The sequence below is a fragment of the Frankia sp. CgKIO3 genome (assembly GCF_977946435.1).
The window spans coordinates 1-41,519 of the sequence record NZ_CDWTMO010000015.1 but is presented as its reverse complement, the minus strand read 5'-3'; the positions used below and the strand labels follow the sequence as shown (position 1 = coordinate 41,519).

Here is a 41,519-nt window from a genome sequence, read left to right as displayed (position 1 = left end):
GGGTGGAACGCGGGGTGGGGCGGGCCAGTTCCGCCGCGGCCCGGAGGGCCAGGGCCGGCCGGACCGCTCCAGGGGTTCGGACTCCAACACCCGGTACGGCAACACCCGGTACGGCAACGCCGGGTACGGCGGATCGCCGCGTGCGGGCGATGCGGGATCCGGTAGTTCCTCCAGCTCCTCTTCCTCCTCGGCTTCCTCGTTCGACCGCCGCCCGGGTGGGGCTCGGCGTCCGGAGGGGACTGGCGCTGGGCGTGCCCCGGTGGCTGGCGGTGAGCGCTTCTCCCGAGCCGACGGCCCGCGCGGTGACCGGGGCGCGAACGGAGCCTCCGCCCGCAACCGGGGTGCCGCCGAGGCAGCTTGGCGCGAGCGTCGAGGTCGGCCGGGCGCGGAGGAGACCGGTCGGTCCGGAAGGCCGACTAGCCGTCCCGACCACGGCAGACCGGGGCGCGACTCCTCGGTATTCCATCGGCCCGGGCAGGCCCGGGCCAGCAGCGACGGCCCGCAGCCCCGGCACGACGGCCCTGAACGGCCGACTCACGGCAGAGTCTGGCGTTCCGATGGCGACCGTCCCGCGGGTACGCGCTCGGCCGGCCTGCGGCCCGGCGGCGATCGAGGCCGGGAGTCCCGGGAGACGCGGGAGTCCCGGGACACCAGCGGTGGAGGGGCCCGCCGCGACGGCGCCGCTCGCGCCGAGCACCGCGGCCGGCCGTTCACCGAGGCTTCCAGGCCCGGGGGCGGCGGCCCCCGCGGCGGCCGTCCGACCGGGCCGGGCCGGCCCGACAGAACCGACCAGGCTGGCCGGACAGATCAGACTGAGCAGGGCAGCCGGCGGGCCCGGGTGCCGGCTCCGCCACTTCCCGACGAGGCCCGCGCGGACCTGCTGGACCACGACGTGCGCTGCTCCCTTCGGGGGCTGCCGTCGTCGCTCGCCGACACAATCGCCCGCCATCTCGTCGCAACCGCCCTGCTGCTCGACGACGATCCCGCCCGCGCGCTTGCCCACGCCCGCGCCGCCGCCGATCGAGTGCCACGCCTGCCCGCGGTGCGCGAGGCAGTCGGTATCGCGGCTTACCACGCGGGGGAGTACGCGACGGCCCTGGTGGAACTTCGGGCCGCTCGTCGGATGGACGGTTCCGCGCACAACCTGCCGCTGATGGCGGACAGCGAACGGGGGCTGGGCCGGCCGGAGCGTACCGTCGCCTACCTGCGGGATCCGCAGATCGACCAGCTTGATCCGGCCGCTCGGGCGGAGATGCTCATCGTCGTCTCCGGGGCCCGCCGGGACCTCGGTCAGCCGGAGGCCGCCGTCGTGTTGCTGCGGGATCTGGCCACGGCCAAGACGCCGCCCGCGCCGTGGACCGCCCGTCTCTGGTACGCCTATGCCGAGGCGCTGCTTGCCGCCGGTCGTCCCGAGGAGGCCGCACGCTGGTTCACCTCCACGGCGGCGATCGACGAAGGAGAGACTGACGCTGACGCCCGCGCGTATCTGATCATGACTGGTCGGCTTCTCCCCGAGGAGAACGAGGAGGCTGCGTGGGACGGCGTGGATCTCCTGCTCTCCGATCGGGCCGATCCCGGCGCGGACGCCGGGACCGAGGCGAATACCGAAGCGAATGTCGATCAGGACGTTACCGACCATGATCTTACTGATCATGGTGACGCCCCTGGCCCCGGCCTCGAGACCGAGGGGACGAAGACCGAGGGGTAGGACCGTCCGGCCGAGGGCCACTCCGTCCGCGGTATCCGTGGGTCTGCGGGGAGGTGGGTCCGCGGTGGAGACGGACCGTACCTACGCCGGTCATGCGTACGCCGGTCAGTCGTCGAGTGGACGCAGCACGAGTCCGGTGCGCGGCTTCGGGGTGAACAACGTCGACTTGCGCGGCATCCGCTCGCCGGCCTCGGCGACGGCCGCCACATCGGCGATCGGGGTGGGGTTGAGCAGCAGCGCGGTACCTCCCGCCGCAGCCGCCGCGGCGATCGCGGCCGGCGCGTCGTGGTGGTAGTCGACCACGCCCACCGTGTCCGTCAACCCCCAGACGTCCACGATCAACGCAAGATGAGTGACGGTGACGTCGAGTCCACGGAAGGCCGCCGACCGCTCGGGGGGCAGACTACGCGCGAGCAGGTCGGGGTCGGGCTCGGTGAGCAGGTAGGCCGCGGTGCCGTTGGTGACCACGAATGCGTGCCCGCCCTGCCCGGCCTTGGCCAGCTCCTCCACCAGCGCGTCCGGGTCCGCGCCTGCCGGCCCCACGCCACCGGCATCCCCGGCAGCGGTACCGCCCTCGCCGGGCCCGGCGAGCTGACGCACGGTGAACACCTCGGCGGCCCGCCGCACTGCCTCGGCGAGCCCGAGACCACGCACCACCCGGTGGATGGCGTGCACCTGGGGCCCCGAGACGGTCGCGTCGACGAGGAAGGCCAGGCCGAAGTCCCAGGGACCCGAACCATCCCCGGCGGCGTGCCGTTCCGCCTGGTACTGGCGGTAGGTGGCGTACCGATGGTGGCCGTCTGCGATCACCGCGCGCCGGGGCAGCAGGTCCGCGGCGATGGCGGTGAGGACCGCCGGATCGTCGATGGCCCAGAGCCGGTGCGTCACCCCGTCGCCCGTGGACGTCTCCACCAGTGGCGTCGTGGCGACCACCATCGAGACCACCCGGCTGGTCTCGCCGCCGCCGGCGTAGAACAGGAAGATCGGTTCCAGGTTCGCGCGGGTCGCGCGGGTCAGCGCCAACCGGCCTGAGACCGGGCCCGCCATGGTGTTCTCATGCGGGAGGATGATTCCCGCATCCGGATCGGTCAGCGCGACCGCCCCGATCAGCCCGCGCTGGGCATGGCCGGCCTGCTCCTCCTCGTAGACGTAGACGGAGGCCTTCTCGTCGCGACGCAGCACCCCGCTGTCCAGCCATGCCCGCAGCGTGCGGGCGGCCCCGTCGTAGTCCTCCCCGGGGAGGATGAGCCGTACCACGTTGTGCTCGTCGCGCGCCTGGAGTTCCGCCCGCTCGGCGTCGTCGATGACGTCGTAGGGCGGGGAGGTCAGCGGGGCGAGGTCCGGCCCGGAGGACGGAAATCGTGCGGCCCGGAACGGGGCGAGCACGAGACCCGCCGGGGCGGGAACGGGACGATCGGCGTCAACCATGAGCCGCATCGTAGGGCCCCGAGAGTGCGGACCCGGTGTGACCCGGGAGTGCCCTCGCCACTGACCGCCCGTGTTCCGGCCGGCCCAACCGGGCGAGAGGAACATTTCATCACCTTTACGTAGTGCGAGCGTGCCATCGGAGCGGCGGGACGGTGGACAGCGCACACCTGATCGTTATGGGGATCTCGAGGTACGTCGGGTGGCTTTGCGGCGACACTGGAGCTGCGGACCTCGAGGATGTGCCTGGTGCCTGCGGTGGCGGACGGAGTGATTCCGGATCCGGAGGTGTTCCTCGGGTGAGAGGCGGTGATGCGCACCGAGGGCGCCACGGTGCGGCGGAGCCCGGCGCGAGGCCCGTGCCCGGTGCTCAGGATTGGCGAGGCGACAGATGATCATCCGTGTAGTGGAGGTGAAGATGTCCGAGGAGACCGGCCCTCCGGGGGATGTACCGGACGAGATGCCCGGTGGGCTGCCCGTCCGCGGACGACGTGATAGATCCAGCTCGGTGCCGTCCGAGGTGACGTCCTGGGGGGATGACGGTGCGGACCGGTCCCGGCCGGGACCGGCGGGTGAGGTCTACGACTGGTACACCCGGGGGATGGCGCTGCTCGGCCACGGGGACGCCAATGCCGCGGTGCAGCTGCTGGCCTACGCCGTCGCGGCCGAACCCGCCTCGCCGAGCGTGCGGGAGGCGCTGGCCCGGGCGCAGTTCACCGCCGGTCAGTACGGCGCGGCCCGGGAGACCTTCGCCTGGATCGTGGATCGGCATCCCACCGACGACTACGCCCAGTTCGGCCTCGGGTTGTCCGCCCGCAAGATCGGTGATCTTCGGGTGGCTGTGGAGCATCTGGCGCTGGCCGTGGCGATGCGTCCCGACATCCGACACTACGATGTCGCGCTGCGTGGCGCCCGCGCGGCGTTGGCCCGAGCGTGACCCGGCCGGCCGCCGTGCCCGCGGACGAGACCACGTCAGCCAGCTCTTCGTCAGCCAGCTCTTCCGCGGTCTCCTCCGCTTCGTCGTCTTCCGTGTTTTCTGGTTTCTCCGTGTCTTCCGGTGGCTTCCCCGGGCCGTTGCGTGGGACGGACCGGCCGCTGGCCGATCTGTTCGACGTCGCCCTGATGGATCTTGACGGTGTCGTCAACCGTGGGGGCGCCGCCGTGCCGCACGCGGCGGACACCATCGCTGCCGCGGGCCGCCGGGGGATGCGCACGGTGTACGTCACGAACAACGCACTGCGCCCGTCGGCCGAGGTCGCCGCCCGCCTGCGCGGCTTCGGCGTACCGGCGCAAACCGAGGACGTCGTCACCTCGGCGCAGGCAGCGGCGCACGTCCTGGCTGAACGGCTGGGCACCGGATCCCGGGTGCTCATTACCGGAGGGCGGGGACTTCGACAGGCGGTGACGGAGGAGGGCCTGGTCCCGGTGGACTCGGCCGAGGACGATCCGGCGGCGGTGGTCCAGGGGTTCGACCCGGATCTCACCTATGCCCGCCTCGCCGAGGCGGCCTATGCCATCCGGGCCGGAGCACTGTGGATCGCCAGCAACGCCGATCGCACCGTGCCGACCGAGCGGGGCGTCGCGCCCGGCAACGGATCCGTCATCGCCTTCCTGCGGGACGCCACGGACCGCGAGCCGGTGGTGACCGGCAAGCCCGAGTCGGCGATGCACCGCGAGTCGATGCGGCGCAGCGGAGCCCGGACACCCCTCATCGTCGGTGACCGGCTCGACACCGACACCGACATCGAGGCCGGTCACCGGACGTCGACGCCGACCCTGCTCGTCTTCACCGGGGTGACGACCCCCGGGGACCTGCTCGCCGCTCCCGCTCCGCACCGTCCCGACTTCGTCGCCGCGGACCTGCGCGGGCTGCTCCGGGTGGCGCCACCGGTGAAGGCCGTCCCGGAGCTGGGGAACCACGCCTATCGTTGCGGCGCCTGGAGCAGCCGGGTCGAGGACCTGATGGCTCCGGCGCCCCGGGCGCTGGAGCCCGTGGCGCCCGCCTGAGTCCCGGCGCCTTGGAGCATCGTCGGCGAACAGGCGCATCGTCACAGCGGCGAGCGGACCCGCAGCAGATCCCGCACGCTCGTGTCCACCTTCAGCCGTCCACTGGCCCAGGCGGTCATCGCAGGAAGCCTTCCCTCGGCGACCGCCACCAGGTCGTCGCTGTCCAGCGTTAGGATGATCTGGGCGTCGTCGCGGGTGCCCTCGCCGATGTGCCGCAGGCAGCCGTCACGCAGCTCCCCGGAGAAGACGGCATCGAGATCGGGGATACGGCAGACGATGACGCGATCCGGGGCACGCGGGGGACGGCCGTCGGCGGAGAGCCCATCCAGGCGGGCGGCGAGAGCATGGAGCGCGGCCTCGCACTGCGACCTGTCGGCCATCCCGGCCGGTCCTCCTCTCGGCCTGTTCGACCTGTGCCCCTCTCGGCCGGGCGTGTCCGGGACACTAGCGTGGGAGTAGGTGTTCCGGGCGGGACGACCCGCGTGGTGGGCGAGTTTACACCGGTTGCGAGCCGATCTCCGGTGGTCCTGACGGACCCGGGGTGAGGTCCCGGGCCGGCCGAGGGCGGATCCGGCCGGACGAGGAGTGGACAGGACATGAGATTCGTCGCATGACGCACGCCGCCAGGGTCCGTCGCGTCAGCGGCCGTGAGTGCGGGAGGCTGACAACGTGAACACCGAGAATCTGCCCGCCGAGGTTCGCGACGCCCTTGGCCGGCTGGACATGCTCGACGTCCTACCGACGGCCGCGCATGTCGAGGTCTTCGAGGAGATAAACCGCCGGTTGGCCGGGGCACTGGCGGACCTGGATGGGAGCGCTGACCAGGTTAAGGGCGCTGACCACGTCAAGGGCGCTGGGGGCGCGGCCGGGCCGGGCGTGCCCGTTCCGGCGCGTTCCGGGGCGCGTCCCACGGGAGGGCCGCGGCCCGGGCCGGGCATGATCCGGCCGGTGTGGTGAGTCGCTCCGGGGTCACGATGTCCCGCCGGACGCGTCTGGACAGCGAACTTGTCCGTCGTGGTCTCGCCCGGTCCCGGGAGCAGGCCGTTGCGGCGATCACCGCGGGTCGGGTGCTGGTCGGCGGCATTCCTGCCACGAAGGCCGCCACGGTGGTCGACGGATCCACCTCCATCGCGGTGACGAAGGGGGACGATCCCGGCTACGCCTCCCGCGGCGCGCACAAACTTCTCGGTGCCTTCGAGGCCTTCGGGGTCCCCGCACCGGAACCGGGTGTCGAAATCCCGCGTTCCACCGGCCCCACGCTGGTCGTGGCCGGTCGACGGTGCCTGGACGTCGGTGCCTCCACCGGCGGCTTCACCGACGTGCTGCTGCGGTACGGGGCGGCCTCCGTCGTGGCCGTGGACGTCGGCTACGGGCAGTTGCTGTGGCGGCTCCGCTGCGATCCCCGGGTCTGCGTGCTCGACCGCACCAACGCCCGGAACCTGACGCCCGCCGAGATCGGTGACCGCGTCGACCTGGTCGTCGGGGACCTGTCGTTCATCTCGCTGGCCCTGGTGCTGCCCGCGCTGCGCGCCTGCGCGGCCCCAGACGCCGATTTCGTGCTGCTGGTGAAGCCCCAGTTCGAGGTCGGCCGGGAGCGGCTCGGGCCAGGCGGGGTGGTGCGCGACACCGCGTTGCACGCCGAGGCGGTCCGCGACGTGGCCACGTCCGCAGCCATGCTAGATCTCGGCGTGCGTGGTGTCACGGCGAGTCCGCTGCCCGGCCCGGCGGGCAATGTCGAGTACCTGCTGTGGCTGGCCGCCGGGGCCCCACCGCTCGACGCGGACGTCCTGGCCGGGGCGATCGCCGCCGGCCCCGCGGGATCGGGGCGTCGGGCATGACGCGGGAGATCCTCGTTGTCACCCATCCCCGCCGCTCGGTGGTCCGGGAGAGCGCCCATTGGGTCATCGAGGGCCTGGCCGCAGCCGGGGTGTCGCCGCGAGTGCTGCGGGACGAGGCGGAGATGCTCGACCTGACCGCCGCCAACATCGTGCCGCACGACGCCGACGCGGCCGTCGGGGTGGAACTGGTGCTGGTCCTCGGCGGCGACGGCAGCCTGCTGCGCGGCGCGGAGCTGGCCCGCACCGCTGACGCCCCGCTGCTGGGCGTGAACCTCGGGCACGTCGGGTTCCTCGCCGAGGCTGAACCCGACGCGCTGGAATCCACCATCGAGCACGTCGTCCGCAAGGACTACACGGTCGAGGAACGCATGACGGTCGACGTCACGGTCCGGCGGCGTGGCGAGGTCACCTATACCGGCTGGGCGCTCAACGAGATGTCCCTGGAGAAGGCCGAGCGCGCTCGGATGCTGGAATGCGTGCTGGAGATTGACGGGCGTCCGCTGTCCCGGTGGGGATGCGACGGGGTGATCTGTTCGACGTCCACCGGATCCACCGCCTACGCCTTCTCGGCCGGTGGTCCGGTGATGTGGCCGGGCGTCGAGGCCCTGCTGGTCGCCCCGATCAGCGCGCACGCGCTGTTCGCCCGGCCGCTCGTGCTGGCACCGGCCTCCGCGGTCGCCGTGGAGATCCTGCCGCCGGTGCCCGCGGTCCTCTACTGTGACGGCCGGCGGTTCGTCGAGGTGCCCCCCGAGTCGCGGGTCGAGGTGGTCCGCGGCCGCCAACCGGTGCGGCTCGCCGTGGTGCATCCGCTGCCGTTCACTGATCGTCTCGTCGCCAAGTTTGGCCTTCCGGTGGAAGGCTGGCGAGGACGCAACCAACGTGCCTCCCCCGCGTAGCGACTTCGCCGCGACGCGGGGACCCCTGGCCTAGGGCGCCGTTCGGGGTTTCCGTTAGCTCGCCTTCGGCGAGCTTCCTGGGATGATCGTCGGGGGGCTTCGCCGCGACGCGGCGGCAGCGGTGGCGGATCTTCCGCCTCTGCGATATCGGCCTCCGTTCTGGTGACGCTAGAGTTCGGGGCGTGCTCGAGGAGATTCGCATCCGCGGCCTCGGGGTCATCGACGACGCCGCCCTCGACCTTGCTCCCGGCCTCACCGTGGTGAGCGGCGAGACCGGAGCCGGCAAGACCATGATTGTCCAGGGGCTGGGGCTGCTCACCGGCGGGCGGGCGGATTACGGTCTGGTCCGGCCGGGGGTCGATCGCGCCTTCGTCGAGGGTCGGCTCGTCATCGGTGCCGAGTCGGCTGTCGCGGCCCGGGTCCGCGAAGTCGGCGGCGACCTCGACGAGGATCCGGGCGGCGCTGTCCTCGTCGTCGGTCGGACCCTGACCGCGGAGGGCCGGTCCCGGGCGCAGGTCGCGGGCCGCTCGGTCCCGGCGAGTGTCCTCGCCGAGATCGCCGAGGAGCTGATCGCCGTGCACGGCCAGTCCGAGGCACAGCGCCTGCTCAAGCCGTCCACCCAGCGTGACGCGTTGGACCGGTTCGCCGGTTCCGCCGTCGCCGGGCCGTTGGCCCGCTACGGCGGTGTGTATCGGGAGCTGACCCGGGTCAGTCGGCGGCTCGCCGAGATCACCGATCGGGTGCGTGAACGCGAGCAGGAGGCGGAGCTGCTGCGCCTCGGCCTGGACGAGGTGGAACGGGTCACCCCCGGCCCTGGTGAGGACGTCATCCTCGACGCCGAGCTGACCAGGCTGGAGCATGCGGAGACCCTGGTGCGGGCGGCGCGGACCGCGCACGCTGCGCTGATGAGCGATCCGGCCACCGGGTCGGACGAGCCCGGTGCGGTCGATCTGGTGGCCGCGGCCCAGCGGATCATCGCCGGCGAGTCCGCCCTCGACGCCGAGCTCGCCGCTCTCGGCGTGCGGCTCACGGAGGTGGGGATGCTACTCACCGACGTCGCCGCGGACCTCGCCTCCTACGCGGAGGGCATCGATGCCGACCCGGTGCGCCTCGCCGACGCCCAGGCGCGTAAGGCCGCCCTCACCAGCCTGACCCGGGCGCACGGTACCGGCATCGACGGCGTGCTGGCCTGGGCGGACCAGGCTGGGCGCCGGCTGCTGGAACTCGACGGCGCCGGGGACAGCGTCGAGGCGCTCACCGTCCGGCGGGACAGCCTGACCGCCGAGCTGGCCCGGCTCGCCGAGGAGGTCAGCGACGCCCGGACCAAGGCGGCGGCCCGGTTCGGTGCGGCGGTCGCCGCCGAGCTCGCCGGGCTCGCGATGCCCCGGGCCCGGGTGGAGGCCGCCGTGTCGCAGCGCGACGATCCGGCCGGTCTGCCGGTCGGCCTGCGGGTCGTCGCGTTTGGACCGTTCGGCGTCGACGACGTGGAGCTGCGGCTGATCCCGCATCCCGGGGCGCCGCCGCGGCCGGTCCAGAAAGGCGCGTCGGGCGGTGAGCTGTCCCGGGTTATGCTCGCGATCGAGGTCGTCCTCGCCGCCGCCGACACCGGTTCGACCATGGTCTTCGACGAGGTGGACGCCGGGGTCGGCGGTCGGGCCGCGGTGGAGATCGGCCGGCGCCTCGCCCGTCTCGCCCGCACTCATCAAGTGATCTGTATCACCCATCTGCCGCAGGTCGCCGCCTTTGCGGACCGTCATCTGGTGGTCCACAAGGCCGACGACGGATCGGTCACCCGCAGTGGGGTCGTCACGCTCGACGACGCCGGCCGGGTGCGGGAACTCTCCCGGATGCTTGCCGGCCAGGAGGAGAGCCCGCTGGCCCGTGGGCACGCCGAGGAGCTGCTCGCCGCCGCGGCGGCAGACAAGGCGCTGCCGTAGTGCCACCGCGGTCGGGGAGACCGGGCATCCTGCGGTGGTCCAGGGAGTCACCGAAAGTGATAGCCGAGGGCCCTGACTCACCCTTATGGCAGAGTCCCCGCATTGCGCTGGAGGCGTCGTGCGGGGGAGCTGTTACCGTGAAGTCCCGTGGAGGCGCCGGGGCCGGACCGGCGGCGTAACCACGGGAGCTTCGGGTGGGTCAGGCGCATATCACCAAACACATCTTCGTCACCGGCGGGGTCGCGTCCAGCCTCGGCAAGGGACTGACCGCGTCGAGCCTCGGTCGACTCCTCAAGGCTCGTGGACTCCGCGTCACGATGCAGAAGCTCGACCCCTACCTCAACGTGGACCCGGGGACGATGAACCCGTTCCAGCACGGTGAGGTGTTCGTGACCGACGATGGGGCCGAGACCGACCTCGACATCGGCCACTACGAGCGGTTCCTCGACGTCGACCTCGACGGCAGCGCCAACGTGACGACGGGCCAGGTCTACTCGGCCGTTATCGCCAGGGAACGCCGCGGCGGCTATCTGGGCCAGACCGTCCAGGTCGTCCCGCACATCACCGACGAGATCAAGAACCGGATCCGGCGGCTGGCCGGTGACTCCGTCGACGTGGTGATCACCGAGGTCGGCGGGACCGTCGGGGACATCGAATCGCTGCCCTACCTGGAGGCGATCCGTCAGGTACGCCACGAGGTCGGTCGGGACAACGCCCTGACGGTGCACGTGAGCCTGGTCCCTTACCTCGCCCCCTCCGGAGAGCTGAAGACCAAGCCGACCCAGCATTCGGTCGCGGCGTTGCGCAGCATCGGCCTGCAGCCCGACGCCGTGGTCTGCCGGTCCGACCGGCCGCTGCCCGATTCACTCAAGAAGAAGATCGCGATGATGTGCGACGTCGACGACGAGGCCGTCGTCGGGGCGCCGGACGCGAGCTCCATCTACGACATTCCCCGGGTGCTGCACCGCGAGGGTCTCGACGCCTACGTGGTGCGTCGGCTCGGGCTGTCCTTCCGCGACGTCGACTGGACGGAATGGGACACGTTGCTGCGACGGGTGCACCACCCGGCCAACACGGCGACGATCGCGATCGTCGGCAAGTACGTGGACCTCCCCGACGCCTACCTCTCGGTGACCGAGGCCCTGCGCGCCGGCGCCTTCGCCACCGACACTCGGGTGGACCTGCGGTGGGTCACCTCGGACGAGTGCTCTTCCCCGGACGTGACGGCCACCCTGCTTGACGGGGTCGACGGGATCATCGTTCCCGGTGGTTTCGGGGTGCGGGGCATCGAGGGCAAGCTCACCGCGCTGCGGCACGCCCGCGAGAACGGTATTCCGACCCTCGGTATCTGCCTCGGCCTGCAGTGCATGGTCATCGAGGCGGCCCGCAGTCTCGCCGGCCTGGAGGCGGCGAACTCCACCGAGTTCGTCCCCGAGACCCCCCACCCGGTGATCTCCACGATGGCTGACCAGCACGAGGTGGTGGCCGGCACCCGGGACATGGGCGGCACAATGCGACTGGGCCTGTACTCGTGCGTGCTGGCGCCCGGCACGCTCGCCCGGCGTGAGTACGGCGCCGCCGAGGTCGCCGAGCGCCACCGGCACCGGTACGAGGTGAACAACGACTATCGGCACCGGCTGGCCGCCGCCGGGCTGGTCTTCTCCGGGGCGTCGCCGGACGGCCGCCTGGTCGAGGTGGTCGAGCTGCCCGCCGACGTGCACCCGTACTACGTCGGCACCCAGGCACATCCGGAGTTCCGGTCCCGGCCGACCCGGGCCCATCCGCTGTTCCGGGGTCTCGTCGCCGCGGCGGTCGCGCATGCGGACCGCCGCCGCGGGGTGCTGCCGGTGGACCTGCCGGGCGAGGACGCTCCCACTCCGGAGAACGGCGCCCCGGAGAACGGCGCCGCGCAGACCCGCGGCGTCACGGCCGGTCGATCCGGCGGGAGTATCCGCCGGGGCGCGAGCGCATCCCGTCCGAGCGTCAGCTCCAACGGCACCGCCGCGCTGGTGTCCCCGTGACGGCGACCCCGCACCGGTACGAGGTCACCGAGAGCACCCTGGCCTACCAGGGGAGGGTCATCTCTGTCCGCCGCGATCAGGTGCGGATGCCGGATGGCGACATCTCGCAGCGTGATGTGGTGGTGCATCCCGGCGCCGTGGGGGTGGTCGCCCTCGACGAGGCCGATCGGGTGGTGATGGTCCATCAGTACCGTCATCCCGTCGGTGGTCCGCTGTGGGAGCTGCCCGCCGGCATTCTCGACGTGCCGGGCGAGCCGGCGTCCTCGGCCGCCGCGCGGGAGCTGGCCGAGGAGGCTGGGCTGCGCGCCGACCGCTACGATCTGCTGGTTGACGTGTGGGCCTCGCCGGGGATGACCGACGAGGCCTACCGCCTTTTCCTGGCCCGCGGGCTGCACGAGATCCCGGCTGCCGAGCGGTACGTGCCGGTGCACGAGGAGGCCGAGATGGGTCTCGCGCGTATCGACTTCACCGACGCTGTCGAACGGGTCCTGCGCGGTGAGATCACCAACGCGATGGCGGTCATCGGGCTGCTGGCCACGGCCCGGGCGCGCGGCGAGAACTACGCCGGTCTGCGCCCACCCGACGCACCCTGGCCCGCTCGTCCCGCCCACCGCGGCTGAGCCGCCGCGCCGCGGCCCCGTTTCTCCGCGGTGGTGTCGGTCCGGTCCCGCGGTGGCGTCAATCGTTGTGGACCAGCACGCCGGCGGCCTCGTCGACGACGATGCCCCGCGCGGCGGCGAGGGTCACCGCGTCGATCGGGAATGCCTGCGCGACCCCGGGGACGGTGAACGTGCCGTCCCCGGTCACCGCGAGGGTCACCTGGTACCGGCCCGGCCGGGCGTAGCCGTGCGCCACATAGGCCTCGGGATGATCGCGCGGTGAGATCGCCGGGTCGTAGGGCCGGCCGGGAGCATCCGGGCCGGTCTCGCCGTCACCGAACTCCCAGTGATAGTGGGGAACGGCGCTGATGGTCGCCACGACCGGCTGGTCGACGTTGAACGTGAACGAGTCGGGCACGGGGGTGTAGAGGATCGTGGCCAGGTTCGCGAAGCTGCGGCCGGACGGCGCGATGACGATCGACGGCTTCGGCAGGAGTTTCTCGCGCAGGTAGTTAGCGAGCGCGGCCTGCACCTGGGCGATCGGCACCGCGCCGGCGGGCAGCAGGTAGTTGAAGCAGCCCGCTACCACCTGGTCGTACTGGGCCCGCGCCTGCGCGTCCATCGCCGGATCCGGCCCGACCGCGGTCAGCAGGTCACAGACGGCTGCCGGGTCGTCCGGACAATCCTGGCCGCAGGCCGCGCTCCGCCGGGCCCCCGATCCGGTCGGGATCCCGACGCGCTCCAGCACTCCGTCGTGGTAGCGGTACTGGTAGCCGTTGTCCGTGGCCCGGGTGTCACAGGTACCCCACAGCGCGCCGGCGGCGAGGCTGGTCAGGCTCACCAGCAGCAGCGCGCCGACCGCGATCAGCGCCGGGCGCGGGAACGCGCGGCGCCGGCCGGCGGTGGTCGTGCGGGCGGCGGTGGTCGTGCGCGGGGCGGTCGTCCCCGGGCCGGTGGTCATGCCCGGCCCGGGGCGTAGCGCAGGGTCTGGATACGCCAGCCGTGGTCGGTGAGCGACAGTTCGGCCGTGCCGACCCGGGTCGGCACGGCCGGGGCGTCGGAGACCCGCCGGCCCGCTGGGTCCAGCAGCCCCACCGCCCGGGTTCGCACGGTGAAGTCCACCTCGGTGACGAGCCCGACCCGCGGCCGGGCGAGCACGTCGCTCAGCTGATAGGCCGGCCCGTCCGCGCGCAGCCCCCGCTGCTGGAGTGAGCGGGTCACCCCGACGTCGAGGACGCAGGGCTGGCAGCCACCGAGCGCCCTCGGCGCGATAACCGCGACCCGACCGGCCCGCGCGGCCTCGTTGATCTCGTGAAAGTAGCCCTCGACCGTGCGGGTAGCGGCCGCGGGCGTGTCGTCGACCGAACCGGGGAAGGAAGGGCCGCCGGAGACGGCCGTGCCCGGGTTTTGGGAACCGGGGCGGGTCGGGACCGCGGCCCCGGATGGCTCGTGCTGGTCGCCGCCGCAGCCCGCGCCCGTGAGGATGACGAGCATGGCGATAGCGACCCCCAGCCGTGCGGCGTACCGTGACGACCCGTTGTCCGCTTGCACAAGTCGCCAGGATAGCCGCGGAAACGCGGTATGTGGATAGGCGCCAACGGAGAACGGGGGGCAGGTCCTACTATCAGTTCGATGATGGGAGTCACCGACGGCGACCGGGTATTCCGGCTGCGCCCCCCCGCGGCCTCGGCATCCGGCGTCGGCGGGTCCTCGGATCATCGTCCGTCGGCGCCTCGGCCCGGGCCGGACGACCTGTCCCGGCCTGCGGATCATCGAGCCGGGTCCCAGCTGCGTGGCACGCCCGCCGGCGTCATCGAGCGCTATCTCCACCATCTGGAGGGCGAACGCGGACTCGCGCACAACTCGGTGCTCGCCTACCGTCGCGACCTGCGCCGCTATTATGATCATCTCTCCGCATGCGGTCTGTCCTCGTTGGGCGCGGTCGGTGAGGCGGAGGTTGCCGGATTCGCCGCCGTGCTGCGCACCGGTGACGACACGCACCCGCCGCTTGCCGCGGCGTCGGTCGCGAGGATGCTGGTCGCCGTCCGGTCGCTGCACCGCTTCGCGGCCGACGAGGGTGACGTCCCCGAGGACGTGTCCCGGCCGGTTCGACCGCCGACGCCTCCCCGGCGGCTACCGAAGGCCCTGAGCATCGACCAGGTGGTGGCCGTCCTCGCCGCGGCCGCGGGTGCGCCCCCGTCGGGATCCCCGCCGCCGCCCGGGGGACCGCCGCCGGTGGAACCGGCCGAGGCCGTCCGCCGTCTGCGCGCGACCGCGTTGCTGGAGCTTCTCTACGGCACCGGGGCCCGGATCTCGGAGGCCGTCGGTCTCGACGTCGACGATCTCGATCTGGAGGCCGCCTCCGTCCGCCTGCACGGCAAGGGCGGACGTGACCGGATCGTCCCGCTCGGTCGGTGCGCCATCGCCGCGGTGGCCGACTACCTGCGGGTGGGGCGGCCGATGCTGGCCGCCCCCCGCTCGGGGCCCGCGGTCTTCCTGTCCCGCCGCGGTAACCGCCTGTCCCGGCAGAGCGCGTGGTCGGTGCTGCGTACGGCGGCGCTCGCGGCGGGTGTGGAGGGGGTGTCACCCCACGTGCTGCGCCATTCCTTCGCCACCCACCTGCTCGACGGCGGCGCCGACGTCCGGGTGGTGCAGGAGCTGCTGGGACACGCCTCGGTCAGCACCACTCAGATCTACACCCTGGTGACGGTGGACCGGCTTCGCGAAGTGTACGCGGCCTCACACCCACGCGCCTTGGGCTCGACCCTGGGCTCGATCGGTCACCACTCCCGGACCTGGGGACCCGAGGACGGATCCGTGCATGACGGATCCGTGAGTTTCGCCGGGGCACCGCCCCGGTTCTGAGCGACGGTCGGTGTCCCGGGCGAATGTCCACCCGGGACTGTCCGCGGGAGAACGCGCCAAGCGGCGCGACGCCACCGCTTGGGGACGCGTGGACCGGCGCGGCACGTGGACACGCTCAGGATGGGGTGTACGGCCCCAGGCTGGGCATCCCGTTGGAGGGAGCCGAGGCGGGAACGCCGCCGACACCGCCGACCGGCTGCGTGCTGCGCTCGGCCAGGGTTTCGCCCACCTTACGGGCGATCGCTTCCATCAGGCGCAGTGCCTGCGGCAGCGACAGGTTCAGCACCACTTCGCTGTCGTTCGTCATCGCGAAGCGAACCGACACGTCCGCCATTGCTCGACCTCTCTCGCCTGACTCCGAAGATCTGCTCGATGTGTGTGAAACGGAACGGTACGGCCCATCTGAGACCAATGCGCGCGCGGGGTTCCTGGAAGTACCGGCAGGTTCGCTTTTCGTGTCTACTCTCTCACCAATTGTCGCGGTCCAAGAGCTGTAGCTGTCAGTCACGTGGGTTGCTCCTCTGCCGGTGGCGACGTGTATGGACCCGGTCGATCCGGATCTCCCCACGGGGGGCGAGCTCGGAAAAATCGGGCACGTAGCTGTCCCGTTGTCTCTGCATAGTCCCTCATTGCCAGGAGCTGTCCGCAAGGGGGTGGACTTGTCATGCATCGTCATGTCGGAGGGTGAACGGGTTGGTTCCCACCGTTCTGGGAACGCTTTCACGGGTGTCACGCAGCCGGGCGGCCAAAGCCCGGATCGGGCAGGATAACAGGGTGGCTTCCACTGACCGCGTCCGGCCGGATGTCCCCGCGCTGATCATCGGTATCCTCGGCGGCTCGGGTCCGCAGGGCGGGGGCCTCGGCCTGCGGTTCGCCGCCGCCGGCCATCTCGTGCTGATCGGGTCCCGCTCGACCGAACGCGGCCAGCAGGCCGCGGCCGCGCTCGCGCGTCCCGGCCTGCGTATCGAAGGCGCGGACAACGCCACGGTCGCCGAGCGCGCGGATATCGTCATCATCGCGGTTCCCTGGGAGGGCCATCGCCAGACCCTGGCCGCCTTGCGGGAGCCGTTGGCCGGGAAGATCGTGATCGATTGCGTCAACCCCCTCGGCTTCGACAAGGGGGGTGCCTTCGCACTCGTGGTGCCCGAGGGCAGCGCCGCGCAGCAGGCGGCCGTCGTCCTGCCGGACAGCACCATCGTGGCGGCCTTCCACCACGTCTCTGCGGTGCTGCTGGCCGATGACGCGGTCGCGAAGATCGACACTGATGTCCTGGTCCTCGGCGACGATCGGGCCGCCACCGATCTGGTGGCCGCGCTCGCCGAGCGCATTCCCGGCATGCGGGGCATCTACGCCGGCACGTTGCGCAACGCCGGTCAGGTCGAGGCGTTGACCGCAAACTTGATCTCGGTCAATCGTCGGTACAAGTCACACGCCGGCCTGCGGGTCACCGATGTCTGAGCGGCGTCCGGACGTGGCCTCTCCGGACGTGGCCCGTTCGGACGTGGCCACGGTGGCGAACGGGCGGGAACGAGAGGCGGGGACGGCCTTCCGGGACGATCTGGGCCACCCGGTGGCGATTCCGGCGCGGGTGGAACGGATCGTCTCGCTCGTTCCCAGCCTCACCGAGTCGATCGCCGTTACCGCGCCCGGTCTGCTGGTGGGTGCCACCGACTGGTGCAGCCATCCCGCGGGGCTGGCCGTCGCCCGGGTCCGGGGGACAAAGAACCCCGACCTCGACACCATCGTCTCCCTGGCTCCGGACCTGGTCTGCGCGAACGCCGAGGAGAACCGGGAACCCGACCTCGCCGCGCTGCGCCGGGCCGGGCTCGCCGTGTGGGTCACCGCCCCTACCACGGTCGATCAGGCTCTGGTGAGCCTGGACCGGATGCTGCGCCTGGCCTGCGGGCTGGCTCGTCCCGGCTGGCTCGACGCCGCCCGGCAGGCCTGGGCCGTGCCGGCCGCCGGGCCGCGGCGGCGGGCGTTGGTGCCGATCTGGCGCCGGCCGTGGATGGCGGTCGGCCGGGACACCTTCACCGGCGACGTGCTGCGCCGGCTGGGGGTCGACAACGTGCTGGCGGACTCGCCGGACCGCTACCCTCGGATCGATCCCGCGGCCGTCCCGCCCCATGACCTGGTGGTCCTGCCCGATGAGCCGTACCCCTTCAGCCCGTCGGACGGACCCGAGACCTTCAGCGCGCCCGCGGTCTGCGTGTCCGGCCGCCTGCTGACCTGGTACGGCCCGTCCCTGGTCGAGGCGGGGTCCGTGCTCGCGGCGGCGCTGGCCCGGACCGGCGATGGGCCGGAGTGACAGCGCCGCCGCCGGCACCACCGGCCGGATGGCTGATCAGTAGCTGTGCTCGATTGTCGGGTACCTGCCGTCCCGGACGTCCGCGCGGTAGGCCCGGGCGGCGTCCGCGAGAATCGTGCGCAGATCCGCGTACCGCTTGACGAACCGCGGCGCGCGGCCGTCGCTCAGCCCGGCCATGTCCTGCCAGACCAGCACCTGGGCATCGCATCCCGAGCCGGCTCCGATGCCCACGGTGGGGATGCGCAACTCCTTCGTCACCCGGGTGGCCAGATCGGCGGGAACCACCTCGAGCACGACCGCGAACGCGCCGGCCGCCTCGAGCGCCAGCGCGTCGGCCAGCAGGACCTCGCCGGCCTCGTCGCGGCCTTGGACCCGGTAGCCCCCGATAGTGTGGATGCTCTGCGGGGTCAGCCCCAGATGCCCGATAACGGGGATGCCGGCGCCGACCAGGGCGTCCACCGCCCGGACCACCCGGGAACCGCCCTCGAGCTTCACCGCGTGCGCCCCGCCCTCCTTGAGGAAGCGGGTAGCGTTCGCCAGCGCCTCGGCCGGCCCCCCCTGGTACGACCCGAAGGGCAGATCGGCGACGACCATCGCGTGCGGTGCTCCGCGGACCACCGCCCGGACCAGCGGCAGCAGCTCGTTGACGGTGATCGGCACGGTCGTGTCGTAGCCGTAGACGACGTTGGCGGCTGAGTCCCCGACCAGCAGGACGGGGATCTCCGCCTCGTCGAAGACGGCGGCGGAGGTGGCGTCGTACGCGGTCAGCATCGACCACTTCTCGCCCCGGTTCTTCGCCGCGGCGACGTCACGCACTGTGAAACGGGACCGGCGTGGCCGCGGCGGCGTGGTCGGCGCGCCGTAGGGCGTCGCCGCCGGGCCCGCCGGGTGGGTGGGTGTGCCTGAAGCATCCATGAGTGCTCCTGTACGTCCGTCCGGGCGCTGGGCGTCCCGGCGTCCCTCTCATGCTGCCACCAACGGCCGCCACGCGGAGAGCCCGCGGCGGAGCAGATCCCCCGGCCCCTAGGTGGCTGTTCGGGCTGGGGCGTTCGGGTGGTGGTTTCGCGGTGGACCATGGCCCGATCGGCGTGGAACGCGACGCACGCCACGCCGCTGCCCTGGCAAACGGATGCGTCTTGGCCGGCTGGGACGTATTCTGATCTTGAAGTCCGGCGGGAACGTGCGGCGTGATCAAGGTGGCGGGTGGCCTTTCCATGCGGATGCATCGGCACGGCGGCGACGGAGCGTGCGGGGGATCAGGCCGGTGTCCCGCCTGATGGCCACCCGGGACGTGCGCACTCCGCATCCTCGGCGGCCGTCCGACCGGGTGCCCTCCGGGGTCCGCGTCTCCCGCGCTCCCGGTCGTCCGAGGGACACCCGCTGCGATGAGGCGATCATCGATGCCGCGCTGCACGAGCTCGCGACGGTCGGCTTCGCGAGCCTGTCGATGGAGGCGGTGGCGACCAGCGCCGGGGTCGGCAAGGCGACGGTCTATCGCCGATGGCCAACGAAGGATGCCCTGATCGGGGACGCGTTGGACACCCTGGCCGACAGTCTCGACGCGGTCGAGACCGGCTCCCTGCGCGACGACCTGGTGGCCTGGCTGAATGCGCTGCGCCGGCACAACCTCCAGTCGTTGTCCGGGCGGATCATGCCGAAGCTCGTTGCCGAGCGGAGCACGCACCCGGAGTTGTTCGCCACCTACTCGCAGAAGATGATCGAGCCGTCGCGGGAGAAGGCGGCCGCCATGCTCCGGCGCGGCATCGAATCGGGGGAACTCGCCGCGGACGTCGACGTCGACCTCGTCGTCGACATGCTGGTCGGTCCGGTCGCTTATCGGCAGTACATGAGTGGTGACTACGAGGTGAGCGGAACGCGGATCGCGAAGATCGTCGACACCATCCTCGGTGGTATCCGCTGCCGGGAGGGTGCGCGGCCGACGGCGGAGCCGTCCGCGCCGCACCCGTCACACTGAGTACCTCGCTCGCCGTACCCTGCTCGCCGGGGGCACCATGCGTCCGCGAGTAGCATCGCGAACGGGCCAGGAAGGCCTGCCGTGGGGCCGCCTGCCGGCCGGCGACGCACCGGCGGTGCGATCCCCGCACCCGTGTTCCCAGCGCAACAGGAGAGATTCGGTGTCCGACGTCCGCCTTACCGTTCAGCACGCCCAGCGCAGCGATCCGCGGGTGGTGCCGACCGGGACGACGGCCGCCGAGCTGTTCGCCGACGACCGGAACGTGATCGCGGCTCTGGTTGACGGCCAGCAACATGATCTCGCTCATGTTCTCGCCGACGGGGCCGTCGTCGAGCCGATCATGATTGACTCGCCGGCCGGGCGGGCGATCATCCGGCATTCCGCCGCGCACGTCGTCGCCCAGGCGGTCCAGGAACTCTTCCCGAAGGCGCGCCTGGGCATCGGGCCGCCCATCGACAACGGTTTCTACTACGACTTCGACGTCGAGTCCCCGTTCACCCCGGACGACCTCAGGGCCATCGAGAAGAAGGCGCAGGCGATCATCAAGGCCGGCCAGCGATTCTCCCGGCGGGTCGTCACCGAGCCCGAGGCCCGCGCGGAGCTCGCCGACGAGCCGTACAAGATTGAGTTGATCGGACTGAAGTCGAGTGACGCGGCGGCCGACGACGCCGAGGCGAGTGTCGAGGTCGGGGCGGGCGAGCTGACCATCTACGACAACCTCGACGCGAAGACCGGCAAGCTGTGCTGGAAGGACCTTTGCCGCGGGCCGCATGTGCCCACCACCCGGGCCATCACGGCCTTCGCGATCCTGCGCTCCGCCGCGGCCTACTGGCGGGGGAGCGAGAAGAACCCGCAGCTGCAGCGCATCTACGGCACTGCGTGGGAGTCGCGCGACGCGCTCAAGGCCTACCAGACCAGGCTGGCCGAGGCCGAGAAACGCGATCACCGCAAGCTTGGCGCGGAGCTTGACCTGTTCTCGTTCCCGACCGAGATCGGCCCGGGGCTGGCGGTTTTCCACCCCAGGGGCGGCGCGATCCGCACCGCGATGGAGGACTACTCGCGGCGCCGGCACATCGAGGCCGGGTACTCGTTCGTCAACACCCCGCACATCACCAAGTCGGAGCTCTACCAGATCTCCGGGCACCTGGACTGGTTCGCCGAGGGCATGTACCCGCCCATGCAGCTCGACGGCGGCACCGACTACTACCTCAAGCCGATGAACTGCCCGATGCATATCCTGATCTTCCGGTCGCGGGGCCGGTCGTACCGGGAGCTGCCGCTGCGGCTGTTCGAGTTCGGCACGGTCTACCGTTACGAGAAGTCCGGAGTGGTCCATGGCCTGACCCGGGTGCGCGGGCTTACCCAGGACGACGCGCACCTGTTCTGCGCCCGCGAGCAGCTACCCGCCGAGCTCGACAGCGTGCTGACGTTCGTGCTCGGGTTGCTGCGCGACTTCGGGCTGACCGACTTCTACCTGGAGCTGTCGACCCGGCCGGAGGGCAAGGCCGTCGGCACCGACGAGGAGTGGGCGCAGGCCACCGAACTGCTGCGGGAGGCCGCGCAGAAGCAGGACCTGGAACTGGTGATGGACCCGGGCGGCGGTGCCTTCTACGGGCCGAAGATCTCCGTGCAGGCCCGCGACGCCATCGGCCGGACCTGGCAGCTGTCCACCATCCAGGTGGACTTCCAGCTGCCGCGGCGTTTCGACCTGGAGTACCAGGCTGCGGACGGGACCCGGCAGCGTCCGTTCATGATCCATCGGGCGTTGTTCGGCACCATCGAGCGGTTCTTCGCCATCCTGTTGGAGCACTACGCCGGGGCGCTGCCGCCGTGGCTCGCGCCGGTGCAGGTGGTCGGCATCCCGATCACCGACGAGCACGTGCCGTACCTGGGCGAGGTCGCCCGGCGGCTCGCCGCGCACGGCCTCCGGGTGGAGGTCGACTCCTCCGACGACCGGATGCAGAAGAAGATCCGTACGGCGCAGAAGCAAAAGGTGCCGTTCATGCTGCTGGCCGGAGATTCCGATGTCGCTCAGGGTGCGGTGTCGTTCCGTTTCCGGGACGGGGCGCAGCGCAACGGCGTGCCGGTGGACGAGGCCGTCGCGGAGATCCTCGACGCGGTGGAGCGCCGCCGCCAGGTCTGAGCCGCGCGGCTGGCCCCGGGCCCCGTTCAGAAGACAGAGGACTCGTGCTGTCCCGGTGGACCAACTTCTCGGTAGCGGGCCGGAGCCGATGGTTCCGGCCCGCTACCGTCTGGCTACACTTTTTGGGGATGTCGGGGTTTTGCTGGGGCCGGGAGGAGGCAAGCTGAAACCAGCGTGGCGCGAACAGGTCGAGTACTGGGCCGCGGTGGCTTCCGAGCGTGGCGCCGATGCCGCCGTGTTACACGTACAGTCGCGCCAGCTGGCTGCGCTGTACTTCATGGGTTATGTCGTCGAGGCGTACGCGAAGGCGCTTGCCACGGCTCATGGTAAAATCGTCAGACGAACCCACGACCTCGTACCGCTACTCGACGACTGCGGAATCCGGCGAGGAGATCTTCCGATGGATCTTCGTGCTTACGTCGATGCGCGCTTGGTCGAGATGCGATACGAACTGGTTCTTCGGCCCGGTATCGACTATGTCACGGAGCTTGCGCGGGCCCGGCGGCTCGCCGCCGTACCTCGGGCGCCGGCTCAACCGATTACTCTGATCGTATCTGAGGTACCTGTCTTGGGCCGGCCACTTCGACGTGGCAGCGGGAAGAGCGAGGTCAAGGAGGTGACGGCATGCCGAGTATGCATCAGGAGACAGCGGACCGTGTGCGGGTGGCTGTTCTGGCACGCATCCGCACGCGCGACGAACAGGCAGTGGTGACGGTAAAGCCGGATCCATTCCGGGGCTATCGGATCCGCGTCGTCACGCAGATCTTCAGCGGGCGCTCCCAGCCTGAACGGCGTGAAATCGCACTCGCGGCCGTCCTGCCTGACGCGGACGTAGCGTTCATGAGCCTGCTCACCCCCGACGAGGCAGCAGCATCTGCATCCGAGGAAGATCTTCTATCTACGTCACCGGAACTCCCGCTGTGGCCCGACTCGTTGGCGCGCGGTCAGCGCGAGCCGATCGAGGTCCGGCTTCCCTCACGATCGGACGACTTCCTTTCCGAGCCGGTCATCGCCACCTTCTACTCCCTCAGAAGGGGTGTCGGAAGATCGACATTGCCCGCCTACACTGCTCTGTTGCTAGCCCGTGAACACCGAGTGCTCTGCCTCGATATGGATCTTGAGGCGCCTGGTCTTGCCGCACTCTTCGACGTGGAGCGCGAAGTCATACCAGGAATAGGGTGTTGTTCCGCTTCTACTGGAGGCGGACATAGCCGGCGAAATGCCTGATGTCACCGCCCATCTGCTGCGTGCTCATCCCGAACGGGAACTCTATCTTCTGCCCGCCGGATATCCGGATGCCAATTATGCGCGCCAGCTCGCTCAGCTCGACCCAGCGGCATGGTACCGTGAGGAAAATAATCCACTCCGCGCGCTCATCGGCGCCGTCCGTGACCTCCATATCTCGCCGCAGATTGTTCTCATAGATTCAAGGACCGGGATCAGTCCGCTGTCGGCACCTCTTCTCTTCGATCTGGCCGACATAGCTGTCGTAACATTCTTCCTGCATCCGCAGGCACGGGTGGGAACGCGGGCGCTGACGCGGGCGCTTCTGGCGGCCAGATCCGAGCGGGCCTACACTCCTGAGCCCCGTTTTCTGGTGAGCCCGGTTCCGGGCGCGGGCGCTCCGGAGACTCGTCGGCGATACGAGGACCGGGCGGTGGGCTGGATCTTGGAATGGCTCTCGCCGGCGGTGGTCGAAGGCGGGGATCCAGCGTTCCCGGAGGTTGACGAGCTTGTCCACGTCCTCGGTTACAGCGAGGACATCGCGGGATCTGATTCCGTAGTTCCCGAGACCGGCATCGATGCTTATTCGCCCGTCGGGGAGTGGATCGCAGGGTTCGTTCCGCAGTCGGCGGCAGCCGAGCGGGACGGCGCAGCCGCCATGGCCATCCCGCCGCCCGGTTCAAAAGCCGGCGCCCTGGCTGAGATCCACTTCTCGACGGGCACCGCGGAGGCTCAGTCCGACGACGAGTTCCAGGAGACCTTCCTACGCACAGAAGTTGTCGGCCGGGCCGCCCGGGACGACGTGCCCCTGATACTTGGCCGGAAGGGCACGGGGAAGACCACCCTGTTCCGCAGCCTCGCCGCGGACGGGAACATCGTGGTGACCAGCCCTCCGTGGCTGCCGATGAGAAGACCCTGGATGCCGTCCAGCGGGACATACCGAGCCATCGGCGAGGTCTTGGCGGACCGGGGAGACGACTGGCGCACGGCGTGGATGTTGCTTATCGGGGTCGTGATCCAGCTGACCAGTGGGCGCCCTCGTCGGCCGGTGCCCGCGTTCGGTGGACTCACCTGTGACTCCAAGGACGAGTCGCAGTACAACGAACTTAACCTCGTCCAAGATGTACGCAAAATGCTTTCCATCGAAGACGCTGGACTCGTCGGCTGGCAGTGGATTCGGGACCTCGACGCGGATGTTGCCCGGGGCACATTTCTTCTTTTCGACGGTCTTGACACTGGGTTCGGTCTCACTCCTGCCGACCTCACTCGACGGCGGGAAAGTGTGGGGGGACTGCTGTCCCTGTTGTCCGAGCGCGGTGACGAGCTGGTGAATCTTCGGATGAAGATCATGCTCAGGGAGGACATCTGGCGAACCGTTCAGCTACCGAACAAGTCACATTTCTTCGGTCGCGACGTGACGTTGTCCTGGGCAAACCAGACCGATTATCTCAAGGTGGTCGTCAAGCAGGCGCTCTGGGCGCCGGCCGTCACTGATCTCGTTCGTGAGAGGGTGCCGGAACCCGGGCTGCAGCGCTTTTTGCCGGAGCTGGTCGAGAGGTGGCCGCAGCCGCAGGTGCTCAATGCGTGGCGCGTGCTGGTTGGTGAGCGGATCTCCGGCGGCAAGACCGCTTTCACGTACAACTGGGTATGGCGCCGACTTTCGGACAGCAATGAAAACCACTCGCCACGCTCGCTTGTCCGGCTTTTCCACCTCGCCGCTGACCGAGAGCGGTGACTGTCGCTGGCACCGCCCTACTACGAGCGCAGCCTGATACGTCCCCGGGCGCTCGTGGAGTCGCTGGATGACATCAGTGAACAGGAAATCGACTCCCTGCAGGACGAGTTTGCCGAGCTCGTTCCCTTGTTCGATGCCCTCCGGGGGATCGGACGTACGCCGTTTCCGGCGCGAGAGCTGGAGGTCGACTCGGACGTCGAGAACCTCGGGCTGGAGGTCGGCCTCCTCGGTATCGATCTTGGTATCCGCGATGACACCGAGCGCTACCGCGTCCCGGAGCTGTACCGAAAGGCACTCGGTATGGGGCGTAAGGGCCAGGCATAAAACGAGCGCCGGCTGTAACGGCTCGACTCGAGCCGCGCGGCTGGCCCCGGCCCGCGCGGCTGGTCAGGCCGGCGGGTTCTCGCGCCAGCGGGAGGTGATCGGCAGTCGGCGGTCGCGGCCGAACGCCTTGGAGGTCACCTTCGGCCCGGGCGGGTTCTGTCGGCGCTTGTACTCGGCGAGGTCGACGAGCCGGATCACCTTGTCCACCACGGCCGGATCGTGCCCGGCCGTGATCAGCTCGGCCCGGCCCTGGTCGTGGCTGACGTAGTCGTCCAGGACGGGATCGAGGATGCCGTAGTCGGGCAGCCGGTCGGAGTCGAGCTGGCCCGGGGCAAGCTCGGCGGACGGCGCCTTGACGATGATCTCCTCGGGAATGGGCGGCACCTCGCCACGCTTCTCCGCGGCGGCGTTGCGCCAGCGCGCCAGCTCCCAGACGCGGGTCTTCGAGACGTCCTTGATGGGGGCGTAGCCGCCGGCGCTGTCTCCGTAGAGGGTGGAGAACCCCGTTGCCAGCTCGCTTTTGTTGCCGGTGGTGAGGATCAGGTGCCCATGCTGGTTCGACAACGCCATGAGCAGCGTTCCGCGCACCCGGGCCTGCAGGTTCTCGTCCGCGAGGCCGTGCAGCCCGCCGAGGGGGGCGGCGGCGGCGCGGAACGCGGCGGCGATCGGCTCGATGGGCACCACGGCGTGCCGCGTGCCCTGGCGGCGGGCGAGCTCGGCGGCGTCGGTCACCGAGTGCCCCGACGAGTAGCCCGAGGGCAGGGCGACGGTGTGGACGGCGCCGGCGCCGATCGCGTCGACCGCGATGGTCGCGACGAGCGCGGAGTCGATACCGCCGGACAGCCCGAGCGCCACCGAGGAGAAGCCGTTCTTACGGATGTAGTCGCGGGTGGCGGTGACCAGCGCGGTGTACAGCTCCCCGGCGGGCTCGGGGCGGTCGGCGACGACCGGCGGCAGGGGGGTGAACGGTGCCAGCGGCTCGGCGGCCAGTATCGTGCGCGTCACCGTCATCGTCGTGCCATCCTCGGCGTCGATGGCCCCGGCGTCGATGGCCCCGGACACCGCCCGCGCCGGGCCGGGACCGGCCGCGGGCAGGTTCAGGTCGGTGATCAGCAGCGCCTCGCTGAAGACCGGGGCCCGCGCGACGAGCTCCCCCGCGGCGTCGACGACGAGGGAGTCCCCGTCGAAGACCAGCTCGTCCTGCCCGCCGACGAGGTTGACGTAGGCCAGGGCGGCCGCGGCCTCCCGGGCGCGCTCGGCGCACAGGGCGTCGCGCTGGAAGGACTTCCCCTGCTCGTAGGGGGAGCCGTTGATGCACAGGACGAGGCCGACCCCGGACCGGCGGGCCACGGTGATCGGCCCGCCCTGCTGCCACAGGTCCTCGCAGATCGTCATGCCCACGTCGATCCCGTGCAGCCGCAGCACCGGAAAGGCCGTGCCGGGCACGAAGTAGCGGAACTCGTCGAAGACGCCGTAGTTCGGCAGGTGATGCTTGGCGTAACGCGCGACGACCTCGCCGCCCCAGAGCACCGCGGCGGCGTTCTGCGGTTCACCGGCCGGGCGTCCCACACTCGGCGCGGGTTGCGCGGACGCATCGAGGTAGCCGACGACGACGGCGATCTCGCCACACCCCTCCTCGGCCAGCCGGCGGGCCAGGGCCACCAGCGCCCGCTGGCTCGCGGCGACGAAGGACCGGCGCAGGACGAGGTCCTCCGGCGGATAGCCGGTCAACGTGAGTTCACCGAAGGCGATCAGATGAGCGCCATCGGCGACGGCCCGTTTCGTCCAGGTACTGACCAGGTCGGCGTTACCAGCGAGATCCCCGACGGTCGTGTCCACCTGGGCGAGGGCGATCCGCAGCTGGGCCATGGTTGCAGCGTAGGCGGTCGCGGCGTGGGCCGTTAGGTCCCGTGTCGGGAGGGTAGGTAACACGCCGTTGGCGGACTGGTTGCTACCAGGCAACATCACAGCGACGAACGGATGTAGTCGCTATGGTCGGGATAAGCACATCGGGTGGCCCGTATCGTCGAGTCCACATCCTCAGCGCGGAGGCACTATGGACAAACAGCAGGAGTTCGTTCTCCGGACTCTGGAGGAGCGGGACATCCGCTTCGTTCGGCTCTGGTTCACCGACGTACTTGGGTACCTGAAGTCGGTGGAGATCGCCCCCGCGGAGCTCGAGGGGGCGCTGGCGGAGGGTATCGGTTTCGACGGGTCCGCCATTGAGGGCTTTGCGCGGGTACACGAGGCCGACATGCTGGCCCGGCCCGACCCCTCCACCTTCCAGGTGCTTCCCTGGCGCGGTGAACATCCGCTTACTGCCCGGATGTTCTGCGACCTCGTGATGCCGGACGGCACGCCCGCCGCCGCCGACTCGCGCTGGGTGCTGCGGAGCGCGCTAGCCAGGGCGGCCGACGCGGGGTTCACGTTCTACACCCATCCGGAGATCGAGTTCTTCCTGCTCAGGGAGCCGCCGAAACGCGGTGGCCCGGTGCCCCCGCCGGTGGACGAATCAGGCTACTTCGACCTGACCCCCAATGACATCAGCCATGATTTCCGGCAACAGGCCATCAGCATGCTCGAACGGCTGGGCATCTCGGTGGAGTTCAGCCACCACGAGGTGGCCCCCGGCCAGCAGGAGATCGATCTCCGCTACGCCGACGCCCTCACCATCGCCGACAACATCATGACCTTCCGCCAGGTGGTCAAGGAGGTGGCGTTGCGGCAAGGTATTTACGCCACCTTCATGCCCAAGCCGTTCGGTAACCAGGCCGGGTCAGGGATGCACACCCATCTGAGCCTTTTCGAGGGTGACCGCAACGCCTTTCACGACCCGACCGACGACTATCAGCTGTCCAAGGTGGCGAAGGCCTTCATCGCCGGGCTCCTCGCGCACGCCGCCGAAATCACCGCGGTGACCAACCAGTGGGTGAACTCCTACAAGCGGCTCATCGGCGACCAGCGGGTCGGCGAGGTGCTGGAGGCGCCGGCCTATGTGTGCTGGGGCCACAACAACCGTTCGGCGCTCGTGCGGGTTCCGCTCTACAAGCTCCACAAATCCAACGCCACCCGGGTGGAATTCCGGCTGCCGGATAGCGCGTGCAACCCGTATCTCACCTTCGCCCTGGTGCTGGCAGCCGGCCTGCGGGGTGTCCAGGGCGGTTACGAGCTGCCACCGGCTTCGGCGGACGACGTCTGGACGCTCACCGACACGCAGCGTCGTGAGCGCGGGATCACCGCTCTGCCCGGCTCGCTCGCCGAGGCGGTCAAGGTGATGGAGCGTTCCGCGCTTGTGCGGGAGACCCTCGGCGACGAGTTGTTCGACTTCTTCCTGCGGAACAAGCGGGCCGAGTGGCTGGAATACCGTCGGCAGGTGACCCCGTTCGAGATCGACCGGTACCTGCCGGTGCTATGACCGGGCGGACCGGCACCCGGCCCCCCATAGCCGGGGCGGGGCCGGTCGGGCCGGGACCGGTCGCGGCCCATCCGCGGGGGAGCTCGGTCGCCGCGCAGCTCGCGCGACTCGGCTTCACCGACGTCGACCGGGTCGAGACGACAATGCGCCGCCTCGGCCTGCTCAGCCCGGCCGCCCAGTCGCCCACCGCCGGCAGGGATGTCCTGCCCGGTCCCGCCACCGTGGGAATCGTGCGCGAGGAACGGCTCGAGGCCAACGTCGTGGTCGGCTCGCTGGCGGCTGCGGCCGATCCGGACCGGGCTCTCGCCGCGCTGGACCGGCTCGTGGAGGCCCTCGGCCCGGCCGGGGGCGCGGCCTTCGTCGGTGCGCTGGCCCGCCACGAGGGGCTGCGGGAACGGCTCGCCGCCGTGCTCGGCGCGAGCATCGCGCTCGGCGATCATCTTGCCCGCCATCCGGCGGACTGGCACATCCTGGAAGCCGACGAGGTGGTCACCACCCCGCCGGAGGCGGCGAGCGTGCGGGCAGGTCTGCTGCGCGCGGTCGGCGCGGATCCGGACGATCCGGCGCCCCGGGCGGCGGGCGACGGTCCCCAGATCCTCGACGCCCTGCGGACCGCGTACCGCAGGGCGCTGCTGGTCCTCGCGGCGCGGGACCTGACCGGCGTGGTGCCACTCGACGAGGCCACGGCCGAACTCGCCGATCTGGCGGGATTCGCGCTGGACGCGGCGCTGGCGGTCGCCCGTGCCGGGCTCGACCCGCGGCTGCCCCCGGTCCGGCTCGCCGTGATCGGCATGGGCAAGTGCGGCGGACGGGAACTGAACTACGTCAGCGACGTCGATGTCGTGTTCGTCGCCGAGCCGATGGCACCCCGCGATGCGGCGAACGGTACGGCGAACGGGGGGAAGATCGGGGCGGAACCGGCCGGGCCGGCGGTACTGACGGCGGCGGCACGGCTGGCGGAGGGGCTGGTCCGAGCCGCCGGCACCGTCACCGCCGCCGGTGCGCTGTTCCAGGTCGATGTGGGGCTTCGCCCGGAGGGCCGGGACGGTGCCCTGGTCCGCACGCTCGCCAGCCATCACGCCTACTACCGCCGCTGGGCCCGGACCTGGGAGTTCCAGGCGTTGCTCAAGGCCCGCCCGATCGCGGGCGACCTGGCGTTGGGCGCCGAGTTCTGCGCGATGGTCGCGCCCATGGTGTGGACGGCGGCCTCCCGTCCCGGCTTCGTGGCCGACGTGCGGGCGATGCGGCGCCGGGTGGAGTCGACGCTGTCCCGCGCGGAGGCGGAGCGCAATCTCAAGCTGGGGCCGGGCGGCCTGCGCGACGTCGAGTTCGCCGTCCAGCTGCTGCAACTCGTCCACGGCCGGGTGGATGCCAAGCTGCGGGTCGCATCCACCCTGGGCGCCATCGACGGTCTGGCCCGCGGCGGCTACGTCGGTCGGCGCGACGCGGCCGGGCTCGCCGACGCCTACCGTTTTCTCCGTAACGCTGAGCACCGCCTTCAACTGCAACGGCTGCGCCGGGTGCACACCCTGCCCCGGGACGCCACCGAGCTGCGCTGGCTGGCCCGGTCGATGGGGTTGCGCACGGCGGAGGCGTTCGAGGACGCCCACGCCCGGGTGGTCCGATCCGTCCGATCGCTGCACGAGAAGCTCTTCTACCAGCCGTTGCTGGAGGCGGTCGCCCGCCTGTCGACGGAGGAGATCCGCCTTACTCCCCAGGAGGCGGCCGACCGGCTGGCCGCGCTCGGATTCGCCGCGCCGGACCGGTCGTTGCGCCATATCGAGGCGCTGACCAGCGGGGTGAGCCGGACGGCCGCGATCCAACGCCACCTGTTGCCGACGATGCTGCCCGCCTTCGCCGACGCCCCCGATCCCGATGCCGGGCTGTTGGCCTATCGCCGGGTCAGCGAGGCACTCGGGCGCGCCCCGTGGTATCTGCGGCTGCTGCGGGACTCCGCCGGCGCCGCGGACCGGCTCGCCCGGGTACTCGCGACCAGCCGGTACGTGGCGGACCTGATGGCCCGCGCGCCGGAGTCGGTGCGGCTGCTGCGCACCGAGGACGATCTCGTCCCGGTGCCGCGGGAGGCACTGGTCCGGACCATGGTGGCGATCGCCCACCGCAACCCCGACTGGGAGGAGGCCGTCGGGCGGGCCCGGGCGGTGCGCCGCGTCGAACTGGTCCGGGTCGCCTGCGCGGACCTGCTCGGCCTGCAGGACGTCGCAGCCGTGGGCCGGGCGCTGGCGGACGCCGCGGCCGCCACCATCGCCGCGTCCCTGCTTGTCGCCGAGCGCAGGGTCGCCGGAGGTGACCCGGAGTCGTTGCCGGCGCGGATCTCGGTGATCGCGATGGGCCGGCTCGGCGGCGCGGAGATGTCCTACGGCAGCGACGCCGACGTGCTGTTCGTGCACGAGGCCAGGCCAGGGGCGTCAGCGGACCGGGCGAGCAGGGCTGTCGCCGAGGTGGTCGGTGAGCTGCACCGGCTGCTCGCCGTTCCCGGACCCGATCCGGCGCTGCGCCTGGACACAGCGCTGCGTCCGGAGGGGCGCAGCGGCCCGGCCTCACGCACGCTGGAGGCGTACGCGGCCTACTACCAACGGTGGTCGCAGGAGTGGGAGTCGCAGGCGCTGCTGCGGGCGGAGCCCCTGGCCGGTGATCCCGGGCTCGCCTACCGGTTCTGCCGGCTAGCGGACACGGTGCGTTACCCGACCACGCTTCCCGCGGGCGCCCTGGACGAGATCATCCGCCTGCGCGGGCGGATGGAGCGGGAACGGATCCCACGGGGAGTCGATCGCACGCTGCACCTGAAGTTCGGCCCCGGGGGGCTGACCGACGTGGAGTGGGCGGTGCAGATCCTCCAGCTGCGCCACGGCCGGCAGATTCCCACGCTGCGCACGACGTCGACGCTCGAGGGCCTGGGGGCTGCGGTCGTCTCCGGTCTGCTCGACGCGAGCGAGGCGGAGATCCTGCGCGCGGCCTGGATGTCCGCCTCCCGCATCCGGAACGCGAGCACGCTGGCCGGCTGGCCGCGTCCGGACGTCGTCCCTGACCGCCCGCCCGGTCTGGAGGCGATGGCGAGCGCGGCGGGATATCCCTCCGACCGGGCCGGCGAGCTCGTCGCCGAGCACCGCCGGTCGGCGGCGCTGGCCCGCGCCGTCGTCGAGGAGGTGTTCGCGCGCGAGCGGACCGCGGATTTCGGCTAGCACGCCCGGTGGTGCCGGAACCGCGCCACCGTAAGACCGGGCAGGCGGTCGTGTCGTCGGGAGTACTGCCACGGCCGCCTGTGCTCCGGCCTGGTGACCGTTCGTCAGACGGTTGCCCCGGCCGGGGCCGGGGTGGTCTGGGACGGCACGAACAGCGTCGGCTTATCGCCGGCCAGGGCGCTGCAGCAGGTGTCAATCATGAGCGCGGAGACCAGGTACGGGTCCATGTTCGCGTTCGGGCGGCGGTCCTCCAGCCAGCCCTTCTTGGCCTTCTCGACAGCCCACGGAATCCGGATCGACGCGCCGCGGTCGGAGGCGCCCCAGGAGAACTTGTTCCACGGAGCCGTCTCGTGCTTACCGGTCAGTCGGTCCTGGATGCCGTGACCGTAGTGGGTCACGTGCTCCAGCACCCGGGTGCCGAGCGCCTCGCAGCAGGCGACGATGGCGTCCCAGCCCTCCATCGTCTGCCTGGTGGAGAAGTTGGTGTGCGCGCCGGCACCGTTCCAGTCGCCCGGGATCGGCTTGGCGGCGAACGACACCTCGACGCCGTAGTCCTCGGCGATCCGGTGGAGCAGCCAGCGGCCCAGCCAAATCTGGTCGCCGATCGCCGGGGCGGGGAGCACGCCGATCTGGAACTCCCACTGGCCCATCATGACCTCGGCGTTGGTGCCCTCGATGGCGAGACCGGCGTCGAGGCAGGCCTGCGCGTGCCTTTCGACGATCTGGCGGCCGGGCATCTTCGAGCCGCCGACGCCACAGTAGTACGGTCCCTGCGGCGCGGGGTAGCCGACCTCCGGCCAGCCGTAGGGACGGCCGTCCTTGAAGAAGGTGTACTCCTGCTCGATGCCGAACATCGGCGTCATGTCGGCGTACTTCTCGGCGACGGTCCGGGCGGCGGCCCGGGTGTTCGTCGGGTGCGGCGTGAAGTCGGTCAGCTCGACCTCGCAGAGCACCAGGAGGTTGTCGCCACCCCGCAGCGGGTCGGGCGTGACGAAGACGGGCCGCAGCACGCAGTCCGAGTTCGATCCGGGCGCCTGGTTGGTGCTCGAGCCGTCGAAGCCCCAGATCTCCGGCTCCTTACCGTCCCTGCTGATGCGGGTCTTGCTGCGCATCAGCGGCTCGGGCTCGGTGCCGTCGATCCAGATGTATTCGGCCTGATAACTCACTCATACTCCCCGTGGTTGATCCTGTACGTTACGGAGCGACTTCGTGATCGGCCTGGTCAGCCGACCCAGGCCGCGAATGACGGGAGGGTTCGACCGGAGCCTTGTCGTGCCCAGTTACCTTCCTGTTCCGTGATTGTTAATTTTCGGTCTCTGCTATGTCACGAAAGGCTGGCCCTGGGCGATCGGGGCCGACTGCCGTCCGGGATTTTCGGAGTCCCCGGCTCCGCTTTCGTGTCGTGGTGTCCCGGCGGGTGTCGGAGGGAGATGGCCGGTATTCCGGACTGCGCCGTTCCGCATAGACGTGAGGCCCGCCTCCGACGTCGTCGAAGTAGGGCCTCGGGGAATTAGTATATTAATTTTCAATGTGGGTTCGGGGGTTTAGCCTGGTACCCCGGGAAAGGGTCCGGGCATCCCCTGCCCGTGATCTTTCTGGCGCTCGCCGGCACTCGGTGGATATCGGCGGGCCTTCGGCCGGTCTCCGCCCGGAGGTGGCGGCGCGACCTGGTTTCCGCACGCGTCCCCGGCTCGAAGAGGCCTTCTGCCACCGCGGCGAAGGACCAGACGAACCGCAGGGGTCAATCGGGGCCGCCCGCCTCGAGAGCGTGACCGACCCCCCGCGGTTCACCGTGCCGCACCTGTCTGGGAGCAGGCCGCGGTCACCGCCTCGGCGCCCGCCGGATCACCCGCGGCCCGGCGATGGGTCAATGGCCGGAACCTTACGGCTGGGCGTCAGATGTCGTAGTAGAGGGTGAACTCGTAAGGATGCGGCCGCAGGCGGATGGCGTCGACCTCGTTGACCCGCTTGTAGTCCAGCCAGGTCTCGATCAGATCCGCGGTGAAGACGTCGCCCTCCCGCAGGAACTCGTTGTCCGCCTCCAGCGCGTCGAGCACCTTCTCCAGCGAACCCGGGACCTGGGGAACCGCGGCCAGCTCGTCCGGCGGGAGGTCGTAGAGATCCTTGTCGATCGGGTCCGGCGGATCAATCTTGTTCCGCACGCCGTCGAGCCCCGCCATCAGAATCGCGGCGAAGGCGAGATACGGGTTGCAGCTCGGGTCCGGCACGCGGAACTCGACCCGTTTGGCCTTCGGTGAGTCACCGCTGAGCGGGATGCGGCAGCACGCCGACCGGTTGCGGGCCGAGTAGACCAGGTTGACGGGCGCCTCGTAGCCGGGCACGAGCCGACGGTAGGAGTTCGTGGTGGGGTTGGTGAAGGCCAGCAGCGCCGGGGCGTGGTGCAGCAGCCCCCCGATGTAGTAGCGGGCGGTGTCCGAGAGACCGCCGTACCCGTTCGGGCTGTAGAAGAGCGGCTCCCCGTCCTTCCACAGGCTGGAGTGGACGTGCATACCGGATCCGTTGTCCTCGAACAGCGGCTTCGGCATGAAGGTAACGGTCTTGCCGCGGCCGCGGGCGACGTTGCGGATGATGTACTTGTAGAGCATCAGGTTGTCGGCGGTCTTCAGGAGCGTGTCGTACCTGATGTCGATCTCCGCCTGGCCCGCGGTGCCGACCTCGTGGTGCTGCATCTCGACGGTGATACCCGTCTCATAGAGCACCCGGGTCATCTCGGAACGCAGGTCGGTGAAGTGGTCCGTGGGCGGCACCGGGAAATAGCCGCCCTTGAACCTCGGCTTGTACCCGAGGTTTCCGCCCTCTTCCTTCCGGGAGGTGTTCCAGGCGGCTTCGACCGAGTCGACCTGGTGCATCGACCCGTAGGGGTTGTAGTCATAGCGGACATCGTCGAAGATGTAGAACTCCGCCTCCGGACCGAAATACGCGGTGTCCGCGACGCCGGTGCCCCGGAGATAGGTCTCCGCCTTCTTGGCGATGTTGCGCGGGTCCCGGGAGTACTGTTCCTTGGTGATCGGGTCATGGATGAAGAACGTCATGGCGAGGGTCTTGTGCTCGCGGAAGGGGTCCACGAAAGCGGTGTGCGGATCCGGCAGCAGCAGCATGTCGGACTCGTGGATGGCCTGGAAGCCGCGGATCGACGAGCCGTCGAACATCAGGCCTTCGGTGAACACCGACTCCGCGAAGACCTGGGTCGGGATGGTGAAGTGCTGCATGATCCCGGGAAGATCGCAGAACCTGACATCGATGAACTGAACGTCTTCGTCCCGGATATAGCGAAGCACGTCTTCTGCTTTTGCGAACATTCGTCCTCCAGCATCGCGTCACGCTTCTTAGGGCCACAGGTTACGCCATGTTGGCGTGTCTCCGGTCACCAGGCCGTCGGCGCACGACATCACGGGATAGTTTCCGTAGCGTTACCGAAACCTACTTAATCACTTAACGTGATGAGTTGGGTGCATGTTGCGGTGCCACATAAGCTTGCGTCGTGGGACGAGCACTTGGAGGCTGGCTTGACGGGCTAGGTCTGCCGCGGGACACCCCGCCCGGGGTACGCCTCGGGTTGCCGCGGGACGGCCGAGGATCCGTGGTCGGGTTCGGTCCGCGCCTGCTGGCCTACCTCGTGGACGCGGTCGCCGCGAACCTGATCGTCGGCATGCTGTACATCGTCGGACTGAGCTACGCCGCCGATGCGCGTGGCCTCGCGATCTACGCGGTCTTCCTGCTCGAGGAGCTGATCCTCGTCGGTACGGCCGGCCAGACGATCGGCATGCGGCTGGTCGGCATCCGCGTGATCCGGCTGCGTGACTGTGGTCGGCAGTCCTGGCCGTGGATCGTCGTGCGTACCGTTCTGCTGGGCCTGTTCATCCCGGTGTTCATCTGGGACCGTGACCTACGCGGCCTTCACGATCGCGCCGCCGGGACCGTGGTGGTGCGCGACCCCGTGGGCTCCGGCCCCGAGAAGTAGCGCGGATCCCTCCACTACGGGGCTTCGGGGGTGGTCCACCGTGGGTGGCACGGCGGACCACGCCTGGCGGCGGCGCTAGCGGATGCGGCCGCCGCGCGGGATGTTGCGGGGGATCGGTCCCTTCGGGATCGGCAGCGCTGCGCCGCCCATCGCCCGCAGGCGACGGTCAAGGGCATCGACCTCGCCGCGGCGCAGGGTGCGCCGCAGCCGCATCAGGGTGCTCTGCAGCTTGGGCAGGGGAGTCTCCCCCTCACTGGTGCCGATGATGATGTCGGTCACCGGCGTGTCGCCGACGGCCTTGCGGATCCGGCGCTTCTCGGCGGCGAGCAGTTCCCGCGGGCCACGCCCGCGACCCTCCGCGATGATCACGATCCCGGCGCGGCAGACGACACGGTGCACCACATCCTGATGCCGGTTGACGCCGACGGCGGGGGTGAGGCGCCAGTCGCCCCGCATCCGTTCGATCACCCCGGCGGCGGCGCCCGGTTTGCCTTCCATCTCGGCGTAGGCGGTCCGCTGCACCCGTCGGCTGAACAGGTTCAGGGCGACGACCACCCCGAGCAGGAGGGCGATCGGAATCCACAGGTACAGCGGACCGACGAAGATTGCGAGCACGATGCCGACGGCGACCGGAGCGAGGAAGCCTGCCAGGGTGATCCAGAACGCCTGCGGATCGCGTTGCCGGGTGACCTTGTAGATCATCCGGAGTTGGGCGACCCGGGTGGTGAATCCCTTTCCCGGTCCCGCCTCGCCGCTGCGGCCGTTCCGACCGGCCGCGCCACCCTTGCCGGCCGTGCCGGGGATCTTCCCCGCGGAGCCAGGATTGGTGCCGCGCCTGCCAGCCGCGCCGTTCTTGTCGGCTGCGCCCGCCGACTGGTCCTTCCCCGCCGCTCCCGGGATCGCCGACCCCGGGGCGTCCGTCGGCTTCTTCTTCAGTGCCATGACCGCGAGCCTACGGCCTCCTGGCTGGCGGTAGGCATGCTCGTCCCGCGCCCGCCGATCGCCATTGGCCGGCGGGAAGTCTGGCGGATCTGACTGCCGGGCGTGATCAGGGCGTGACGCGGATCAGTGCTGGGTGGCGACCGCGAGCGGACGCGGGGCGGCGGCCCGGGGTGGTGACTCGGGGCGGCCCGGGCGTGACCGGCGTGACCGACAGCGGCACGGTGGTGTCCATCCATCGATAGCCGGTCGTCACGTGCAGATCGGTGGCCGCCCGCCACGCGTTACGACGCGCGGTCTTCTGACCTCCGTGCGGCAGCAGCAGCAGGGTCACTTCTTCGAGAACGCTGAGCAGTGAACGGAGCACGATGGGAACGACCTCCCGGCACGGTCGTGGGCACACACCTCGATGATGGGCGAAGAGGATGACCCCCACGTAACAAGGGGGTAACGCTAAGCTAATTCTAGCTGCTTCGAGGAATGGTCACCACGGACTCGGCCATTGCCCGTGAGAGTTTTCCGACACACTTTCCGGGGGAACGGACATTTCGCTGCGACCCTGGTCACGTGCCGTCATCGCTTGCTGGTAGAGACGGCCGGCCCGGTAGGAAGACCGGACGAGCGGACCGGACATCACCCCGGAGAAGCCGAGCTCCGCGCCGACACGTTCCCAGTCGAGGAACTCCTCCGGCCGCACCCACCGCTCGACCGGATGGTGCCGCGGCGTCGGGCGCAGGTACTGGGTCACGGTGAGTAGCTCACACCCCGCCGACCGCAGATCCCGCAGGGCCGTGTGGATCTCCTCCGCCGTCTCACCTAGACCCAGGATGAGGTTCGACTTCGTGACCAGCCCGGACTGGCGGGCCTGGCGCAGCACGTCGAGTGAGCGTTCGTACCGGAACGCCGGCCGGATCCGCCTGAAGATCCGGGGTACGGTTTCGAGGTTGTGGGCGAGTACCTCGGGCGCCGCGCCGAACACCTCGCCCAACTGGTCGGGCCGGCCGCCGAAGTCCGGGATCAGGACCTCCACGCCGGTACCGGCCGAGCGAGCGTGGATCTGGCGGACCGTCTCCGCGTACAGCCGCGAGCCGCCGTCCGCGAGGTCGTCCCGAGCGACTCCGGTGACCGTCGCGTACCGCAGGCCCATGGTGGCGACGGACTCCGCCACCCGGCGCGGCTCGTCATGGTCGAGCGGTGCGGGCCGCCCGGAGTCGATCTGGCAGAAGTCGCAGCGGCGGGTGCAGACCTCCCCGCCGATCAGGAAGGTCGCCTCGCGGTCCTCCCAGCATTCGTAGATATTGGGACAGCCGGCTTCCTCGCACACCGTGTGCAGCCCGGCCGATTGGACCAGCCCCTTGACGTCCTGGTATTGCGGGCCGGTGCGCAGCCGAGTCCTGATCCACGATGGCTTGCGTTCGATCGGCGTCTGCGCATTACGGGCCTCGATGCGCAGCAGCGGACGACCCTCGGGGGCGACGGCGGTCATACCACCAGCTCCATCTGCTCAGCGACCGGTGCGAAGAAGGGGCCGCTCCGCGGCCAAGCGAATTTCGGCGAGGAAGCGCTGTATGTCCCATGCTTCGCGGTAGGGGACCGCGGAAAGCCTGAGAACATCCACAATCATAAGCCTGCCGGCTCAGTCGCGGGGCACCGCGGGTAGCAGACGGGGCACCACCGCGGTCTCCACGGCGGTGCCGTCCGGACCGCGTTCGACCCGCCAGGCGTGCACCCCGGGCCGGTCGGCCACCGCCTCGACGAGATCGGTGCCGTGGAAGTGCAGACCCACTCCGTCGTCGGTCGCCCATCCGGCCGGCAGCGTGCCCTCGGCGACCAGCCGCTGGAACAGCGGCCGCCGGCCGGCCTCCGAGTCGTAATGCGGGGTGTTGCTGAAGGGCAGCAGGCCGAGGCCGTTCGCCACCGGGCGGAGATCCGGGCCGAAGGAGTCGGTGGTGCCGCCCATATGCCAGCACAGTGAACCGGCGGAGACTCCGCCGAGCACGACCCCCGCCTCCCACGCCTCGCGGAAGATCTCACCGAGCCCGTGCACGGCCCAGACCGCGAGCAGATTGGCGACGCTGCCCCCGCCGACCCAGACGACGTCCTGCGCCAGCAGATGGGCGCGGATGTCGGCGATGTTCGGCATCGGGAACAGCGTGAGGTGGGAGACCAGCACGTCGGGTCGGTCGCGGTTGAACGCCGCGTACCCGCGGGCGTAGGCGGCCTGGTCGTCGCCCAGGGCGGTCTGCAGCAGGCATACCCGGGGCCGTGCGCCCGTCGCGGACAGACTGATGGCGTGATGGAGGATGGGACCGACCTTGGCTCCGTAGCGGCCGTCCGGAAGGAAGCCACCGCTGGTGGCGAGGATCTGCACAGGTTCGTCGCTCTCTGAAGGCTGTCGCACGTGACGGTCATCGATCGCATGCCCCGCGGCGGATCGTAAAAAGTTATCCACAACCGGACGAAGAGGTATGCAGACCGGACGAGTTTGAGCCTAGCGTCGCTTCTTGTGACCTTCACCGACGATTCCGCGGACAGACTGGCCCGGCGCGTCGGCCGCGTACCCGAGGTCCCGGGGGTGAGCATGCGTTCCCGCCTGCGGGACGCCGGCTCTGGAGAGCTCTGGTCGGGTCAGTTCGACCAGTCCGGGATCGAGTGCGTGGTGCGGCGGGTGCGGCTGGCGCCGGACCCAGTGCTGCGTTCCGCGGCGGTTATCGCGGCCCGGGCCCTCGTGGACCTGGAGCATCCCCATCTGGTGCCGGTCGTGGCGGTGTTGCCGACCGCGGAGGGCCTGGCGTTGATCACCGAGCCGGTCGTCGGCGGTGTCAGCCTCGCGCGGCTGCTCGCCGCCCGCGGGGACCTGGACCCCGGTGAGGTCGTCACGATCGGTCTGCCGATCGCGCAGGCCCTGGCCGCCGCGCACGCCGTCGGCGTCGTGCATGGCCGGCTCGAGCGTGAGGACATCCTGTTGGAGCCGAACGGGCGTCCGGTTCTGATCGGGCTCGGGGCCGCGGCGCTGGCCGACGCCGCCAGACCGGATCCGATCCCACCTGAGGCCGCGTCTGCGGATGTCCATGATCTGGCCACTTTGCTGCTCGGGGCGATGCGTGAGGCCACCGGGCCGGACGCAGCCGCGGTGGCGGTGGCGGTGGCGGTGGCGACCGCCATGATCGACGACCCGCGCCGACGACCGAGTGCCCTGGAACTCGCCGCGTCGCTGGCCCGCAGTGCGACTCCGCTCCCGGTCCGCTTGGCGGGCGGCGGCGAGCCGGGTGGCGCGGCGCGGCGCGGCCCCTCGCCGACCGAAACCCTGCCGGTGATCCCCCGGGTGGACCCGCCCGGCGATCCGGCCCCGCCCGACCGAACCATCACCGGAGCGACGGCCGTCGACGCCGCGGAACTGCTCGACTCATTGCCGCCACCGCCCCGACGGTCGACCCGTGCGACGACCAACCCTCGGAAGGCCGCCCGCGGTGGCGGCCGGGGCGCCGGGGGCAACGGGTCGGCCACCGGGGGTGCGGCCACCCCGGGGGGCCTCAGCTCTCCGGGCCGAAGCACCCGGCCGACCTCCGCGCGCCGACCGCGTCGGGTGGGAGCCCGCCGCCAGCGCTTGCTGTTCCCGGTGACCGCCGGGCTGGGCCTGCCGGTGGTCGTGGTGGCCGTCGCGTTGCTGCTGGCCAGCCCGGAGAAGGACGATGCGCCCGGCGCGGCCGGGACGTCTGCGCCACCAACCGGTGCAGCCTCCGCGGCTGGGCGGGAACCGACGGCGTCGCCGGTCGCCAATCAGTCGCCCGAGCAGGTCTGGCGTTCGGTACTCGCCGAGTTGAACACCGCGCGCAGCCGTGCGTTCGAGCGGGCTGACGAGAACCTCCTGACAGAGTCTGATGCCGCGGGTAGTGAGCTGCACGCTTCGGACGTCGCGCTGATGAGGCAGGTGGTCGCGAGGGGGGCGCATGCCTCGGCACTGCGCAGCGACATCCTCGATCTCAAGGTCCGGGTCGAGGAACCGGACCGCACCGTGCTGCGGGTCACCCAACGCCTGAACGCCTACGACTTCCTCGACGCCGGGGGGAAGGTGGTGGCGCATCAGGCGGCGAAGCCGCCGGAACGGCGTGACCTCACCCTGATCCGTACCGGCTCCGGCTGGCGGGTCTCGGAGAACGTCCCGGTCCCGGCCGGCTGACCGTCCGGTCAGCCGGCCGGGACCGGGCTACAGACCGAGTTCGGCTTCGAAGGCTCCGTTTTCCAGCCGGTGCTTAATGAAGGCCAGGAAGCGAGCTGCGTCGGCACCGTCGACGATGCGGTGGTCGTAGGTGAGGGACAGGTACACCGTCGAACGAACCGCGATGATCTCGCCCAGCTCCGGATCGTCGACGACGGCCGGCTTCTTCGTCACGATGCCGGTGCCGAGGATGCCCACCTGCGGCTGGTTGATGATCGGCGTGTCGAACAGGGCGCCTCGACTGCCGGTGTTCGTCAGGGTGAAGGTGCCCCCGCCGAGCTCGTCGGGCGAGATTCGGTTGGCCCGGGTGCGGCTCGCCAAGTCGTCGATCTTGCGTGCCAGCCCGATGAGATTGAGATTGCCGGCGTTGTGGATGACGGGCACGACCAGACCACGCTCGGAGTCCACGGCTATGCCGAGGTTCTCCTCCCCGTGGTAGGTGACCGTGCCCGCCTCGACGTCGATGCTGGAGTTGAGCTGCGGGAACTCACGCAGCGCCGCACAGGTCGCCAAGGCGAAGAACGGCAGGAATGACAGCTTGATGCCCTCCCAAGCCTGGAAGTCGCTCTTCGCCCGGTCCCGCAGCCGTGCGATCCGGGTGACGTCGGCCTCCACCACGGTGGTGAGCTGCGCGCTGATCTGCAGCGACTCGACCATGCGGCGAGCGACCAACGCCCGCAGGCGGGAGAGTTTCTCGGTCCGTCCGCGGACGGGGGCTGCGCCGGTCGGCGCCACGGCCGGGGCAGCTGGGGCTGTGGG

General features: G+C 70.6%; 35 protein-coding genes. 21 read left to right on the top strand and 14 right to left on the bottom strand.

The genetic code is table 11. From position 1 onward, the window contains the following. Nucleotides 1–1,708 (top strand): tetratricopeptide repeat protein (locus AC08OJ_RS03565; RefSeq protein ID WP_476595061.1); only part of this gene is annotated, 1,708 nt, incomplete at its 5' end. Nucleotides 1,709–1,813: 105 nt separating this feature from the next. On the opposite strand, the gene AC08OJ_RS03560 is transcribed toward AC08OJ_RS03565, so the two are convergent. Next, entirely contained in the window at nucleotides 1,814–3,145 is a 1,332-nt protein-coding gene (locus AC08OJ_RS03560; protein ID WP_476591686.1) for a DUF1015 family protein, read from the bottom strand. A gap of 379 nt (nucleotides 3,146–3,524) precedes the next feature. Between AC08OJ_RS03560 and AC08OJ_RS03555 the strand changes: the two genes are divergently transcribed. Together AC08OJ_RS03555 and AC08OJ_RS03550 are read left to right on the top strand one after the other, a co-directional pair. Then, the gene (locus AC08OJ_RS03555) at nucleotides 3,525–4,070 is read left to right on the top strand and encodes a tetratricopeptide repeat protein (RefSeq protein WP_476595060.1); all 546 of its coding nucleotides are present in this window, start codon (nucleotides 3,525–3,527) and stop codon (nucleotides 4,068–4,070) included. Between the two features lie 185 nt (nucleotides 4,071–4,255). Next, entirely contained in the window at nucleotides 4,256–5,140 is an 885-nt protein-coding gene (locus tag AC08OJ_RS03550) for an HAD-IIA family hydrolase (protein WP_476591714.1), read from the top strand. A gap of 41 nt (nucleotides 5,141–5,181) precedes the next feature. Here the strand turns inward: AC08OJ_RS03550 and AC08OJ_RS03545 are convergent, their stop codons facing one another. Further along, the gene (locus AC08OJ_RS03545) at nucleotides 5,182–5,520 is read right to left on the bottom strand and encodes an alkyl sulfatase C-terminal domain-containing protein (protein ID WP_476595059.1); all 339 of its coding nucleotides are present in this window, start codon (nucleotides 5,518–5,520) and stop codon (nucleotides 5,182–5,184) included. 289 nt (nucleotides 5,521–5,809) lie between these two features. Here AC08OJ_RS03545 and AC08OJ_RS03540 point away from each other — a divergent pair, with 289 nt between their 5' ends. From AC08OJ_RS03540 to AC08OJ_RS03515, 6 genes are all read left to right on the top strand, one after another. After that, nucleotides 5,810–6,097, top strand: a complete 288-nt coding sequence (locus tag AC08OJ_RS03540) for a hypothetical protein (protein WP_476591689.1) — start codon at nucleotides 5,810–5,812, stop codon at nucleotides 6,095–6,097. 17 nt (nucleotides 6,098–6,114) lie between these two features. Next, nucleotides 6,115–6,978, top strand: coding sequence for a TlyA family RNA methyltransferase (locus AC08OJ_RS03535; protein WP_476591690.1), 864 nt, complete (start codon nucleotides 6,115–6,117; stop codon nucleotides 6,976–6,978). Further along, nucleotides 6,975–7,874 (top strand): NAD kinase, encoded by a 900-nt coding sequence (locus AC08OJ_RS03530; RefSeq protein ID WP_476595058.1) that lies wholly within the window; start codon nucleotides 6,975–6,977, stop codon nucleotides 7,872–7,874. The genes AC08OJ_RS03535 and AC08OJ_RS03530 overlap by 4 nt, the downstream gene beginning before the upstream one ends. 182 nt (nucleotides 7,875–8,056) lie before the next feature. Next, complete coding sequence (recN, locus tag AC08OJ_RS03525; RefSeq protein ID WP_476591692.1) at nucleotides 8,057–9,811, top strand: DNA repair protein RecN; 1,755 nt, start codon at nucleotides 8,057–8,059, stop codon at nucleotides 9,809–9,811. 194 nt (nucleotides 9,812–10,005) lie between these two features. After that, nucleotides 10,006–11,832 carry a CTP synthase gene (locus AC08OJ_RS03520; RefSeq protein ID WP_476595057.1) on the top strand — a complete coding sequence of 609 codons (1,827 nt, stop codon included), beginning with the start codon at nucleotides 10,006–10,008 and terminating at the stop codon, nucleotides 11,830–11,832. Next, a complete protein-coding gene (locus AC08OJ_RS03515; protein WP_462188285.1) occupies nucleotides 11,829–12,452 on the top strand; it encodes an NUDIX domain-containing protein in 624 nt (207 codons plus the stop codon). The genes AC08OJ_RS03520 and AC08OJ_RS03515 overlap by 4 nt, the downstream gene beginning before the upstream one ends. Before the next feature lie 58 nt (nucleotides 12,453–12,510). Here AC08OJ_RS03515 and AC08OJ_RS03510 read toward each other — a convergent pair whose 3' ends face one another. After that, nucleotides 12,511–13,392 (bottom strand): PKD domain-containing protein, encoded by an 882-nt coding sequence (locus tag AC08OJ_RS03510; protein ID WP_476595056.1) that lies wholly within the window; start codon nucleotides 13,390–13,392, stop codon nucleotides 12,511–12,513. Beyond that, nucleotides 13,389–13,925, bottom strand: a complete 537-nt coding sequence (locus tag AC08OJ_RS03505; RefSeq protein ID WP_476595055.1) for a hypothetical protein — start codon at nucleotides 13,923–13,925, stop codon at nucleotides 13,389–13,391. The genes AC08OJ_RS03510 and AC08OJ_RS03505 overlap by 4 nt, the downstream gene beginning before the upstream one ends. Before the next feature lie 138 nt (nucleotides 13,926–14,063). Between AC08OJ_RS03505 and AC08OJ_RS03500 the strand changes: the two genes are divergently transcribed. Then, entirely contained in the window at nucleotides 14,064–15,296 is a 1,233-nt protein-coding gene (locus AC08OJ_RS03500) for a site-specific tyrosine recombinase XerD (protein ID WP_476595054.1), read from the top strand. Nucleotides 15,297–15,411: 115 nt separating this feature from the next. Here AC08OJ_RS03500 and AC08OJ_RS03495 read toward each other — a convergent pair whose 3' ends face one another. Continuing rightward, on the bottom strand, nucleotides 15,412–15,630 hold the full coding sequence (locus tag AC08OJ_RS03495) for a hypothetical protein (RefSeq protein WP_476591697.1): 219 nt from the start codon (nucleotides 15,628–15,630) through the stop codon (nucleotides 15,412–15,414). A gap of 440 nt (nucleotides 15,631–16,070) precedes the next feature. On the opposite strand from AC08OJ_RS03495, the gene npdG reads away from it, so the two are divergent. Together npdG and AC08OJ_RS03485 are read left to right on the top strand one after the other, a co-directional pair. Next, complete coding sequence (npdG, locus tag AC08OJ_RS03490) at nucleotides 16,071–16,754, top strand: NADPH-dependent F420 reductase (RefSeq protein WP_476591698.1); 684 nt, start codon at nucleotides 16,071–16,073, stop codon at nucleotides 16,752–16,754. After that, nucleotides 16,747–17,604: a helical backbone metal receptor gene (locus AC08OJ_RS03485; RefSeq protein ID WP_476591699.1), complete on the top strand. Its 858-nt coding sequence runs from the start codon at nucleotides 16,747–16,749 to the stop codon at nucleotides 17,602–17,604. Before npdG ends, AC08OJ_RS03485 begins: the two co-directional genes overlap by 8 nt. A 36-nt stretch (nucleotides 17,605–17,640) precedes the next feature. On the opposite strand, the gene panB is transcribed toward AC08OJ_RS03485, so the two are convergent. Beyond that, entirely contained in the window at nucleotides 17,641–18,519 is an 879-nt protein-coding gene (gene panB / locus AC08OJ_RS03480) for a 3-methyl-2-oxobutanoate hydroxymethyltransferase (protein WP_476591700.1), read from the bottom strand. Nucleotides 18,520–18,868: 349 nt separating this feature from the next. Between panB and AC08OJ_RS03475 the strand changes: the two genes are divergently transcribed. The 5 genes from AC08OJ_RS03475 to AC08OJ_RS03455 all read left to right on the top strand — a co-directional run bounded on the left by AC08OJ_RS03475 (nucleotide 18,869) and on the right by AC08OJ_RS03455 (nucleotide 25,005). Next, nucleotides 18,869–19,579 (top strand): TetR/AcrR family transcriptional regulator, encoded by a 711-nt coding sequence (locus AC08OJ_RS03475; protein WP_476591701.1) that lies wholly within the window; start codon nucleotides 18,869–18,871, stop codon nucleotides 19,577–19,579. A 160-nt stretch (nucleotides 19,580–19,739) separates the two neighbouring features. Next, nucleotides 19,740–21,722: a threonine--tRNA ligase gene (gene thrS, locus AC08OJ_RS03470; protein ID WP_476591702.1), complete on the top strand. Its 1,983-nt coding sequence runs from the start codon at nucleotides 19,740–19,742 to the stop codon at nucleotides 21,720–21,722. Between the two features lie 663 nt (nucleotides 21,723–22,385). Further along, nucleotides 22,386–22,949, top strand: a complete 564-nt coding sequence (locus AC08OJ_RS03465) for a hypothetical protein (RefSeq protein WP_476595053.1) — start codon at nucleotides 22,386–22,388, stop codon at nucleotides 22,947–22,949. Next, nucleotides 22,942–24,681 (top strand): hypothetical protein, encoded by a 1,740-nt coding sequence (locus AC08OJ_RS03460; protein ID WP_476595052.1) that lies wholly within the window; start codon nucleotides 22,942–22,944, stop codon nucleotides 24,679–24,681. The genes AC08OJ_RS03465 and AC08OJ_RS03460 overlap by 8 nt, the downstream gene beginning before the upstream one ends. Before the next feature lie 54 nt (nucleotides 24,682–24,735). After that, nucleotides 24,736–25,005, top strand: a complete 270-nt coding sequence (locus AC08OJ_RS03455; protein ID WP_476591705.1) for a hypothetical protein — start codon at nucleotides 24,736–24,738, stop codon at nucleotides 25,003–25,005. A gap of 63 nt (nucleotides 25,006–25,068) precedes the next feature. Here AC08OJ_RS03455 and AC08OJ_RS03450 read toward each other — a convergent pair whose 3' ends face one another. Next, nucleotides 25,069–26,874, bottom strand: a complete 1,806-nt coding sequence (locus tag AC08OJ_RS03450; protein WP_476591706.1) for an NAD+ synthase — start codon at nucleotides 26,872–26,874, stop codon at nucleotides 25,069–25,071. Nucleotides 26,875–27,061: 187 nt separating this feature from the next. Here AC08OJ_RS03450 and AC08OJ_RS03445 point away from each other — a divergent pair, with 187 nt between their 5' ends. Together AC08OJ_RS03445 and AC08OJ_RS03440 are read left to right on the top strand one after the other, a co-directional pair. Continuing rightward, on the top strand, nucleotides 27,062–28,420 hold the full coding sequence (locus AC08OJ_RS03445; protein WP_462187556.1) for a glutamine synthetase family protein: 1,359 nt from the start codon (nucleotides 27,062–27,064) through the stop codon (nucleotides 28,418–28,420). Continuing rightward, entirely contained in the window at nucleotides 28,417–31,620 is a 3,204-nt protein-coding gene (locus AC08OJ_RS03440; protein ID WP_476595051.1) for a bifunctional [glutamine synthetase] adenylyltransferase/[glutamine synthetase]-adenylyl-L-tyrosine phosphorylase, read from the top strand. The genes AC08OJ_RS03445 and AC08OJ_RS03440 overlap by 4 nt, the downstream gene beginning before the upstream one ends. 104 nt (nucleotides 31,621–31,724) lie before the next feature. Here the strand turns inward: AC08OJ_RS03440 and glnII are convergent, their stop codons facing one another. After that, nucleotides 31,725–32,786, bottom strand: a complete 1,062-nt coding sequence (gene glnII / locus AC08OJ_RS03435) for a glutamine synthetase GlnII (RefSeq protein WP_476595050.1) — start codon at nucleotides 32,784–32,786, stop codon at nucleotides 31,725–31,727. 729 nt (nucleotides 32,787–33,515) lie between these two features. Further along, a complete protein-coding gene (glnA, locus tag AC08OJ_RS03430) occupies nucleotides 33,516–34,940 on the bottom strand; it encodes a type I glutamate--ammonia ligase (protein ID WP_462187559.1) in 1,425 nt (474 codons plus the stop codon). A 182-nt stretch (nucleotides 34,941–35,122) separates the two neighbouring features. Between glnA and AC08OJ_RS03425 the strand changes: the two genes are divergently transcribed. Further along, the gene (locus AC08OJ_RS03425) at nucleotides 35,123–35,602 is read left to right on the top strand and encodes an RDD family protein (protein WP_476591709.1); all 480 of its coding nucleotides are present in this window, start codon (nucleotides 35,123–35,125) and stop codon (nucleotides 35,600–35,602) included. 75 nt (nucleotides 35,603–35,677) lie between these two features. On the opposite strand, the gene AC08OJ_RS03420 is transcribed toward AC08OJ_RS03425, so the two are convergent. The 4 genes from AC08OJ_RS03420 to AC08OJ_RS03405 all read right to left on the bottom strand — a co-directional run bounded on the left by AC08OJ_RS03420 (nucleotide 35,678) and on the right by AC08OJ_RS03405 (nucleotide 38,912). After that, complete coding sequence (locus AC08OJ_RS03420) at nucleotides 35,678–36,544, bottom strand: DUF4191 domain-containing protein (RefSeq protein WP_476595049.1); 867 nt, start codon at nucleotides 36,542–36,544, stop codon at nucleotides 35,678–35,680. Nucleotides 36,545–36,650: 106 nt separating this feature from the next. Further along, complete coding sequence (locus AC08OJ_RS03415; RefSeq protein WP_476591711.1) at nucleotides 36,651–36,908, bottom strand: hypothetical protein; 258 nt, start codon at nucleotides 36,906–36,908, stop codon at nucleotides 36,651–36,653. Nucleotides 36,909–37,025: 117 nt separating this feature from the next. Beyond that, nucleotides 37,026–38,027 (bottom strand): lipoyl synthase, encoded by a 1,002-nt coding sequence (lipA, locus tag AC08OJ_RS03410; protein ID WP_476595048.1) that lies wholly within the window; start codon nucleotides 38,025–38,027, stop codon nucleotides 37,026–37,028. Between the two features lie 150 nt (nucleotides 38,028–38,177). After that, nucleotides 38,178–38,912, bottom strand: coding sequence for a Type 1 glutamine amidotransferase-like domain-containing protein (locus tag AC08OJ_RS03405; protein WP_476591715.1), 735 nt, complete (start codon nucleotides 38,910–38,912; stop codon nucleotides 38,178–38,180). A 114-nt stretch (nucleotides 38,913–39,026) separates the two neighbouring features. Here AC08OJ_RS03405 and AC08OJ_RS03400 point away from each other — a divergent pair, with 114 nt between their 5' ends. Then, nucleotides 39,027–40,721: a protein kinase gene (locus tag AC08OJ_RS03400; protein WP_476595047.1), complete on the top strand. Its 1,695-nt coding sequence runs from the start codon at nucleotides 39,027–39,029 to the stop codon at nucleotides 40,719–40,721. Nucleotides 40,722–40,748: 27 nt separating this feature from the next. On the opposite strand, the gene AC08OJ_RS03395 is transcribed toward AC08OJ_RS03400, so the two are convergent. Next, on the bottom strand, nucleotides 40,749–41,519 hold a 771-nt coding region (locus AC08OJ_RS03395), incomplete at its 5' end, for a 2-oxo acid dehydrogenase subunit E2 (RefSeq protein WP_476595046.1).

Coding starts and splice junctions, on each gene's coding strand:
- AC08OJ_RS03460 (WP_476595052.1), top strand. CDS start 22,942: ATGCCTGATGTCACCGCCCATCTGCTGCGTGCTCATCCCGAACGGGAA.
- lipA (WP_476595048.1), bottom strand. CDS start 38,027: ATGACCGCCGTCGCCCCCGAGGGTCGTCCGCTGCTGCGCATCGAGGCC.
- AC08OJ_RS03530 (WP_476595058.1), top strand. CDS start 6,975: ATGACGCGGGAGATCCTCGTTGTCACCCATCCCCGCCGCTCGGTGGTC.
- AC08OJ_RS03450 (WP_476591706.1), bottom strand. CDS start 26,874: ATGGCCCAGCTGCGGATCGCCCTCGCCCAGGTGGACACGACCGTCGGG.
- AC08OJ_RS03560 (WP_476591686.1), bottom strand. CDS start 3,145: ATGCGGCTCATGGTTGACGCCGATCGTCCCGTTCCCGCCCCGGCGGGT.
- AC08OJ_RS03505 (WP_476595055.1), bottom strand. CDS start 13,925: ATGCTCGTCATCCTCACGGGCGCGGGCTGCGGCGGCGACCAGCACGAG.
- AC08OJ_RS03550 (WP_476591714.1), top strand. CDS start 4,256: ATGGATCTTGACGGTGTCGTCAACCGTGGGGGCGCCGCCGTGCCGCAC.
- AC08OJ_RS03495 (WP_476591697.1), bottom strand. CDS start 15,630: ATGGCGGACGTGTCGGTTCGCTTCGCGATGACGAACGACAGCGAAGTG.
- panB (WP_476591700.1), bottom strand. CDS start 18,519: ATGGATGCTTCAGGCACACCCACCCACCCGGCGGGCCCGGCGGCGACG.
- AC08OJ_RS03485 (WP_476591699.1), top strand. CDS start 16,747: ATGTCTGAGCGGCGTCCGGACGTGGCCTCTCCGGACGTGGCCCGTTCG.
- AC08OJ_RS03545 (WP_476595059.1), bottom strand. CDS start 5,520: ATGGCCGACAGGTCGCAGTGCGAGGCCGCGCTCCATGCTCTCGCCGCC.
- AC08OJ_RS03445 (WP_462187556.1), top strand. CDS start 27,062: ATGGACAAACAGCAGGAGTTCGTTCTCCGGACTCTGGAGGAGCGGGAC.
- AC08OJ_RS03440 (WP_476595051.1), top strand. CDS start 28,417: ATGACCGGGCGGACCGGCACCCGGCCCCCCATAGCCGGGGCGGGGCCG.
- AC08OJ_RS03500 (WP_476595054.1), top strand. CDS start 14,064: ATGATGGGAGTCACCGACGGCGACCGGGTATTCCGGCTGCGCCCCCCC.
- AC08OJ_RS03535 (WP_476591690.1), top strand. CDS start 6,115: ATGTCCCGCCGGACGCGTCTGGACAGCGAACTTGTCCGTCGTGGTCTC.
- AC08OJ_RS03510 (WP_476595056.1), bottom strand. CDS start 13,392: ATGACCACCGGCCCGGGGACGACCGCCCCGCGCACGACCACCGCCGCC.
- AC08OJ_RS03420 (WP_476595049.1), bottom strand. CDS start 36,544: ATGGCACTGAAGAAGAAGCCGACGGACGCCCCGGGGTCGGCGATCCCG.
- AC08OJ_RS03555 (WP_476595060.1), top strand. CDS start 3,525: ATGATCATCCGTGTAGTGGAGGTGAAGATGTCCGAGGAGACCGGCCCT.
- glnA (WP_462187559.1), bottom strand. CDS start 34,940: ATGTTCGCAAAAGCAGAAGACGTGCTTCGCTATATCCGGGACGAAGAC.